Origin of the sequence: Luteitalea sp. (assembly GCA_009377605.1) — a bacterium.
Classification (GTDB): Bacteria; Acidobacteriota; Vicinamibacteria; order Vicinamibacterales; family Vicinamibacteraceae; genus WHTT01.
Genome location: WHTT01000032.1, coordinates 1 through 57,671 on the forward strand (window position 1 = coordinate 1; position 57,671 = coordinate 57,671).

43 protein-coding genes and 2 pseudogenes (1 of these 45 running past the window's edge) are annotated in these 57,671 nt (G+C 64.6%); 18 read left to right on the plus strand and 27 right to left on the minus strand.

What is annotated here, in order from left to right; genetic code table 11:
• Positions 1–247: 247 nt before the first annotated feature.
• From GEV06_12640 to GEV06_12655, 4 genes are all read left to right on the plus strand, one after another.
• Positions 248–2,896, plus strand: a complete 2,649-nt coding sequence (locus tag GEV06_12640; protein MPZ18744.1) for an FtsX-like permease family protein — start codon at positions 248–250, stop codon at positions 2,894–2,896.
• Positions 2,897–3,165: 269 nt separating this feature from the next.
• A complete protein-coding gene (locus tag GEV06_12645; protein MPZ18745.1) occupies positions 3,166–3,981 on the plus strand; it encodes a response regulator in 816 nt (271 codons plus the stop codon).
• A 176-nt stretch (positions 3,982–4,157) separates the two neighbouring features.
• Positions 4,158–5,468, plus strand: a complete 1,311-nt coding sequence (gene soxC, locus GEV06_12650) for a sulfite dehydrogenase (GenBank protein MPZ18746.1) — start codon at positions 4,158–4,160, stop codon at positions 5,466–5,468.
• Between the two features lie 34 nt (positions 5,469–5,502).
• Positions 5,503–6,069 (plus strand): c-type cytochrome, encoded by a 567-nt coding sequence (locus GEV06_12655; protein MPZ18747.1) that lies wholly within the window; start codon positions 5,503–5,505, stop codon positions 6,067–6,069.
• Positions 6,070–6,117: 48 nt separating this feature from the next.
• On the opposite strand, the gene GEV06_12660 is transcribed toward GEV06_12655, so the two are convergent.
• Together GEV06_12660 and GEV06_12665 are read right to left on the minus strand one after the other, a co-directional pair.
• On the minus strand, positions 6,118–7,533 hold the full coding sequence (locus GEV06_12660; protein MPZ18748.1) for a DUF3526 domain-containing protein: 1,416 nt from the start codon (positions 7,531–7,533) through the stop codon (positions 6,118–6,120).
• 6 nt (positions 7,534–7,539) lie between these two features.
• Positions 7,540–8,949 carry a DUF3526 domain-containing protein gene (locus GEV06_12665; protein ID MPZ18749.1) on the minus strand — a complete coding sequence of 470 codons (1,410 nt, stop codon included), beginning with the start codon at positions 8,947–8,949 and terminating at the stop codon, positions 7,540–7,542.
• A gap of 287 nt (positions 8,950–9,236) precedes the next feature.
• Between GEV06_12665 and GEV06_12670 the strand changes: the two genes are divergently transcribed.
• Positions 9,237–11,684: an FtsX-like permease family protein gene (locus GEV06_12670; protein MPZ18750.1), complete on the plus strand. Its 2,448-nt coding sequence runs from the start codon at positions 9,237–9,239 to the stop codon at positions 11,682–11,684.
• Here the strand turns inward: GEV06_12670 and GEV06_12675 are convergent.
• The gene (locus tag GEV06_12675) at positions 11,646–11,891 is read right to left on the minus strand and encodes a type II toxin-antitoxin system HicB family antitoxin (protein ID MPZ18751.1); all 246 of its coding nucleotides are present in this window, start codon (positions 11,889–11,891) and stop codon (positions 11,646–11,648) included. The two genes, GEV06_12670 and GEV06_12675, sit on opposite strands and share 39 nt — an antisense overlap.
• Positions 11,892–12,020: 129 nt before the next feature.
• Between GEV06_12675 and GEV06_12680 the strand changes: the two genes are divergently transcribed.
• Positions 12,021–12,167, plus strand: coding sequence for a hypothetical protein (locus tag GEV06_12680; protein MPZ18752.1), 147 nt, complete (start codon positions 12,021–12,023; stop codon positions 12,165–12,167).
• A 91-nt stretch (positions 12,168–12,258) separates the two neighbouring features.
• Here the strand turns inward: GEV06_12680 and GEV06_12685 are convergent, their stop codons facing one another.
• Positions 12,259–13,269 carry a DUF3500 domain-containing protein gene (locus GEV06_12685; protein ID MPZ18753.1) on the minus strand — a complete coding sequence of 337 codons (1,011 nt, stop codon included), beginning with the start codon at positions 13,267–13,269 and terminating at the stop codon, positions 12,259–12,261.
• A 311-nt stretch (positions 13,270–13,580) separates the two neighbouring features.
• Complete coding sequence (locus GEV06_12690; GenBank protein MPZ18754.1) at positions 13,581–15,956, minus strand: TonB-dependent receptor plug domain-containing protein; 2,376 nt, start codon at positions 15,954–15,956, stop codon at positions 13,581–13,583.
• A 273-nt stretch (positions 15,957–16,229) separates the two neighbouring features.
• Here GEV06_12690 and GEV06_12695 point away from each other — a divergent pair, with 273 nt between their 5' ends.
• On the plus strand, positions 16,230–16,643 hold the full coding sequence (locus GEV06_12695) for a hypothetical protein (protein MPZ18755.1): 414 nt from the start codon (positions 16,230–16,232) through the stop codon (positions 16,641–16,643).
• 145 nt (positions 16,644–16,788) lie between these two features.
• On the opposite strand, the gene GEV06_12700 is transcribed toward GEV06_12695, so the two are convergent.
• Both GEV06_12700 and GEV06_12705 read right to left on the minus strand, forming a co-directional pair.
• A complete protein-coding gene (locus GEV06_12700; protein ID MPZ18756.1) occupies positions 16,789–18,042 on the minus strand; it encodes an MFS transporter in 1,254 nt (417 codons plus the stop codon).
• Positions 18,043–18,394: 352 nt separating this feature from the next.
• Complete coding sequence (locus tag GEV06_12705; GenBank protein ID MPZ18757.1) at positions 18,395–19,639, minus strand: hypothetical protein; 1,245 nt, start codon at positions 19,637–19,639, stop codon at positions 18,395–18,397.
• A 345-nt stretch (positions 19,640–19,984) separates the two neighbouring features.
• Here GEV06_12705 and GEV06_12710 point away from each other — a divergent pair, with 345 nt between their 5' ends.
• Positions 19,985–20,779 carry a hypothetical protein gene (locus GEV06_12710; GenBank protein MPZ18758.1) on the plus strand — a complete coding sequence of 265 codons (795 nt, stop codon included), beginning with the start codon at positions 19,985–19,987 and terminating at the stop codon, positions 20,777–20,779.
• Positions 20,718–21,695, plus strand: a complete 978-nt coding sequence (locus tag GEV06_12715) for a DUF3526 domain-containing protein (protein ID MPZ18759.1) — start codon at positions 20,718–20,720, stop codon at positions 21,693–21,695. The genes GEV06_12710 and GEV06_12715 overlap by 62 nt, the downstream gene beginning before the upstream one ends.
• A 78-nt stretch (positions 21,696–21,773) precedes the next feature.
• On the opposite strand, the gene GEV06_12720 is transcribed toward GEV06_12715, so the two are convergent.
• Positions 21,774–22,133, minus strand: a complete 360-nt coding sequence (locus GEV06_12720; GenBank protein ID MPZ18760.1) for a DUF4406 domain-containing protein — start codon at positions 22,131–22,133, stop codon at positions 21,774–21,776.
• A 205-nt stretch (positions 22,134–22,338) separates the two neighbouring features.
• On the opposite strand from GEV06_12720, the gene GEV06_12725 reads away from it, so the two are divergent.
• Positions 22,339–23,094 carry a DeoR family transcriptional regulator gene (locus tag GEV06_12725; GenBank protein MPZ18761.1) on the plus strand — a complete coding sequence of 252 codons (756 nt, stop codon included), beginning with the start codon at positions 22,339–22,341 and terminating at the stop codon, positions 23,092–23,094.
• Between the two features lie 45 nt (positions 23,095–23,139).
• Here GEV06_12725 and GEV06_12730 read toward each other — a convergent pair whose 3' ends face one another.
• On the minus strand, positions 23,140–23,844 hold the full coding sequence (locus GEV06_12730) for an ATP-binding cassette domain-containing protein (GenBank protein ID MPZ18762.1): 705 nt from the start codon (positions 23,842–23,844) through the stop codon (positions 23,140–23,142).
• Positions 23,845–23,986: 142 nt separating this feature from the next.
• Here GEV06_12730 and GEV06_12735 point away from each other — a divergent pair, with 142 nt between their 5' ends.
• The 3 genes from GEV06_12735 to GEV06_12745 all read left to right on the plus strand — a co-directional run bounded on the left by GEV06_12735 (position 23,987) and on the right by GEV06_12745 (position 28,509).
• A complete protein-coding gene (locus tag GEV06_12735; protein ID MPZ18763.1) occupies positions 23,987–25,873 on the plus strand; it encodes an FtsX-like permease family protein in 1,887 nt (628 codons plus the stop codon).
• 5 nt (positions 25,874–25,878) lie between these two features.
• The gene (locus tag GEV06_12740; GenBank protein MPZ18764.1) at positions 25,879–26,508 is read left to right on the plus strand and encodes an FtsX-like permease family protein; all 630 of its coding nucleotides are present in this window, start codon (positions 25,879–25,881) and stop codon (positions 26,506–26,508) included.
• Between the two features lie 105 nt (positions 26,509–26,613).
• Positions 26,614–28,509 (plus strand): hypothetical protein, encoded by a 1,896-nt coding sequence (locus GEV06_12745; GenBank protein MPZ18765.1) that lies wholly within the window; start codon positions 26,614–26,616, stop codon positions 28,507–28,509.
• A 167-nt stretch (positions 28,510–28,676) separates the two neighbouring features.
• Here the strand turns inward: GEV06_12745 and GEV06_12750 are convergent, their stop codons facing one another.
• From GEV06_12750 to GEV06_12800, 11 genes and pseudogenes are all read right to left on the minus strand, one after another.
• Positions 28,677–29,000, minus strand: coding sequence for a hypothetical protein (locus GEV06_12750; GenBank protein ID MPZ18766.1), 324 nt, complete (start codon positions 28,998–29,000; stop codon positions 28,677–28,679).
• A complete protein-coding gene (locus GEV06_12755; protein MPZ18767.1) occupies positions 28,997–29,473 on the minus strand; it encodes a hypothetical protein in 477 nt (158 codons plus the stop codon). The genes GEV06_12750 and GEV06_12755 overlap by 4 nt, the downstream gene beginning before the upstream one ends.
• A 173-nt stretch (positions 29,474–29,646) precedes the next feature.
• Entirely contained in the window at positions 29,647–30,021 is a 375-nt protein-coding gene (locus GEV06_12760) for a hypothetical protein (GenBank protein MPZ18768.1), read from the minus strand.
• 265 nt (positions 30,022–30,286) lie between these two features.
• Positions 30,287–30,646: an ATP-binding cassette domain-containing protein gene (locus tag GEV06_12765; protein MPZ18769.1), complete on the minus strand. Its 360-nt coding sequence runs from the start codon at positions 30,644–30,646 to the stop codon at positions 30,287–30,289.
• Complete coding sequence (locus tag GEV06_12770) at positions 30,546–31,169, minus strand: hypothetical protein (protein ID MPZ18770.1); 624 nt, start codon at positions 31,167–31,169, stop codon at positions 30,546–30,548. The genes GEV06_12765 and GEV06_12770 overlap by 101 nt, the downstream gene beginning before the upstream one ends.
• A complete protein-coding gene (locus GEV06_12775; protein ID MPZ18771.1) occupies positions 31,166–31,729 on the minus strand; it encodes a response regulator in 564 nt (187 codons plus the stop codon). The genes GEV06_12770 and GEV06_12775 overlap by 4 nt, the downstream gene beginning before the upstream one ends.
• On the minus strand, positions 31,596–34,685 hold the full coding sequence (locus tag GEV06_12780) for a cobaltochelatase subunit CobN (protein ID MPZ18772.1): 3,090 nt from the start codon (positions 34,683–34,685) through the stop codon (positions 31,596–31,598). Before GEV06_12780 ends, GEV06_12775 begins: the two co-directional genes overlap by 134 nt.
• Complete coding sequence (locus GEV06_12785) at positions 34,633–35,001, minus strand: DUF2149 domain-containing protein (GenBank protein ID MPZ18773.1); 369 nt, start codon at positions 34,999–35,001, stop codon at positions 34,633–34,635. Before GEV06_12785 ends, GEV06_12780 begins: the two co-directional genes overlap by 53 nt.
• Positions 34,953–35,567 carry a hypothetical protein gene (locus tag GEV06_12790; protein ID MPZ18774.1) on the minus strand — a complete coding sequence of 205 codons (615 nt, stop codon included), beginning with the start codon at positions 35,565–35,567 and terminating at the stop codon, positions 34,953–34,955. Before GEV06_12790 ends, GEV06_12785 begins: the two co-directional genes overlap by 49 nt.
• A gap of 16 nt (positions 35,568–35,583) precedes the next feature.
• Entirely contained in the window at positions 35,584–37,008 is a 1,425-nt protein-coding gene (locus GEV06_12795; GenBank protein ID MPZ18775.1) for a TonB-dependent receptor, read from the minus strand.
• A gap of 347 nt (positions 37,009–37,355) precedes the next feature.
• Positions 37,356–38,015: pseudogene (locus GEV06_12800) on the minus strand (TonB-dependent receptor plug domain-containing protein).
• 266 nt (positions 38,016–38,281) lie between these two features.
• Here GEV06_12800 and GEV06_12805 point away from each other — a divergent pair.
• The 3 genes from GEV06_12805 to GEV06_12815 all read left to right on the plus strand — a co-directional run bounded on the left by GEV06_12805 (position 38,282) and on the right by GEV06_12815 (position 45,171).
• Complete coding sequence (locus GEV06_12805) at positions 38,282–40,948, plus strand: hypothetical protein (protein ID MPZ18776.1); 2,667 nt, start codon at positions 38,282–38,284, stop codon at positions 40,946–40,948.
• 296 nt (positions 40,949–41,244) lie between these two features.
• A complete protein-coding gene (locus tag GEV06_12810) occupies positions 41,245–42,651 on the plus strand; it encodes a sulfatase-like hydrolase/transferase (protein ID MPZ18777.1) in 1,407 nt (468 codons plus the stop codon).
• Positions 42,652–42,669: 18 nt separating this feature from the next.
• Positions 42,670–45,171 carry an FtsX-like permease family protein gene (locus GEV06_12815; GenBank protein ID MPZ18778.1) on the plus strand — a complete coding sequence of 834 codons (2,502 nt, stop codon included), beginning with the start codon at positions 42,670–42,672 and terminating at the stop codon, positions 45,169–45,171.
• 8 nt (positions 45,172–45,179) lie between these two features.
• Here the strand turns inward: GEV06_12815 and GEV06_12820 are convergent, their stop codons facing one another.
• Positions 45,180–45,698, minus strand: coding sequence for a hypothetical protein (locus GEV06_12820; GenBank protein ID MPZ18779.1), 519 nt, complete (start codon positions 45,696–45,698; stop codon positions 45,180–45,182).
• Here GEV06_12820 and GEV06_12825 point away from each other — a divergent pair.
• A pseudogene (locus GEV06_12825) lies at positions 45,583–45,810 on the plus strand (prepilin-type N-terminal cleavage/methylation domain-containing protein). The gene GEV06_12820 and the pseudogene GEV06_12825 sit on opposite strands and share 116 nt — an antisense overlap.
• A 1,018-nt stretch (positions 45,811–46,828) precedes the next feature.
• Here the strand turns inward: GEV06_12825 and GEV06_12830 are convergent.
• A complete protein-coding gene (locus GEV06_12830) occupies positions 46,829–47,758 on the minus strand; it encodes a methyltransferase domain-containing protein (protein MPZ18780.1) in 930 nt (309 codons plus the stop codon).
• Between the two features lie 18 nt (positions 47,759–47,776).
• Between GEV06_12830 and GEV06_12835 the strand changes: the two genes are divergently transcribed.
• Complete coding sequence (locus GEV06_12835) at positions 47,777–49,714, plus strand: heavy metal translocating P-type ATPase (GenBank protein MPZ18781.1); 1,938 nt, start codon at positions 47,777–47,779, stop codon at positions 49,712–49,714.
• 30 nt (positions 49,715–49,744) lie between these two features.
• On the opposite strand, the gene GEV06_12840 is transcribed toward GEV06_12835, so the two are convergent.
• From GEV06_12840 to GEV06_12860, 5 genes are all read right to left on the minus strand, one after another.
• Positions 49,745–50,797, minus strand: coding sequence for a DUF4325 domain-containing protein (locus GEV06_12840; protein MPZ18782.1), 1,053 nt, complete (start codon positions 50,795–50,797; stop codon positions 49,745–49,747).
• A gap of 104 nt (positions 50,798–50,901) precedes the next feature.
• On the minus strand, positions 50,902–52,932 hold the full coding sequence (locus tag GEV06_12845) for a DUF3604 domain-containing protein (protein MPZ18783.1): 2,031 nt from the start codon (positions 52,930–52,932) through the stop codon (positions 50,902–50,904).
• A 1-nt stretch (position 52,933) separates the two neighbouring features.
• Positions 52,934–55,276 (minus strand): hypothetical protein, encoded by a 2,343-nt coding sequence (locus GEV06_12850; GenBank protein MPZ18784.1) that lies wholly within the window; start codon positions 55,274–55,276, stop codon positions 52,934–52,936.
• Complete coding sequence (locus tag GEV06_12855; GenBank protein ID MPZ18785.1) at positions 55,273–56,832, minus strand: sulfatase-like hydrolase/transferase; 1,560 nt, start codon at positions 56,830–56,832, stop codon at positions 55,273–55,275. The genes GEV06_12850 and GEV06_12855 overlap by 4 nt, the downstream gene beginning before the upstream one ends.
• A gap of 29 nt (positions 56,833–56,861) precedes the next feature.
• Positions 56,862–57,671: the final stretch of a TonB-dependent receptor plug domain-containing protein gene (locus tag GEV06_12860; GenBank protein MPZ18786.1), read on the minus strand. It continues 2,625 nt past the right edge of the window; 810 of the gene's 3,435 nt are visible here — the last part of the coding sequence; its start codon lies beyond the right edge, outside the window; it ends in the stop codon at positions 56,862–56,864.

Below are 57,671 nucleotides of genomic sequence, written 5' to 3' on the forward strand. Positions count from 1 at the left end.
CAGACGGGCGCCTCGACACCCAGAAACGGCACACTTATTCCCTGACAGGCCCTAACGTGTGGGGGGCGTCGGCGAGCATGCGATGGTGCAGGTGCGTGAATCGCCGGCGGCACTATGCTTGACATCCAAGTGCAATCGCTTCACAGTTGATGCGCGGCGACGTGGATCTCCAATGAGTGTGGACCCATCGCCGTCCTGTAGCGAGCGCTGGAGCTGACGGTCTGCGGACGCTCGACAAGGAGCCTGGATGCGCCGATTCTTTGCGAGAACTGCAAATCTGTTCCGTGCTCGGGCGGCGGAACGCGAGCTCACCCGCGAGATCGAGTCCCATCTCCAATTGCTGCAAGACGAGTTCGAGCGCCGAGGATTGCCTCCGGAAGATGCGAAACTGGCTGCCCGTCGAGCCTACGGGGGCGTCGAACAGGCCAAAGAACAGCATCGCGCGGCGCGCTCGTTCACGTGGATCGAGCAGTGGCTCAAGGATGTGCGTTACGGCGGGCGCAACCTGGTTCGCTCCTCGGGCTTTACCGTCGTGGCCGTCATAACGCTGGCGTTGGGGATCGGTGCCAACACCGCTATCTTCAGTGTCGTGAACGCCGTGTTGCTTCGCCCGCTCGCATACAAGGAGTCGGACCGTCTGGTCACGCTGCTGCACCACGGCGCGGGTCCAGTCGCCGTCGCCAACTACATTGATTGGCGCAATCAGAGCGATTCGTTCGAAGGGATGGGCGCGGCGGAATACTGGGCTGCCAACCTCACTGGCCGGCATCCACCGGAGCACATTCGGGGCCATCGCGTGACCGAGGACCTGTTCCCGATGCTCGGAATCCAGCCGTCGTTGGGCCGGCTGTTTGTCGCGGGCCGAGGCCGGAGCCGCTCGGAGCACGAGGTCATCCTGAGCGATGGGCTCTGGCGGCGGCGTTTCGGCAGCGACCGCAGCGTGCTGGGGAAATCGATCGCCCTCAACGGCGAGGCATACACCGTTGTTGGTGTCATGCCGCCCGACTTCAAGTTCGCGCCCTTCTGGGCAACGCACGGCGAGCTGTGGGTGCCGGCCGCCTTTGGCGATCGTGTCCTCGACCGCGGAGGCAACAGCCTTCGCGTGTTCGCGCGACTGAGGCCGCGCGTCACACTCGAACGTGCCCAGGCGGAGATTGCCACGATCACGGCGCGGCTGGAGCGGCAGCACCCGGGCACGAACCGCGACGTGGTAGTCACCCGCTTGAAAGAGAACGTGGTTGGCAAGGTTGAAACGCCGCTGCGGATCTTACTGGGCGCGGTTGGATTCGTGCTCCTGATCGCCTGCGCCAATGTTTCCCACATGCTGCTGGCGCGCACATCCGATCGTCACCGGGAGATCGCCGTGCGGAGCGCTCTCGGCGCCGGTCGGGCGCGCCTGATCGCCCAGTTCCTGACCGAGAACCTCCTCCTGGCGGCCCTCGGCGCCTTTCTCGGGCTTCTGCTTGCCTTTTGGGGCACGAGAGCCCTGGTCGCGCTCAGCCCCTCCAGCCTTCCACAGGTGGACATGGTGGGCATCGATACCGAGGTCGTGCTGTTTCTGTTGGTTGTCACCGGGCTCACGACGGTCATATTCGGGCTAGCGCCGGCGATGCAGGCCACCGTTGGCAATCTGAGCGGCGCGCTGAAAGAGGGAGGTCGCGGAGGCAGCGACGGCATTCGCCGCAACCGGCTGCGAAGCTTCCTCGTGGCGTCCGAGTTCGCGCTGGCATTCATACTGCTGATTGGCGCCGGCCTGATGGTTCGCAGCTTCGTCGCGCTGCAGTCGATTGACCCGGGCTTCGATTCGCGCAACGTGCTCTCGATGGTGGTGTCGGTCGCCGGAACGAGCAAGGCGGCTCCCGACCAGCGCGAGCCGTTCTACCGCGAGCTCCTCGAGAACGTCGGAACGCTGCCCGGTGTGAGATCCGTCGGCGGGATCAACCATCTCCCGCTGGCCGGCGACCTGTGGAGCTGGCCATTCACCATCGAGGGCCGACCGAAGCCACGCCCTGGCGAATCGCCGCTAGCCGTGTATCGCATCGTGACGCCCGGATACTTCGCGACGATGCGCATTCCTCTGCTCCGCGGCCGTGCCATCACTGATGAAGACGATGCCCGTGCGCCCGGAGTGGCAATCATCAACGAGCGAGCAGCCAGTCAGTACTGGCCGGGTGAAGACCCGATCGGGAAGCGGATTACGTACGAGTCTGGGACGGAGAACCCGCCCACCTGGCTGACGATCGTTGGAGTGGCCAGGAATGCGAAGCAGTTGGACTGGGCCAACGAGCCCTCCCCGGAGGTATACCTCGCCGCGCTCCAGAACCGCCGGTACCTCGAGACCCCCGAAGGGCACACGGCGTACATCACACTGGTGATGCGTACGGTAGGGGACCCTGCGGACATGGCCCCCGCGGTGCGGCGCACTGTCTGGTCTCTTGACCGAAACCTGCCGATTTCGCAGGTCCTCACCCTGGATGCGGCCGTGGCCGAGGCGAACGCGCAGCCGCGCTTTGAAATGTTCCTCTTCGTGGTCTTCGGCGCGGTTGCCCTCCTGCTCGCGGCTGTCGGGATCTATGGCGTCATGAGCTACTCGGTCTCGCGGCACACGCACGAGATCGGGATACGGATGTCGCTCGGCGCGAGCTGGGCCGACATATTGTGGATGGTGGTGCGGCAGGGTATGGCACAGGCACTGGCGGGCACCGCCGCGGGTATGGTGGGTGCGCTACTGCTGTCGACGCTCATCGCGAGGATGCTCTACGGTGTCCAACCAACCGACCCGTTGACCTTTGGTGGTGTTGCAATCGTTCTCGGTCTCGTCGCCCTACTCGCGGCCTGCGTGCCGGCGCGCAAGGCCATGCGGGTCGAGCCCATCGTCGCCCTGCGCAACGAATAGTCCCTCCGACGAGATCGCTGAGGGTCGCTTCTGATGGCGACGCGACAATGGCTGCTCGTCAAATCTGGGAAGTGATTGGCCCGACGCATTTGCGGGAGCATTTCTGGCCCGCTCGGCGAGGCATGAAGTGCCACTCATCGGTAGATTCAGTCTGTTCGTTGTCTCCATGGAGCCGTCCGTAGGAGAGCTCTCTTCATCGAGCACATCTCCACCGACAATGGATTGCTCATGAGCTCTCGACCTGGCTAGACCGCCGTGTACTGGTGATAATGTCCACGGAGCTGGAACGTTTTCCCATGGAGACCATCCGGAGCCCGCTATCTGTTGTCATCGCGGATGACGAGCGGCCTGCACGACTCTCGCTCGCCAACTTGCTGACCGAGTGCGGCGACGTCCGAATCGTCGGCGAGGCCCCGAACGGCGCCGAAGCCGTGCAGCTCATCGAACGGACGCGACCGGATCTGGCGCTGCTCGATCTGCAGATGCCGGAGGTCGACGGCTTGGCGGTCGTACGCCTGATTCGGCGGGATCGACTCCCGCTCGTCGCGTTCGTGACCGCCTACGATGAGTATGCGATTCGGGCGTTCGAGATGAACGCGGTCGACTATCTCTTGAAGCCGGTCGACCGGAGCCGCTTGCAGCAAACGCTGGAGCGGGCACGGGAACGCCTCGAGGCTCGTGCCACGCGCGTGGAGGCCCAACACGTACGCGACGCCGTCTCGCAGTACACCGCGCGCGCGCCGTCCGCGCCGTTGGTCCGCATCCCGGTGCGCCGGCGCGAGGACATCATCCTCGTGCCGGTCACCCAGGTCGCGTCCGTTGTCGCCGAGGGCGAGCTCCTGCACATCTTCACCAAGACCAAGGAACGGCACACGATCAGCTACCGCCTGAAGGACCTCGAGGCGAAGCTGGATGCGAGCCGGTTCATCCGTGTCGAACGGGGCGCGCTGGTCAACATCGACGCGATTGCGCGCGTGAGCCCGCTCCCAGGCGGCTCCTATCTTCTCTCCCTGACGAACGGGCAGGAGCTGCGCGCCAGCCGTCTCCAGTCGCGCATTCTGCGTGAACAGTTGCTGCGGCTCTGACTCTCCGTGGTTATCCCCGGCGCTCACTAGGGCAATATAAGCCGGGTTGACAGGTGTCAGCGCTCCGCCTATAGTTGGCACTAGCAACGATGATCGTCAGCACACTGCGCAGGCGGCTGAACGACGCATGACGGCTGCCACAAAATGCGCGCCATCCGGCGCATGCCGCTGACACCATGAGGCTCGCGCCGCGCTCGATCAATCGCGCAGGCTTACTAGTTGGTAGTAACAACATCACGCTCGCACGTTCCAGAAGGCTAGACCATCGGCAGAGTGACTACGCCATAAGGACACGACACCTTCGAACCTCACACGATCGACGAACGTTCCTGGTGGCGGCAACGACAGGCTTGGGCGCGCTGGCGTCAGTCGACGCCGACCAACCCCGTGCGCCTGGCGGCGAGCGTCGATCCTATGGCCAACGCTCCCGCTCCGAAAGGCCCCAGCGCGAGCTTCATGAATCGAAGACACCCGGGAACGGATGGTCGTACACGCCGCTGCAAGATCTCTATGGAACCATCACACCATCGGCACTGCACTTCGAGCGGCATCATGCAGGCGTCCCGCACATCGAGTCCGGCGCGCACACTCTGCTCCTACACGGCGCCGTCGACCGTCCACTGGTCTTCACCGTCGCCGACCTCCAGCGTCTGCCGTCAGTCTCGACTGTCCATTTCATCGAGTGCGCCGGCAACTCGTGGAACGAGCACCGAGGCAACCCTGGGCCGAATCCGCAGCGCACGCACGGACTGATCAGCTGCAGCGAGTGGACCGGTGTTTCACTGAAGCTGCTGCTCCAGGAGGCCGGTCTCGAGCCGGAGGCAAAGTGGGTCATTGCCGAGGGCGCGGACGCCTGCCGTCTCGCGCGAAGCATTCCGCTCGACAAGGCCGTCGACGATGTGCTGGTCGCGTACGGGCAGAATGGCGAGGCGCTGCGGCCGGAGCAGGGGCATCCCGTACGGCTCGTGGTGCCCGGATGGGAAGGCAACACCTGGGTCAAGTGGTTGCATCGTCTGCAGGTGAGTGATCATCCCAGCATGCATCGGGAGGAGTCCGCGTATTACACGGATCTGATGCCCGGTGGGAAAGCCCGCATCTTCACGTTCGTGATGGAGGCGAAGTCCGTCATTACCCGACCAGCGGGCGAGCAGCGGCTGGAAGGCCCTGGGTTCCACGAAATCACTGGTATCGCGTGGTCAGGACGCGGACGCATCACACGCGTGGAGGTGTCCACCGATGGCGGCCGCACCTGGCAGGACGCCGCGCTTCAGGATCCGATCCTGCCGAAGGCCCTTACGCGCTTTCGTTTCCCGTGGACGTGGGATGGACAGGTCGCCATCCTGCAGTCTCGCTGCACCGACGAGACGGGCTATGTCCAGCCGACCCGTGACCGGATCCTCGCCGTTCGGGACATTCGCGGCACCGACCACTACAACGGCATCAAATCGTGGCAGGTACAAGCAGACGGGAGCGTGATCAGTGTTTGAGAAGCTGTGGCTGATCCCCGTTGGATTGCTTCTGATGCTTGCGCTCGCCGTGATCCTGCGCCAGCGTGCCGATGTCGGTGAGCCTCACGTTTCCAGTCGCACACGTCTCGCCGCGCCGTCTCCCGAGCGATACGGCGTCGGTCGCGTGGCAACGCCGTCCGAGATCACGCAGCGCGACATCACGGTGTTTCCGTCGGGAGCCGGCCTGCCCGTCGGCCGCGGCAACGCCGTTCGGGGTGAGCAGGTCTACGCGACCGAGTGCGCGGGGTGCCACGGTGTACGCGGAGAAGGCGGCCAGCTCGGTCCTGCACTCGTTGGCGGTATCGGATCTCTCGACACCGAGAGGCCGAAGCAGACCGTCGGCAGCTACTGGCCGTACGCAACGTCTGTCTTCGACTACACGCGGCGCGCCATGCCATACCAAGCTCCGGGGTCGCTGAGCGCCGACGACGTGTATGCTGTGACCGCATACACGCTGTATCTGAGCGGCATTGTCGGAAAGCATCACATGCTCGACGAGAAGACCCTGCCAGCCGTGAAGATGCCCAATCGGGACGGCTTCATCACCGATCCGCGGCCAGATGTGCATGCGCAACGGTGAACGACGGACGCGCCTCGCGCTCCTCACCGTCTAGCAGCGGACAGGACACTAGCCGACGACGTATCGCCGATACGTCATGAACGCTGCGGCGAGGACGCCAACCGCAACTGCCCAGAGCGCGGCGAGCGGCAGCCACGTTCGGCGGACGACCGCCTGCAGCGGCTCTTCCGCGTAGGTGAAAGTGGGCAATCTGTCGAAGTCCACGGGACGCATCCTCGCTCCCCTGAAGCCACGCGCCTCGAAGAACTGCTTCCACCGCTGGTGGAAGCCGTCCACCTGCGCGAAGAAGTGCTGATAGCGCGCCAAGCTCGTGCCGGCGGCATCGTAGAGCACGCTCTGTGCCACCGCTGCCGGTGACAGGAACTGAAGCAGGGAGACCGCGGCGTGCTGCTTGCCGAGCTGCGTGTTGTATCGACCAATCACCGGCTCGAGCTGCCGCGCCACGTCTTCGTCGCGAGCGGCCTGCAGAATGTCGAAGTTCTCCATCGTTTCATCGGTGGCCTCGATCGACGGATGGTCCTCGAGGAATCGGCTGAGGAGCTGGCTGCCTTCGACGCGGGCCTTGTCAGTGGCCACGCGCGTGGCGTTGACGAACTCCACGCGGGACGGCACAGGATAGGCTGATGCGACGGCAATGTTGATGAGCCCGGGCACCAGCACCACCACGAGGAGCCAGATGGCCGCGAGCGCGAAGGCATTGAAGGCCGGCGGCCGCCCCATCGCATTGATCGCCACCGCCAGGGCGAACCAGCATGCCCCGTACGCGAGAACCGCCATCGTCCAGATCGCCAGGCGGCCGAACGTCGCGGTGTCGAGACTGGCCTCGCCGAGCGAGATGCCGACCACCGGGATGAGGAGCGCTGGAAGCACGACGACCGCCGCGCGGGTGAGCAGGCGTCCCAGCACGAACGTGCGCAGCTGGAGCGGCTGCGCCAGCAGCATTCGCAATGTGCCGTTGTCGCGGTCCCCAGACGTGAGGTCGTACATGACCGCGAGAATCAAGAGGGGATAGAAGTAGAGGATGACGAACGCCAGATCGAAGTGGCCGATCATCAGCCTGAGCGGATTTTCGATCTGCTCGCCGTGGACGAACGATTCTCGGGTCCGCGAGGTGACCTTGTAGTAGTTGACGTACAGGTCGCTCTGGCCGATCGCCACACTGGCGAGTGGCGAGACCGGCAGCAGCGCATGCTGTCCCTGTCGCGCGCCGATGTATGACGGGCTGGCGGGAGTAAAGTGTGCCTCTTCACTTGGCGGTGTCGTCGACACGTACTCGCGCCACTCCGCGACGCGACGCGCGCTCGACTCACTGAGCGTCTCGAGGCTGTTGGCTTGCGCCCTCGCCCACCCGGCGCCGGTCACTGCCCCATACACGAGGACCGCGGAGAAGAGGCCTGCAACGAGCGCGACCGTTCGGTCGGCAACGAGGGATCGCCATTCGAAGCGAAGGATATGTCGCAACACGGTTCGCTATTCCACCCGATCCCAGCGCAGAGCCATCGGCACCATCACCGCCACCGCGACAACCCACGCGCCAAGGAGCGCCAAGCTCAGGCCCTGATGCTGCAGTGCCCAGGCCGTGCCTGGAAGCTGATACTCGAAGGGCGGGACCTTTTCCCAGAGCTCGCGGCCCCGCGTGTACTCCCATGTACCGGCCGGCTGATGGCTGAGCACATCCTGGTTGAGGACGTCAACGTACTTCGTTCGGTAGCGCTCGGCGGCGTCGAGGAAGTCCCGGTAATGCGGATAGTCCGTTCCGGCGAGCGCCATCGACAGTGACTGGACCGCCGCGAGCGGACCAAGCAGCGCGCCGGCCTGATACAGGCTCGCCTGGCGTTGGTGGACGTTGGCCAAACGCTGGAAGTGCCGGTTGTTGACCGCGGTGTCCGCTTCCTCCCCCTTGATGAGCGCGGCCCCCTCTGGATTCATGGGCAGCTTGGTCACATCATCGACACCGTGCTCTCGCATCAACTCGTGGGTTGCCTGCTCGACGAGCGCATCAAACGGCGGGAGCGCCGCCTTGTCTCGCTCGATCGCCTCCGCGAAGTCAACGGCCGTAGGGGTTGGCACGAGACGCCCTGTCGCGGACGCCACGAGCCTTGGCACGATGAAACTGCTCGCGAACCACACCGTCACGAGCACCACGAGCGCGGATCGGCTCGAGCGCGCTCGGGCGGAAACGATGAGCCCAACGCCAACCCACATCGCAAAGTACGCGAGATAGACCAGCGCCATGACAGCAGTGCGCGACAGGCTGAGCGCCATCCCGTCGCGACCTGCGTACAGCGCCATGGCAATCGCGCCTATCGCCGCAGCGGGAACGAGGATCGCGGCGAGCGGTGCGATGACGGCGAGGGCCTTGCCGCGCGCCAGCACCTGTGCCGGCACGCCCAGGCTTATGAGCTGCCGCAGCGTGCCCTGTTCCCGCTCGCCGGCAAACGCGGTAAACGTGAGGCCGATGATGACGAGCGGCACGAGAAGCTGGAGGGTCGTGCTCGCCGTCAGAGCGCCGAGCCGCGCGAGCGGCGTCGCATCTTCGATCGGCCGATAGCGTGCCAGATTCTGCTTGTGGGCCTCTAGGAACACCGACACCCCAACGTAAGGGTCGAGCCCGGGATCGACCGACGCGAGCTCCGCGACCGGTTTGAAGGCGAACAGCCCGTAGTGCGCGGCCCCATGTGGATTCATCTCGCCCTTGTTGAGCCAGAGCTCACGCTGGAGCCTGCGCGCTTGCTCGTGCTCGGCAGCGACATCGCTGAGATGCCGCCACCCTGCGGCGAGCGCGCCACCGAGAAGCACGACGAGCACTAGCGCCGACCAGGCGAAGCGCTGGTCGCGCACCATCTCGAGCATCTCCTTCACGGCGATCCGCCGAACCATCGGTCCTCCTTTACTTGGCCGCAGTTATGTGAGCACCGAGACGCCGGCGAGGCACACGAAACGCAACAGCCGGCTCCAAATACCGGGTGAGTGGTCATTGAACGGCCACAACCGTCGCCCGCAGCGCAGGTCTTTCAGGCGAGACACGACAGGTGTACCGCACGCTGCTAGTGAGCCCGGAGCTGCCGTTCGTCCTCCTCACACAACCGTTCGTGATGAATGGGGCGACCTCGGCGGACGAGCGCGGATGTACTACGCGATGACTCGCCTCTCGGTTGGAAACGCCGATGTCCTCATTGCCTGCAGACCTTCGTGACGCGATTCGATCGCTCGCCGGCCGGCCGAGCTTCACGGTCATGTTGTTGCTGACGCTCGCACTCGGGATCGGCGCGACGACCACCATCTTCAGCTTCGTCTACGCGATGCTGTTGCGACCGTACCCCTACCGCGAGCCGGATCGCCTCGTGCAGATGCAAACCGTGAACCTGAAGGAAGGGGATACGAAGCGGGGCTGTTCACTGCGCGACATCGAAGATTATCGCGACCGCAGCACGCGCTTGGCGGACCTTGGCGCCTACACGGTGTTCGATACGCGGCTGCTCACCGACGGGCCTCCCGTCGTGATCAGTATGGCGCAGACCAACCCACAGGCGCTGAGCCTGCTCGGCGTGGCGCCAGTCCTAGGACGACTGCTGCTGCCTCGAGAGGATCGGCCGGGCGGCGACGTGTACAAGGTGGTCATCGCGCACGACGTGTGGAGGTCCCAATTCGCAGGCGATCCGGACATCGTGGGCAAGCCGCTGAGAACCGATCGCCAGACATACACGATCGTCGGCGTGATGCCGCCCGGGTTCGCCTTCCCCGAGCGCACCGACGCCTGGACACCGATGGAATCGTGGTACGCGAACCTTCCACCAGAGAATCCACAGCTTGGCAAGCGACGCGACTCGCGCTGGTACGCGACGGTGGCGCGCCTGAAGCCGGGCGTCAGTCTTGCCGAAGCGAAAGCCGATCTCAACAGCGTCGCGGCGGCGCTCGGGCGTGAGTTCGCGGACACCAACGCGGGTGTGGGAGTGGAGCTGACGCCGCTTCGAGAGTTCGAGATGGGCGCCGTGCGTCCGTACCTCCTCGTCTGCCTCCTCGGCGTCGGGATGGTGTTGCTCATCTGCTGCGCGAACGTGGCAAATCTGCTGCTCGTCCGCGCTGCCACGCGGCGGAACGAGCTCGCGGTGAAGATCGCGCTGGGCGCCAGCGGTAAGCGGATTGCGCGTACGCTGCTCACCGAGAGTCTCCTGCTCGGTCTGGTCGGAGCGGGACTCGGCATCCTGCTCGCGTTGGCCGGCGTGCGCGGGCTGCTGGCGTTGATCCCGGTGCCGCTGCCGATGTGGATGCGCGTGGAGATCGACCAACCGGTCCTCGCGTTCACCGTGGCGATTGGCCTGGCGACCGCATTGCTCTTCGGGCTCGCCCCAGCACTGGCGGCGGCGCGTGTGAGCGTAACCAGCGGGCTCCGGGAAGGCGCGCGCGGCTCGGCGCGGTCTCGCCTACGCTCCGCGCTCGTCGTCGTGGAGGTGGCGCTCTCGGTGTTGCTCCTGATCGGGGCGGGTCTGATGATGAGGACGTTCCAGTATCTGCAGCAACGTGATCCCGGCTTCCGCGGAAGCGGTGTGCTCGCGGCGCGGACCGTGGCGTGGGCAGACGGAACCCGTACGGAAGCGGCCGCCGCGGTGAGCGCTCAGCATCAGCGCGTGCTCGACGAGCTCGAGTCATTACCCGGCGTTTCGTCTGTCGCGGTCACCAACTCGCTGCCCTACAGCCTGACGAGCCGGGGGAGGATCCGTGCAGACGTCTACATTCGCGGGCGGGCGGAGCAAGACGGCAGGGTACAGGTCTCGATCACCGGTGCCGACGTCAGCCCGGGGTACTTCGAGACGCTGCGTATTCCGCTCGTGCGTGGCCGACTGATCGAGCGTTCCGATACGACCACCTCCGAGCCCGTGGTGGTGATTAGCGAGCGCGCGGCACAACTCTTTTGGCCCAACCAGGACCCCATAGGCCGATACCTCTCGTGGATGGAGGCAAACCCCGAGAATCCCTGGACGCGGGTCGTCGGTGTCGTCGGCGATGTGAAACAGGAGGCGGCGGAAGGGCAGGAGGGGGTCGAGATCTACTACCCGATGACGCAGTGGCGGGTCACGAACGGCTACTATCTCGTGCGCACCAATGGCGATCCGGACGCCATGGCCCCGACCGTGCGACGGACGATCCTGACGGCGGAGCCAACGCTTGCCGTGCGGTGGACGAAGACCGTGGAGCGGACCATGCTGGAGTCGCTGTGGCAGCGGCGCCTCTGGGGCTTGCTCTTCTCGGGCTTCTCGGTGTTGGCGCTGGCACTCGCGGCCCTCGGCTTGTATGGGGTCATCAGCTACGCCGTGGCACAGCGTCGGCGGGAGATGGGCATCCGCATGGCACTCGGCGCGTCGCCTGGCGGCGTCCGGGGGCTGGTGCTTCGCGAAGGTCTTGGACTTTGCGGCCTGGGCGCGGTGTTGGGCTTGGGTGCCGCGTTCGTGGGAGGTCGCTTCGTGGCCGGCTTGCTGTTCGGTGTCACGCCATACGATGCCGCCACATACGGGCTCGTCCTGCTCACCATCGCGGCGGTGGGCACCCTGGCGTGCTGGCTTCCTGCGCGCCACGCGTCACGCGTGGACCCCAGTGTGATTCTCCGGGACGCCTAGTGCGATGCGTTCCTCAACGAAGTCCGCACCGGCGGCGGAGCGTGCTTCCTGACGGTTGAATGCCAACGCCTCGCCGAGCGCCTCGCGTAGGCTTGTCAGCAGGTCCTCTTTCGACCGTTCCTGACAGTTCACGCCAGGAACCTCCTCGATCCAGCCGAGCCACCAGTCGCCATCCTGCTTGATCACAGCGGTGTAGAGCTCGTCCATGGGTCACAGTTTAGCGTATCGAAGCTCTGTTTCTCAAAAGGCTCTTCTACAGCCGCAGACGAAGCGTGGCGATGACGCGCCGAGGCTCGCCGAAGTACACGTTCGTGACGCCGAACGCCCGCGTGGCCCATTCGACGTAACGGGAAGAAATTGGAAGGCTCCGACAGCACTTATCGTGTCCGCGTAGGAACCTACCGCATCGTGTACGACGTGGACGATAAGAAGAAGACCGTTCGTGTGATGGGCGTGGCGCATCGCAAGCACGCCTACCGGTGATTAGGTGGAACCCTCGTGCTGGACTTTCGCCTGCCCGTGCCTGCGGAGCCGCGTGCGGTGGACGCAACGGCGTTCGCTGACCTGCGCCCGATTATCGCGCGTGGCCGTGCGCCGGATCGTTCTTGTGCTGCTCGTAATGCTGGCGCAGCAGATCCTTCCCGTAGTCGTTCCCGTTCGGCGTTCTGACGATGGAATGGACGTGGATCCGGCCGGGGACCTTGGGACCGGGCAGAGCCACGGGCGTCTGGTGATCGAACTCGATCAGCATCACCGGACTGTGGATCCGGTAGTAGAACACGGCGTCCGCCGACGAGGCGCCGATCCACGCGAAATGCGTGTTATCGAGGTGCTTCAGCACTTCCTCCATGCGGACTTTCGCGTGGCCTTCGGCGATGTTGCCCACATACTCGCCAATCAGATCGACGAACAGCTTTCGCTGTACGTCGTTGAGCTCGGAGGCGCGCACGCCCGCGTAATCGAGCACCAGGTTGTCCTGAAACGCCTGCGCCTGCGCGTTGTTCTCCGTCTTCTCCGGCTCCAGCGTCGCCTTCTTCTGCTGCTCGGGGGTGAGCGCCTGCATGAACGCGAGTCCCTTGTTCTGCTCGTCCTGCAACACGACGGTGCCCGCGTACTTCCCGGCATCGGCGCGAACGGGCTCCGAGCCCATGAAGGTGGGCGTCATCACGACCTGATCCCGCAGGACGAAGTAGTTGATGATCAGATGATGGCCGTCGAGCTGCCAGCCCCACGGCGCAGTGGCGGACGGCTCGCCCATGACCGTCAGGTTGTAGAGCCCTTCGCCATACTCGTCGAAACGCTTCGTCATCTCGGCGATGGTCTCGTTCAGCCGCATGATGTTGCGCGACTTCTCGAGCCCTTTCGCGCTGAGACCGGCCTCGAGCAGACCGAATGCTCTCGCACGCTGCTCGTCCGACATTTCGTTGAAGCTCACGCCCTGCCGCGCGTAGCGGTGCGTGTTGCTCCACTTCCTTGTGGCGACCCCAGCGCCGAGACGGCGGCCATGATCGGCAGCGCGGACAACCACATTGCCAGCCGGATTCGTTGATGTCGGTCCATGACGACCTCGCTGTAGTGTCCGTATTTAGGCGGACGGTGGCCAGGCGGAAGCCCGACACCAGGAAACTCCGCAGAGCGTAGCGTACGTGTCAGAACGAGCCAAGCATGGAGGACAGCGGCGTGTCGCGCGATCGATTTCCGGCGTGTGGCCTCCCGCCGGCCGCAAACGGCAGGGGCGCCGAGCGGTTAGTGGTTCACGTCGCGGTCACTGGCGCACGTGCGATGCGTACGAGAGCAACCGCCAGTAGGAGAGCCCCGAAGCCGCCAGTCACCATGGCAAGGATTCCGGCGCGCCTTTCAGCTGTGCCGTGCGGCTCTTCGTCGAACCGCTAGAGGTCAGAACCGCGCGCGCATGCCGGCATAGAGCGCTCTCGGCTGTTCTGGATTGTAGAAGCGGTCGATGTCGCCGAACCCGTCGAAGACCTGTGTGGCATAGAGGCGGTCGGTGATATTAATCAGGCGACCGAACAGCTCGATGCGACGGGTGACCGGAGCGCTGACGCGAAGATGGAACACGTCGTAACCTTCCTGCCACTTGGTGTTGGCCCGGTCCACCCAATACCCACTCATGCCGAGCCACTCCAAAGCGAGCGTACCGCCCCTGAGCACGGCGGGCGCGTAGCTCAGCTCGGCGTTCCACGTATGCCGGGGCGCGACATCCATCTCGTTTCCGCTGAGGTCGAGATTGTCGGCGGCGAGCCAGTGCTGGAGCTCGTGTCTGGCGAGCGAGTACGCCAGACGCACTTGCAGCTCTCGCACCGGTGCCGCGCTGGCGCTCACTTCCATTCCCTGGTGCAAGGTCTGTCCATTGTTTGTCGCGACGGCCTGGCCGTCCGGGTCGCGAAAGCTGAGGATGTCGTTGGTCAAGCGCATCCGATACGCCGTTGCCTCGACCTGCAATCGCTGCATCACGCGTGCCCGAACGCCGAGCTCGGAAGAGACCACATCAATCGGCTCGAGGTCGAGTGTGTTCTCCGACGCGCCCTGCTTGAAGAGCTGATCCTCGAGAGGGACCCGGAAGCCATGCCGGTGTGCACCGAATAGCGTGACCTGTTCGGAGAGGCGGTAGGTGAGGCCGAGCTTCGGCGTGAGGCGCGAGTAGCGACGGTCGCTGTCCGGTGGGCGCCGAAATGACCCGGTCGTCACGACCGGCAGGCGGTTCGTGTAACTATACCGTGCGCGATCGAACCGGACACCTGCGTTCAGCCGGAGCCGCTCCGTCGGCAGGATGTCGAGCTGCGTGTAGAGCGCGGAGCCGGCGTACGTCCATCGATAATCGTATCGCGGCTCCTCGACATCGACGGCGAAGTCGCTCCAGATCTCCCTGCCCTGACCATCGCTCTCGACGACGGGCGTAATGCGAGGCTCACGTCGCCGCCCGGCCGTGTAATCGATGTCGATTCCGGTGGTCCACACAGTACGCAGCTTTGGGAGCGCGTGTCGAACCTGCGCCAGCACGCCGCCCGAGGAGAGCTCAGTCTCGCGGACCACGGGGTTCGTCGCCAGCGTGAAGGCTGGGATCAGAGGCGTGTCCATCCAGCGTGCGAACGGCGCAATGCTCCACGACGTGCTCCCCGCCGCCTGTCGATACGTGGTCGACGCCCGTGCGACGGTGGCGTCGTTCTTCGCGATTGGGTACGGGTTGAATGTGCTCCGGCTGAAGAACTCCTCCGGCGTCTGATCATCGTTTCCGATACCGTTCACGTTGCCAAAGGCCAGTGACGTCCGGAAGTGCGCGCGGTCTTGGAGCGCCGTCGTCCAACGGAGGCTGATATCCTGCCGCTCCATTGGGTTTTCCCTTCGGCCGTCTGAGCGGGCGAAGGCCGCATCCACCCGGAGTCCGTGCCCGCCGAACGTGCCACCGGCCCCGACCGTCGCTCGCCGGTATCCGTAGGGCCCCAGCTCGCCGGATGCGTCGCCCGAGGGGCTCACGGGCGGGTCCACCGTGATGACGTTGATCACGCCACTCACGGCGTCGCTCCCGTAGATGGCGGTTCCCGGTCCTTTCAGCACTTCCACACGCTCGGCGTGCACGAGATCGACCCAGTTGATCACGCTATGTCTGTAGAAGGATGGTGACGACAATGGGACGCCATCCTCCGAGACCAGGAGCGTGGCGCGGCAGCACAGCGGCTGCCGCACGGCATTGTGCGTCGCCATGTCTTCGAAGGGCACGATGTGCGCACCTGCCACGCGGTTCAGCACCTGTGCCGGGTCCGTGGCGCGGATCCGCTGCGTCTCTTCACGGGAGACGATGCCGATCGACATGGGCAAGTCCCGGATCTCCTCCGTTTCTCGAGTGGCCGTGACCGTCACCTCCTCGATCAAGCTAGGTTCCTCCTCCAGCTCGAAGGAGCGGTTCACGGTGCCGCCCGCAGGAGTCTCGAGCGTCTCCCGCACCGGCAGGTAGCCGGTGCGCCGGACCGTCACCGTGACCGCGCCCGGCGGGAGGCCCGTGATGCGATAGCGACCTCCTTGGTCCGTGAGCACCTGATGACGCCCACCCACGATAAGGAGCCTCACGCCCTCGAGCGGCTCACCGCTCGTGGCCGCGACGACCGTCCCTTCGAGCACGGCACCACTGGTCCGGGTCTGGGCATGGGCCGGAAGCATGTACACCGCCACGAGCAGGACGAGCACTATCAGCCCGATGATCCGCTGTGGTCTCACGCGACTGACCCGCGGAACGATGCTCGAGAGCCTGCACGTCATTTCTTCATGTTCCTTCCCTTGTGGAGCGCCCGACGCGCGCCGGCGACAGTAGCCGACGGAAGCTGCGCAGAGTGTGGTGTCCACCCGCGTGAGTACAAAACAGGAACTCCATGAGAGGGCGTCGCCAACCCATGAACGGGACACGTGCGCGCATAGACCGCCAGCACGACCGCCGACAACTTCGGTGCGTCGGTCGCCTTCACTGCCTCTCGCGATCGACCTTCGCTCAGCGACGATGCTGGCCCTTCCCAACGGCAAGAAAGTGGAACGACATTGATCGTGGGCGCGCCTGGGGGCGCCTCATACGCCGGAATCGTTCAGGGTGGGGTATACACATTCAGCCGGGTCGAAGACACCTGGACGGAGACCAACAAACTCATCGCCTGGGACGTTGTTTCTCCAGTGCGAGATGATTTCGGCCGCTCCGTCGCGCTGGATGGGAACACACTCGTTGTCGGCGCGCCGCGTGCCGATGGCGCCGAGGGTTCAGAGGGCGAAGGCGCGGCGTACGTCTTCATACGCACCGGAGACACATGGACGGAGGCGACGAAGCTGATCGCCTCGGACGGGGCAGGCGGCGACGCGTTCGGTACGTCGGTCGTTCTCGACCGCTGGAGGCTGGTCATTGGCGCGCCTGGCGCGAATGAAGGTCAGGGCGCGGCCTATCTCTTCTGGTGGCCTTGGTAGGGGGCATGCCCGGGTGCTTAATTAATTGATTAAGCCTGGCGTGCGTCGCGCGTGGATCCTATCGTCGCTTTGCGTGACGACGTGTGATGACCGACGACAGGTTTGTCGCCCTGTCCGCGACTCTCCCGCAGCAATCGGCGTTCGGTTACGCTGCCTCCGGTGCCGAGGCCAGGTCCTGCCGCGCAGCGGCCTCCGCCGCGTCCGAGAACCGGACGAACACCGTGAGACCCGCCGACGCCAGCACCAGGCCGCCAAGGATGAACAACGCGTGGGGCCATGACAGCGCCTCTGTGCGGAACAGGAACCCCGCCAGAACCGCGCCACAGTTTCCGCCGGCGCCCACGATCCCCGCGACGGAGCCGAGCGCGCCGGGGTTGACGAAGGGGACGACCGCGTAGGTCGCCCCTTCGGACATCTGGACGAAGAGGCTGAAGAGGATGAGCGTGGCGATGGCCGCGGCGAGACCGGTCATCTGCGAGAACAACATCAACGTCACACCTTCGCCGGCGAGCGCGACCGCCAACCACGTCACGCGTCCTCGCAGGCCCCACGTGAGGCCCGCACGATCACCGAGGACGCCACCCAGGGTGCGCGCGAAGAGGTTCATCAGACCGAACAAGCCGGCCACGACGCCAGCCGTCCGCAGGCCGAGGTCGAAGTAATCCATGAAGTACAGCGCGGCAATGTTGTTGATCGTCAGCTCGACGCCGAAGCACGCGCCGTAGATCACGAAGAGCGCCCACACGCGTGGATCGCTGGACGCCTCTCTGAACCCGCCCCCCCTCGCGCCGGACGGGGCGCCGGCGCCGGCGAGGTCCCGGTAGTTCCCTTCGGGACAATCCTGGGTGAGGACGTGGTAGGCGACGCCGGTCGCCATGCAGACCAGGCCGGCCACCACCATCGAGAGCCGCCAACTCCAGAAGTCGCCCAGTCCCATGGCAACGAGCGTCGTGAAGAGCAGCGGCATCACGATCTGCGTCACGCCGCCTCCCAAGTTGCCCCATCCGGCGGTCGTTGCGTTGGCCGTGCCGACGACGTTCGGCGCGAACATCACCGAGCTGTGGTATTGCGTGATGACGAACGAGGCGCCAATGACGCCGATCGCCAGGCGAAACAGCAGGAAGGTCTCGTACGTCTGCGCCAGGCCGATACCCATCACCGGGAGCGAGCCCAGGATGAGCAGCCACGTGTACGTCACACGCGGGCCGAGTCGGTCACACAACCAGCCGATGAACAGGCGCGCGACGATGGTCACGGCCACGGAAGCGATGACGGTGTTGCCCACCTGTGCTCGGGTCAGGCCCAGCTCGTCACGGACCACGGCCATCAACGGCGCGATACCAAACCATGCGAAGAAACAGAGGAAGAATGCGAACCACGTCATGTGGAACGCGCGCATGTGCGGGGGACGAAAGCTCAGAAGCTGGATGCGCGTCGCTTTGGCCACGACCGGCGGACGACTGGACGTTGACATCGTGCGGCACCTTCCTTGACTTGGTGAGTCGCACCAGGCAATCGGTGAACCGCACCATGAAAGACACCAGGAACGAGCAAGACGGGTGCCACCGAGGTCGGGGGAATCGGGACTGGCGAGGTCGCGCGTTTTGGCCCGCACGCATTGCGGATCACGCGACTGCCAAGGTGACGTGGCCGGCGGAGCCCGGCGACATCATTGTGAGGATCGAGGCGTTTGCCACAGCAATGTCGGATGCAGACACGACAACCTCAGCGATCGCACGACGAGCGCGAGGTCAGAAGCGATAGTCGGCCTGCAGCCAGAGCCGTCGTGTGTCGACGGCGAACTCCTTGGCGCGGTACTCGGCGTACTTGACCAGCACCGAGAAACGGTCGTTGAGCGGGCGCGCCACGACGAGGTCGATCTCGTCGCCGTACTGGCCGCGACCCTCCTCGGCCGAGAAGTCGTGGTAGGTCGCCGTCAACTGAAACCGGGCAAGATTGCCGGCGAGGGTCACATATGCATCGCGGACGCCCGCCGGGGGCGTGCTCAGGAAGACGTCCGCGAAGCCCTGGAACTTGTGATTGGTGGCCAGCGGCGTGCTGAAGCCGTATCGCCCGTTGCCGCCCAGGACCTCGTAGCCCACCGTGCCCGTCACCGGCCCCAGCATGGCCCAGGCCTCGGCCAACCAGTACTCGGCGTCCACCGTCGCCGGGGCATCGGCATGGCCCGACTGGTCGGCGTACTCCAGATTCAACCCGGCGCGTTCAAGGCGCAGCTCGGACCGCAGGCCCAGATTGCGATGGTCCGGCGTGCCTGGGGCCCGCGGGTCCGTGTCGTTGTCGAAGTCGATGAGATGCACATACCCGATCAGGGTGAGGTGGGGAATGCCCTCATGCCGGGCGTGCAGCACATGGGCGTTCAGCCCGTTGTCGTTGAAGAAGATGAAGCGCTGGCCACGGAGATAGGCGTAGGTGAGCGTCGTTGCGGGAAGCAATGTATTGACGACGGTCGCGGCATCGAAGGTCTGGTCGTCCTGGCGCCAGCCGACGTCGCCGATGAAGCGGTGGTTGTCCAGGGTGATGCGCTGGCGTCCCAGCGTGATGGCCGTGCCGGCCAGACCTTGGTAGCGCAGCCAAACCTGGTCGAGCGCGTTGCCGGTGGGATCAGCGATAGTGGTGCGGGTGGTCCTGCCGTTGGTGCTGTCCAGGAACGCCGGCCCACTGTTGTACGTGTGGTCACCACCGAGCGCGACGACGACCTCGTAGTGGGCCAGGGCGTCGAAACCGCGCCAGCGTCCCGTGGCGTAGCCAAGGCGTAGGCGCAGCGTCGTGGCGTAGGCATCCTCCAGGTCGTTGTCCTCCTCCGCCCGCTCGTAGCGCAACCGCGTGTCGAACAGGAGGTCACCTTGGGTCACCGCCGACGCCAGGTCCTGCGCATGACTCGGCGCCGCGAGGAACAAGAGGAGAGCCAGACATACAGGGACGATGTGATGCACTGATGGCATGGTGGGCGTGAGAGCCAGCAAGCCAGATGCCATGCAGGCGGCGGGGCGGCTTAGTGGACCACTTAGGAGGGTCCGCCAAGACGCGTGCACACAGCGCGACGAGTGGCTGAGGCCACGAGGGACCGAGATGACGACATCCTTGCTCACTGTGACTACTGCGGCAACAATCGTGTCGGAGATGAGCACTACGCAGAAGCCCCACGCGCCGTTTACCACCCAGACCTGGCCGCTCGCTGATAAGTGACGTCACAGGCAATCGCCGCCGGGATGGCCGGCTGACGAACACAACTGATTCCGCTCCTACAACCACTCATCGGCGTTGAACTTCCGCTCAGCGGATCTGGCTCCGCCTAGCCACCGCCATGGCACTACCGTCGATTGCCTCGTTGTGCAGGATGGTGTGACCCGTTGCCCACATATCGCTCTTGGCGTGTCCCTCACGTTTCGCTTGCCACTACCCTCGTTCTCGTCTTCCTCTTCCTCGTCGCGAGTGACAGACGAGCGTTCGCGCAGGCCTCAACCGCCACGGTCCGCGGCGTGGTCGTCGACCCGGGCGGCCGCCTCGTCGCGAACGCGATCGTGTTCCTCACGAACCGGGGTACCAGTCAACGGCGAACGGCGATTACCGATGCGGCTGGGCTGTTCACCTTCGCGCAGGTGCCACCCTCGACCTACACCATCGAGGCCACGACCGAAGCGTTCTCGTCGTCGCTATTGTCCGCGCTGACGCTGAACGTCGGCGATGAGCTTGCCGTCACACTCGAATTACGGTTGCCGGGTGTCGAGGCCGTGGTCGAGGTGCGCGCGGAAGGCAGCCGCATCCAGGAGTCTCCGGCGGTCGGCACGGTGATCGATCGGAGTCTCGTCGAGAACATGCCTCTCAGCGGACGGACGTTTCAGTCTCTCTTCGACCTGACACCTGGCGCGAGGCAGGGTCTCACGGTGTCATACGTGGGCGCCGCCCCCGCTTGGGGCGCTCGCCGTCGGCGATACCGACATCGAGCGATCGCAGGTCCTCGTGTCCGTCGACTCGAACCAGTACACAGGCCTGTCCGACCTGCACCAGCCGCTCTGGCTGCGCGCCGGTCGCTTCGACCCCGCCTTCATCGTCATGATGATCTTGCCGTTGCTGCTCATCGCGGCAACGTCGCCGCTCCTGGCCGCCGATCGTGAGGGTGTGCTGCCGCTGCTCGTCTCCCAGGGGACCCCGCTTGGTCGGCTTGCCGCTGTGCGGATGTGCGTCAGGGGCGGGCCGGTGCTGGGTTTCGCGCTCGCGAGCGTCATCGGCATCGGCATCCTCGGCACGTCCGCGGATGCCGCGGCGGAGGGGGAGCCTGGCCTCCGGCTGAGCCTCGTCGCGGCGGCGATCCTGGCCTACGGTCTGTTCTGGCTCGGCCTCGCCGCGTGGCTCGACGCGCGCGTGCGGCGGTCGGGCACGACAACGCTGGCCCTCGTCGGCACGTGGCTTGGCACCGCCGTGATCGTGCCCGCCCTCCTGCATGCGACCGCTGTGACGTGGTACCCCGTACCCTCCCGGGCCGATCTCGAGGAAGCCGTGCGAGAGGTGCAGCAGGAGGTGTGGTCAGGCTCGGACGAGCGCATTCTGGCGGCCTTCTTCGACGAGTATCGCGACATCGATCCCGACACCGTTGGATCCCTCGAGCGCTTCATGATCTATCAGATGCGCGCGCTCCTCGAATCGGAGGCGCGCGTCCAGCGCATCGAAGAGCGTTATGCGCGCGATCGAGCGGCGCAGGCCGGGTTCCTGCGCGTCGCCCGCTTTCTCTCGCCTGCGTTGATGATGCAACACGCGTTCGAAGAAGCAGCGGGGGCCGGCTCCGAGCGTCGCCGCCGCTTCAATGCGCAGCTGGCCGAGTATGTGGCTGCATGGCGCGCCTACTTCATCCCGAAGATTTACTACCGCGTGCCGATTCGCGAGCTTACCAAGACGCCGCGCTTCCAGTTCGTCGAGGAGGATGCCGCCGACATCGCACGTGCGGCCATGCTCGATATCGTGATGATGCTCCTCGCTGGTGCAGGCGGTCTCGCTATGGCGTGGCGCGCCTACCGACAGACGAGCGTCACGTGAGTCCTACTCGCCCCTAAATCAAGCGTACTGTCCCAACGCCCACTCGAGCGCCTCGGGTCGATCTGACGCGCGGCTGTATCACGCTTTCCGAAAAACCGGCACATCTCGCAGGTCGTAATAGACCGGGAGACCCCGCTCCTGCGCCAGCCGAACATCCTCGTCGGCCCCCTTGGATGCCCCGGGAACGCGGAGCACCGCGTCGCAGCGCTCCAAGAGACGGCTCGCCACCGGATACAGGAACTCCTCCGACAGCTCGTCGTCAGGCTGCCGCGAGCCGGCGACACGAGCAATTGGCAGGGCGACCCATTCGCCAATCATCGGGATGTGCCCAGCACGATAGAGTGGCAGCGCGTACGATTCCAGGGCGCGGAGGTTCGCGTCGATGCGGGATGGGTCGCCATCGGTGCCCGAGCGGTAGGGGCCGGCGATCAAGATGATCAGGGTGCTGTCGCTGTTGTGGAGCTCGGCGGTGCGGTCATCGTGCGCCATGGCTTCTCCTCTTGTTTCGGGTTCGTTCGCCGGGTTCGTTGGCCGGGTTCATCGCGGACCGGCGACCAGCGATCTACGATACGTGCGGTATCATGACAATTCAAGCCGTTTCGTGACATATCGTGTAATATCGTGACAATTCGTGGACCGCACCATGCTCACGCGCCAGCGCAAGCAACTCATCCTTGAAAGGCTCCGCCGCGATGGCCAGATCGTTGCCAAGGCCATCAGCCAGGAGCTGCACCTCTCCGAGGACACCATTCGCAAAGACCTCCGCGAGCTCGCCCAGGAAGGCCGTCTCCAGCGCGTCCACGGCGGCGCATTGCCGGCCTCACCAGCCGTCGCCGATTATGCCGGCCGCGAACGTCTCGCCACCGCCGGCAAGGCCGCCATCGGCCGCGCGGCCGCTCGCGTAATCCAGCCCGGTCAGGTTGTCATCCTCGACGGCGGTACCACGGCGCTGCAGGTCGCGCGTCATCTGCCGCCGGACCTGCGCGCGACGGTGGTGACGCACAGTCCGACGATTGCCGTGGCGCTGGTCGAGCATGCGGCGGTGGAAGTCGTGCTGATCGGCGGGAAGCTCTTCAAGCACTCGATTGTCGCGGTGGGCGCCGCCGCCATCGAGGCGATCGCGCGGATCAGAGCCGACGTCTACTTCATGGGGGTGACCGGCATCCATCCCGAGGCGGGCCTCAGCACGGGGGATTTGGAAGAGGCGCACGTGAAGCGCGCCCTGCTGCGCAGCGCCGCGGAAACGATGGTTCTCGCGTCCACCGAGAAGCTCAATGCCGCCTCATCGTATGTGATCGTGCCCATTGGCGAGGCGAGCGGCCTGATCGTCGAGCCGGACACGCCGGCGACCGTCACGGAGCCGTATGAACAACTTGGGCTGACCATTACGCGCGCCTGACCTGCGTGCGAGGACGTGCGCGAAGGCTTCGATGCACGTAACCAGTTAGTCGTGCATGTGCTCGAGATAGATCCGCTCCAGATCCGTGTGTCCGATCTCACTCGTTGGCATCTCCGCCACGAGCCGCCCATGCTTCATGATGCCGACGCGCGTGCCGGACTCCTTGGCGCGGAAGAGGTCGTGTGTGGCCATGAGGACGGCGACACCCTGCCCGCTTAGCTTCCCGAGCAGGCTCGAGAACTCGTTGGCCGCCTTTGGGTCCAGACCCGATGTCGGCTCGTCGAGCAGCAGCGCCTTCGCCCGCTTGGCCAGCGCGATCGCAATGCCCACCTTCTGCCGCATCCCCTTGGAGTAGGTGCCGACACGCCGCGCGGCAGCGTCGCGCGCCAATCCAACCTCGTCGAAGAACCGGAGCAAATCGTCGCGCGAGTAGTGATCATGGCCCGCGAGGGCGCTGAAGTATTCGAGGTTCTCCAGTCCCGTGAGGTTGCGATAGAGCATGACCGTCTCGGGAATGTACGCCACGTACTTCTTGGTCTCGAGCGGATGCGTGGTGACGTCGAGGCTGTTGATGCACGCGCGGCCCGAGGTTGGTGGGATGAAGTTCAGAAACAGATTGATCGTCGTCGTCTTGCCTGCGCCGTTTGCGCCCAGCAGGCAAAACACCTCGCTCGGGCTCACGGTGAGTGTCAGGCGATCCAGCGCGGTGACGCCGTTGTACTGCTTCGTGAGGTCGACCGCTTCCAGCATAGGTCTATCAGGCTAGCGAAACTCGTGCGGCGTCGCCTCTTGAAACCCAACGAACGGCATCCTCGTCCTGCTGAATGGCGCGTTCGGTCGGCTCACTGGCAGGGGAGCAGAGCAGACACCACTAATCGAGTCGAGACCATGAATGGCTCGAAGCCCAATGGGCGGCGGCTTCACGCCGCTCGATGGCGTGTGCCGTCCGCTCGTTGATTGGCGGTGGCACGTCGGCCACGTGGGAGGGAAGCTGGATGTCGTCATGCTGCGAGACGTCCGGCTTGCGTTTCGACTCATCATTCGTCATCCGGCGCTTTCGGTGGCGATCGCCCTGACGCTGGCGATCGCCATTGGCGCTGCGACCGCGATCTTCAGCCTCGTGCAGGCCTTGATTCTCCGGCCGCTGCCCTTCGCGAACGTGGATCGTCTCGTCACGATCGAGGCGGTCCTCGACGCCGAGGAGGGGCGCGTGGCGCTCCGCGAGTATCGCGACCTGGAGCGCGACAGCCGGATGTTCGACGGATGGGCGGCGTATTACCGATCGCAATACAACCTGACGGGCGCCGGAGCGCCGCAGGCGCTGACCTGCACGATTGGCACGTCGACGCTCTTCGATGTGCTCGGCGTACGGCCCATCCACGGCGGCATCTGGCCCTCAAGGGAAGACTTCACGCGCCAGTATCGGGTCGTGTTGAGCCATCGCTTGTGGCGGGAGCGCTTCGGTGCCCGCCCGGACGTCGTGGGCTCCACCATGGTGATGGATGGTGGCCGATACCAGGTGAGCGGGGTGCTGCCGGCGGGCTTCGACTATCCACTCCAGACGGACGTATTCCGCGCCATCACCGACTATGACGCGCCGCATGTGCGCCGCTACTCGGTGCTCGCGCGGATGAGAGCGGGGGTCGCGCTCGACCAGGCACAGGCCGAGCTCGATAGCTTCGCGGCACGGTTTGCGCGGATGTATCCCGACACCAACGTGGGTGTCACGCTGCGCGCCACACCCCTCAGAGAGGCGTACGTCGGGCGCGCGCGACCGTATCTGTGGCTGCTCGTCGCCGCGGTTGGGCTGCTCACGGCCATCGCGTGCGTCAACGTGACCAATCTGCTGCTCTCACGCGCGATCGCGTCGAGCGGAGACACCGCCGTCCGGCTGGCCATGGGCGCCGAACGGCATCATCTCGTCCGACACGCTCTTGCCGAGGTCTTGCTCCTGGCGATTGCTGGTGCCGTGCTCGGTGGGGTTGGCGGATGGTGGGCGCTTCGCGGTCTCACCGCGATGATTGGAACCGACCTGCCGCCGTGGCTCGGTGTAGAGCTGGACGTCACTGTCTGGTTGTTCGCTGCCACCACAACGCTGCTCACTGCCATCGCTGTCGTGGCGCTCCCGGTCTCCTATGCCGTGCGCACCGACGTCGATCGCGTCTTGAGGCAGGAATCGCACCGCTCTGCCGGCAACCGAGCTCAACAGACAACCCGCCGCCTCCTGCTCGGCGGCCAGGCGGCGTTTGCCACGATTCTCCTGGTGATGGCTGCGCTGTTCGGTGGTGCGCTTCGTGAGCTGCTGCGCGTCGATACGGGCTTCAACAGCCGGGGCGTGCTGACGTTTCGCGTGGATCCGCCGTGGGGCCGGTATCCCGATATCGCGACGACGTCGGAGTTCTACCGCCGGGCGACCGAACGTCTCGTGATGATTCCCGGCGTCGAGGCAGCCGGCACGAATAACCTTCTCCCGTTCTCGGGACTCGAGCTGTCCTCACCACGTGTCCTCGTCGAGGGGCGTGCCAGCGGTCGCGCAGACGAGGAGCCGTTCATCAATTTTCAACTGATCGACGCCGCCTACTTTCGTGCCATGGGCATTCCAGTGCTGCAGGGCCGGACGTTCGCGTGGACGGATGACGCCAGCTCACCTCCCGTGGCCGTCGTCAGCACGCGGACGGCACAGCGCTTCTGGCCCGGCGAGGATGCGCTCGGTCGTCGCATCCGAGTCGTGTGGAATCAACAGGGCACTGGAGGTGGGGAGGCTCTGACGTATGGCTGACTGTCGTGGGCGTCGTTGGGAACGTGCGATTCAGCAGCCTCGATGACGGACGCGGGCTCGAGGTGTATGCGCCGAATACCCAGCTCTTCGCCGGCGACTCCTACATCGTCGTGCGAACACGGACCGATGCAGAGGCGGTGCGACATCAACTGCGGACCGCCATCGACGCGGTCGATCGCGAGCAGTCCTTCTTCGACGTCCACACCATGGACGCACGCATACAGCGGGCCATCTGGCAGCACCGCATCGCCACCGCCGTGCTCGCGCTCTTTGCGGTGATTGCGCTGTGCCTCGCCGTGATCGGCACGCACGCCGTGACGGCTCAGGCCGTGGCGTCAGCACGGCGTGAGATCGGCATCCGCCTCGCCCTTGGATCGCCGGCGTCGCAGGTCGTGCGGCTCGTCATGCAGCGCTGGCTCGTCGCGGTCGTCGCAGGCGTCGCGGTCGGGATGCTCGGCGGCGGGCTGGTGGCCGGTGTGCTCGCACGCGCGCTCGGAATGCCGGCCGTTCCTGACCTGCTCCTGCCTGCGATCTCGCCGATCCTACTGGCGGGTGCGGCGGCGGTGGCCTGCTACGTGCCCGTGAGGCGCGCCCTTCGACGACACGATCTCATCGATGCGTTGCGGCCGGAATGAGGTCCGTGCCTCACGCCGGGCACCGTCAGCGGCCGCCACTACTCGGACGAGGCGACTGCTTGTCGGAGCGGATCAGGCTCCCGTGGTCACGTACAATGGGTGTGCATGCCGACGCCAGGCACACCGGTGGTCGTACACATGGTCGGCTATCTGACCGGCGCCGCGCTGTACGCCATGCTCCTCGCGATGGTGTGGCGCGCGCGGGGCGGCACGGACCGCCTGGTGCTCGCGACGGCCTTGCTCGGCCTTGTCTGGAACATCGGCGAGCTCCTGATACATGCGACCGGTGCGATTGGCTACGATGCGGCGGCGCCGTGGCTGGCGGCAACGGCCTATACGGCGCTCGGCCTGCTCGCGGCGGTCGTGGTGCACTCCGTGTCGCGATTGCAACACGAGCCGCAGGGCTCGAGGCTGTGGTTGGTCCAGGCCGCGGTATGGCTCGCGTACGGGTCTGCGGCGGTGGCGGGGTTGCTGCACCTCGATGCCGCAGCCACCGCTGGACCGCTGCCTTCTCCGACGGGTCTCGACGTGATGACCGGCGGGCTCGTCGTGCTCAGCGTGCCGCTCGTGATTACCACGCGAGGGCAGGACCACGCGCGGCGTGCGCTCTGGATGAGCGCCCTTGCCGTCTTCGCCGTGTCCGCCCTCCACCTCGCTCGGTTCCACGGCGCGAACGAGTCTTGGGCGGTCGAGCTCATTGGCCACCACGCGTCCATCCCGCTTGCGTTCGCGATGCTGTATCGCGACTATCGATTCGCACTGGCCGATCTCTTCCTGAAGCAGGCCTTGACGCTGCTGGCGCTCGTGGCCCTGGTGCTGACGGGCTATTCAGCGCTGGAGGCTGGGTTGGCGCCGAGCACATCCGGCGTTGTGGCGCTCCTGATCGGCATGTGGATCGCGACGGTGCTCCTCTTTCCGTGGCTGCGTCGCGCAACGAGCTGGTTCGTCGACCGCGTCGAGCTCTCGCGATCGAACTACGCCGAGCTGCTGGACGAGATGACCACGGCGGTCCAGGCGTGCGACGACACGGATGGCGTCCTCGCCAGTGCCTGCGCAAGACTCGCGCCAGCCCTTAGTGCCGCGTCCGTCACGTTCAAGGCTCATACACTCGAAACGTCGAGCTCGCCGTCGCCCAACGAAGTCGTCATCCCCACGGCCGAGCCACCGCAGTACATCCTGTGCATCGGAGCGCTCGCGGGCGGGCGGAGACTGCTCTCCGATGATCTCGACATGTTGGAGCGGGTCGCCGCTCTTGTCGCGCGCCGCATCGACGCGATCAGGCTGACCAAGGAGCGCTACCAGCGCATGCTGCAAGAGCGCGAGATTCGGTCGCTGGCGACGGAGGCCGAGCTGCGGGCGCTCCGGGCTCAAATCAACCCGCACTTTTTGTTCAATGCCTTGACGACGATCGGCTATCTGATTCAGAGCGCTCCACCGCGTGCGTTTGAAACGTTGATGCGGCTGACGACACTCCTGCGGGCAGTGCTTCGATCAGAAGGGGAGTTCACGTCGCTCGGCCGAGAGCGTGAGCTGATCGAGTGCTATTTGCAAATCGAACATGAGCGATTCGAGGAGCGGCTCACGACGACCATCGACATCCCACGGGAGCTGGAAGAGGTGCGGATCCCTTCGCTCATCGTTCAGCCTCTCGTCGAGAACGCGATCAAACATGGCATCGCACCGGTGTCCAACGGGGGCAGCGTGGCCGTGACCGCCAGATTCGCCGACCGTGGCGCGATGCCGGCACTCTGCGTAACGGTCCGTAACACCGGAGCGCCGTTCGTTGGGCGCTCGCCAGGCGACGACAGTGGTCTCGGACTACGCAGTGTAGAACGGCGACTGGCTTGCTATTACGGTGAAGCCGCGTCGTTCGCTCTGAGGCGGAGCTCAGATGGCGCCACGACGGCGGAGCTCTGGTTGCCCGTCAGTGGATCAGAGGGGGGCCGTCCATCGAGTGCCCCCAGCATGACCAAAATGGACTACAGTCCATTTTACTCGTGAGCAAAGTGGACTAGTGTCCATTTTGTAAGTGTCCCACGCTATCTCCGCCCTGCCGTCGAGAAGCCACTTGCACGCGGAACAATGGTGTTCATTGGCGGTCCTCGCCAGGTCGGGAAGACAACCTGGCCCTGGGTCTGCTCGCTGGGGACCAATGAGCGCCATCCGCGCTACCTCAAACTGGGATGACCCGGTGACGGGTCCTTCCGTCGCTCTCCACTGCGCGACGATCCTCCGTCAGGTTCGCCCCGAAGCGGTCCACCGGCAGCCCATACCCACCGGTGATAGGTTCGTCGGACGTAGGCGAGGCGCTCGATGGGCGTCGGGTAGCGGCGACGGAACCAACGCACGAGTGACAGAATCGATGCGCGTTCCGATTGGCTGACCGGTACTTCGAGCGCGGCGCGGACCTCCGCCAACGTCAAGCGCCGTTCGGCGAGGTCGCGGACACGCACAAGCGCGGTTGATGGTGGACGGTAGGTCGTGGGAGTCATGGCGGGTCCTCTCCACGCAGCACTTCGAGCATCCGGATGTCTTCGAGATCCTTAGGACGCGCCGCGAAGCGCTTCGTCGCAATCAGATCGTCGATCGTCGGGATCGGCAGGCCGCACCCATCGGCGATCTGGATGGTCTGGCGACGCGCCCACACGTCTTCGAGTGTGACCACGAGTCCGTCGATCGTCGTTACGGCTCGCGCAACGAGGAGATCGACGTGCTCGTCGTTCTCTACCGCATAGCGTCCCCGCCGGCGCGCATCGTCTGGGGCATGTGTAGGAACGAGCTCGAAAGGTGCCACCGCCCCGTTGAAGCGCTCAATATCCTCCGGATGGAGCCAGAAATCGTAGTCAGCCGTCAGGACCGGCAGGCCAAGCACCACGAGGGCACGCCTGCCGATCAGAAGCGCCCTCGCCCCGCAGGCGGCGATGGCGCGAAAAAAGCTCGTCTCGTCGAACTCCCTGGCGCGCACGCAACCATCGTACCCCAGGATCATCGACGCGGAGCACGGACTCCCGCTGAAACGTCATCACGCTCCAGCTCCGCGGCGAGCGCCAACAGCCCGCTGTCCCGATCTGGCCGTCGAGGCGGACCACGAATAGATCGAGCAAATGCCCCGACCTTTGGGTCCAGCGCAAGCGCTTCTCACAGGGGCGCAAGCGGCAGCACAAACACCAAGGAGAACGACCAGGGGCTGGCGTCGTCGATGAATCGGACACCATCGATGCGATCACCAGCCTTCGGTAATCCCGTGGCGACGTAATCGAGCGAGCCTTCGAGCTCGACATCGCGAAGCCATCGTCCCTCAGCCAGCCAATTGAACAGCGCGACGCTCGTATCCAGCTCGAGATTCAGCTTGTGTGTGTACGCCCGCCGATCAGTGGGCCGCTCAGCCTTGCTGAACTTGTCGACGACATCGACGTGCGAGCTGACCCAGCCGCGGGTCCACGCCGATGGCAGCCAGGTGAAGTTGGCCTCGAATTCGAGCTCGGGCGAGCTGTCGCGTTCGAACGGCAGCACGATCGCCTCAATCGTGAACCCAGCCAGGGGAGTCGTGTCGGGAGATCAACAGCGAGGATCAGCTCGAATGCGGTCTCGCGGCGTTCGCGCATTGGCACGCCGTCTTCACCTTCGATGCGGGGCGAGCCGAACAGATTGCTCGTCGTGATGGTGGGCTCGACATTGAAGGCTGGCGCGCACAGAAACCGGCAGCGCGGCTGCTCCGGTTGCGCAATGGCGTGACCTGTCGCGGCCAGGAGGCAGACAAGCGTCAAGAGCGACAGCTTCACGAGCGGCCCTCCCCGGTCACCCTTGCCGCGATGACGCGTCCACGCCGCATCTCGATGACACGGTCCGCGAGCGCGGTCGCGTCCTCGCGATCGTGCGTCACGTAGATCATGGTCAGGTCGAGACGACGCTGCAGGTCGCGTAGCTCACAGCGGAGCGCCGCCCGCAGCTCGGGGTCGAGACTGGAAAGAGGCTCGTCGAGCAGGAGCAAGCGGGGGCTCCCTACCAGTGCACGAGCAAGCGCGACTCGTTGCTGTTCACCGCCAGAGAGCTCGTGGGGATAGCGATCGGAGAGCTGATCGATTTGTACCAACCGTAAGGTGTCTCGAGCCCGCCCGCTGCCCACCGATGGCGGCACCGATGACGGCGATTGGCAGTCCGAGCGCGAGTCCGATCAACAACTCGTTGAGCTCGTGGTGGAGGCGCTCTTCGGACCGCGTCACCCGCACGAGGAGCCGCGAGCCATCGACGGTATACGTAGACGTCAGCGTGCGGATCGGCCTTCCAACTGCGGTGGCGGCCGACGCGTACTCGGAGGCATCTGGAACCGCCGCAGGCGCGGGAATCGGCTCCATGCCGGATGACCGAAAACGGAGATCACCGCCGGGGTCCCACACCTCCAGCCACCTCATTAGCTGGGAACCATCGGCATGATGGCCCGATCCGGCGGGCGATGCAGCCGTCTCCGGTGTCTCGTTGTCCAGCCACTCCTCGGCGAGCTCGAAGTCGTCGTGCAATGTGCGATCGAGCTCTTCGTGCAGGCTGTTGCGGACGAACATGTAGACACCAGCGGCATAGAACAGGACGGCCAGCGCGACTGCCGCACCGTACCAAAGGGCGAGACGCAGGCGAACGCTCCGTGGGCGCCAACCTTCACTCACGGCTCTCCCGCCTTTACCAAGAAGCCGACACCTCGGATCGTGTGAATGAGCTTCGCACGTCCTTCGGTATCGACCTTCTTTCTCACCCGTGCGATGTGCACGTCGATGACGTTGTCGAGCGGCGTGCCTCGGGACGGTTCCTTCCAGGCCTCGCGCGTGAGCATCTCGCGCGATACGACCTCACCTTCGTGCCGCAGGAGATACTCGAGGAGATCGAACTCTCGGACAGTCAGCTCGAGGGCGTCGCCGCTCCGGGCCGCTTTACGGGTGAGCAGGTCCATCTCCAAATCAGCGACCCTGAGTCGGAGCGTTTCGACCGGCCGGCCGCGTCGGATCAACGTCCGGACGCGCGCGACGAGCTCCGCGAACGCAAACGGCTTGACGAGATAATCATCCGCGCCGCTATCGAGACCGATGACGCGGTCCTCAATCGCATCTTTCGCCGTGAGCACGATCCAAGTCGAGCCGGAGCTGGTCGTCCACGTAGACAGCCTTGACCTCCGCCCAGTCGCGACTACTGGCCATGTCCGTTGCCGTGCTGTCCCACAGATCGAGGTGATCCGTCATGAACATCAGCTGGCGAGCGCCGTCGTAGCCGTGTGCTTTCATTTCGGCGAGCCAACGCGGATTGAGATAGCGCGTGCGCAGCTCCGTCTGCAGCGCGCGAGCCGCGGGGTCGATGGACGTGGCGTCCGGGTCGCGCAGGTCGCTCACGTAGAGGTCGACGTCGTGCCCGGTCACGGCACGCGCGGCCAGGTTGAGGCCGCCCAGAAAGCCGGCGGACATCGGATGATCGAGCAGGCCATTGACATGGCTGCTACGCGGGAGCGTCGCGGCATCGACGCGCGCGAGGCCCTGCTCGAACGCCGGGCGCGCCGCCTCTCCCTGGAGACCGCCTCCGTACGCATGGCTCATACGGCTCGTATACAGGTCGGCCATGCGGCCATCGTCTCCACGCGCATCACCAGACTTGGCGAGGAACTGGATGCTCGGCGAATAGGCGCCAGGCGCTGGCGCGAACACCCGCGCTGAGGCGAGCGCCGCCGCGCGAGCAGGCGCTTCGCCAGAGGCTCGGAGTCGGTCTTCGGTCACGCGGGCGGCTGCCGCGACGGGATTGTCCGGCTCTGGGCTTCCCGCCGCCAGGCGTGTTGCTTCCGCCATGAGGTCGATCTTGTCCCGATAGTGATCTCGATACGTGCCACTGGTGGTCACGAGCACGTCGACTCGCGGTCGGCCCAGCTCGTCACGAGGAATGAGCTCCACACCAGTGATCTCGCCGCGCGCGTTGCGCACGGCGCGCGTGCCGAGCAAGTGGAGCACCTGTGCCTCGGTGACGCCGTGAGTGCGTGCGATCTCGCTCGACCAGATCACGAATGCCAGTCTCGTAGGGTAGGCGTCCCCGTGCTTCGCGCGATGGGCGGCGATGAGGGCCTCGGCTTGACGCACACCGGCGGCCTCGGCCTCGGGCGTGGGCATTGCCGCCTGATCGAAGCCGTAGAGCGAACGGCCAGGAGGCAGGGCATCCGGCCGGCGGAACGGCTCGTCCATCGGCCCAGGCTCGATGCGTCGTCCTTCCAGCGCCTCGAGGATGCCAGCCACCTCGCGTGGCGCTGCGCGCAGCCGCTCCGCATACTCCGTCGCACGCGACAACTCGGCTTCCGCATCCGCGCTCGTGCGGCCCACCTCACGCCGGAGCGCGTCGGCCGGACCGAGGCCGTCCAGGAGAACCGCCGCCGCGAGGCGGCGCGCCACCGCCGCGGGCTCCGACGTGAGTGCGGTCAACGCCTCGCGGAGCTCTCGCCCAAGCATTCCGGCGACCATGTCGGCCAGCGACTTGCCGGTGGGGGCATCACCCAGCACCTTGGTCCCCAGCGGCATCTGCGCTCGCTCTAGATCGTGCATGTGCGCCTCTACCGCGCGGACGAGGTCGTCGATAGGAGCCTGCGCCGCGTCCAGTTGCAAGGCGCGATCGACACCGGTCTCGGTCACCTGTTTCCTGATGAGCGACTCGGTGTCGGCCCGTTGTGTCGCGGCGCTCGGCTGCGCGGAATAGCGCGCGAGCAGCGCCCGCAGCGTGCCGAGGCGCTCTGGATGAATGTGTGGCAGCGCGCCGAGCAGCTGCGCGACATGATCGTCTGCGGCTGGCCCTTCGGCCTTGCCCGGCTGGAGCACGATGTTCGAGAAGAGACTGACCCACGCATCAACCCGCCATTCACGCTGCAACCACAGGAAGAACGCGACATACTGATGATGAGGCGGCAGCGCACCCGTGGACATCAACGCCTTCTCGTCTTGCAGGTAGCCCCAGTCGGGGTGCGGCGCAACCAACACGTTGCCGAGCTCCAACCGGGGAATGACGATGAAACGTTGGCCGGCGGCATCCGTGTGCACCATGACGTTGCCGGGCGGCGGGCCCCACATCTCGACGATCTCGCGGCGGCGCGATTCCGGCAGCGCGTCAAACCAGCCGCGATAGACCTCTGCGGGAGCCAGCGCCACCTCGCGCCTGGCGACACGCGACGCCAGCTCACCTGGCGCCCAGCTGCCCACGTTCGAGGCTTCCAGCGCCATGCGGCGCGCAAGCGTGTCTCGATCAGGCAACGGCTCGCTACCGACGTCGTACCCGCGTTTCCTCATCTCCGCCAGCAGGCGCACCAGGCTCGCCTGCACGTCGAGGAAGTCATCGGGGTCGCCGCCGACGTTGGCTTTTCCTGCACCTTCGCTCCAATAGGTGAAGACCACGCGCTTCTGCCGATTGGGCGCGCGGTGGAGCCGTGCCCAGGCCAACGCGCGATCCACGCGCCATTCCACCTGTGCGGGAAATGGCTCGATGAATGTTCGACCTTCTCGTCGAGCGCCCTTGCCGGAAATGACCATCGGCTCGATCAGGCCATCGCGCTCCGCATTCACCACAAAGGGCGTCAGCTCTGGGTGGAGCGCATTGGTGAGCTCGGCGAACTTGGCGGCGTCGGCGCCATGATGACTCATCGCGCCGAGAATCGGCACGCCGAGGCGCCGCGCCTCGGCCAGGCCCGCCTCTCGATCCCGTTGATCGAGCCGTTCACCCCGGAAGAGGAGAACGTCAATCGCCGGCTGGCCGTCATCGAGAAAGGCGGTGCCCACCTTCGGGCTGCCGCGACTCGTCAGCACGATCACATTCTGGCCGCGCCGCTCGACCGCACGAACCAAGGCGTCGATGTGTGCGTGGTTCTTCTGCTGATACGGAACGATGTGGAAGTACACTCCGACCGTCAGCTTCGCAGGATCGTAGGCATGACTGCCCGATGTGCCTGGTCGCGAGCGGTACCACGCCAGATAGTCGTCGAGCGAATCGAAGAGGCCCGTCGCATCGGGATGATAGAACCCCTGCGCCGGCGTGTTACCGGATGCTCCAGTGAGCCCTCCGATCAGCAACACGAACAACAAGAAACGTATCAACATGGTTTGAAGATCGAACCGGCGTTCACCGAGGCGCAGACGAGGTCTCGTTCTCCGGGACATAGACCACCTCGCCATTGGCCAGACGATATGCGGTTCCCAGGCGAACGCCTCGTCCGCTGAGCGATCGGTCCGTCACCCTCTGCGCCGTGACCCGTGCGCCTTGCTTTGTGATGATCTCCATGTCGCCGTTCTCGGTCTGCTTGACCAGCGTGACCTTCGAGGTAGGGTCGAGCAACGACCCGGCGGAGAAGAGAGCAAAGAGCGCGATGAGCAACGCCACGATGAACGCGACGCTCACGTCGAAGAGGTTCGCAATACCGGCGAGGGGATCTTCATCGTGGCTCAGAGCGTTGTCGTGACCAGCAAGTCGGTGGCGGCGGACGAATCGCATGGGGTGAGCTCCTTGGCGGCGCGCGGAGACGGCACGCGCGAGAGATGCTCTGCGTGGAAGGTGAGAGCGTCGATGTCGGCACGGACCCAGTTCTCGCGGCCGGCCGAGATGAGGTAGGAGACGACGCTGACGCTCAGGCCGATGACGGTCGCGGCAAACGCGGTCACCATGTTGCTGGCGAGCGCCGGGAGATTGCCCTCCGCCAGGCCTTGCAGTGCGTTCGCCATTGGAATCAGTGTGCCCATCAGGCCGAGCGATGGCCCGACGCGCACGGCCAGGCGCACGCGATTCACGGTGAGCCAGCGACGACGCTCGACCGCGTGGAGCACCGCTTCCAAGCGAAGGTCGACCGGCTCGATGCCGCCGGCGGCGGCGTTGTCGAGCGCGGTCCGATCGCGATCGAGCGCGCCCCGCCTGCCACGCGTCCGGTCCCAGGACTCCCGGGCGAACGTGCCCAGCGCGACCAGCGTGGCAGCGGTGACGGCGAGTAGGCCGATGAAGACGGGCCACATCAGCACGCTGGCGACGTGGTGCAAAATCTCTCGAACGTGATCGACAGCCGACATAGAAATCGATTCCGCGCTAATACCCGATCCGCAACCCGGCCTGCAGCAGGCGGCCAGGATTGCGGTAATACAGGAAATACCGCTGGTCGAAGAGGTTCTCACATGTGAGGCGCAGCGACACGTGCCGGCTGACCTCGAAGCTCGCCGCGACGTCAGCTTCGAAGAATGCCTCGTAGCTGCCGGGCACGCCAGACACGACGTCGGTGTTCGTGTCGGTGGCGAAGACGTCGGATTGGTATCTCGCCGTGGCCGAGACGCTCCATGCAGAGACGAGGGCAGTGAGGTTCGCGCTCGCAGTATGCTGGGGGACATACGGCAGCCGCTTACCCACGCTCGCGGGCGCGAGATCGTTTCGAGTGATGATCGAGTCGGTGAACGTGTACGTGGGCCGCGCCGTTAGCCAGCTCGCTGGCCGGAGCGTCGCGCCCAGCTCTACGCCGCGTGCGCGACCGCGGCCGGCGTTCAGCAGGCGCCGCGTCTGGCCAGAGGGATCGAAGTCCAGGTCGGTCGAGCGATAGATCAAGTCGCGCACGCGATTCTCGTAGTACGACGCGTCGAGCGACATCCGGCGCACGAGCGTCTGCCGAATCCCTACGTCCCAGCTCGTCAGATGCTCCGGATCGACGTCTGGGTTGCCGAGCAGCACCAGCCCGGAGGTTTCTCGCACGTCGCGGTACAGCTCATAGACCGACGGTTGCCGGAACGCGGTCCCGGCACTGCCACGCAGGATGGTGCCGTCCTGCACGCGATAGACGGCCGAGACCTTGGCGGTGACGGCGGACGAGGTGCGATCGGGAAATGCGGTGGCGACGGTGCCGGCCTCGTTCTCGCCGTTGTAGGTGCGCCAGTAGTCGTAACGGGCGCCGAGCGTGAGCTGGACCGCATCGGAGATTCGGACGAGATCCTGAGCGTAGAGCGCCTGAGTGAAGGCCCTGCCGGTCGTGAAGCTCCCGCGCTCCTCGAGTAACTCGTCGTTGAGATAGTTCGACGTCGCGAACCCCGCCACTGTCGCGCTGTCGTAGCGTGTGTCCGTGCCCAACGTGAGCGCCTGCCGCGCCTTCCCACTCGATGACCACTGAAAGTTCGCGTACGCGCCGCGATTCTGCTGTCGTGTCTGTGTGCCGGGTCCGCTTGCGCTCGTCGCGGCCGCCCCTGGAAGCGCGTACCAATCGAGCGGGGTATCGAAGACCCCGGCCTGCATCCGCAACAGCCCGCGCGAGGAGGTGCTGTGGAGAAGCTGCCCCTGAAACAGGTTGGCCGTCCGGCCGCCACGCGCGCCCAGGAAGTTGCTCGGCGACAGCGTGAGCTGCTTCCACGCGCCGTCATCCTCGAAGACGACGTTTCCCGTGTCCAGCACGTGGCCGTCTGCTGTCTGCACCCAACTGTCGTAGGGCCCCCACGCGTAACGATTCGATTGGCGGACGTACTGGAACGAGCTGATGTTCGCGCGCCGACCGTGTACTCGGCACGGCCCCGAACGGTGTACTGGTCGTACTCGTTGTCACCGCGCTCGCCGACGCCGTAGGTCACGCCGCCGGTGGACGTCGCGTACTGCACCATCCCGCTGGCCGATACGCCGTCGGTGGGGGTGCTGTCGGTGGCGCTCCTCAACACCGTCTGGGCGCGGTAGCCATCTGTATGAAGCGCGCTGTAGGCGATCGTCACGCCCAGACGCTGGAAGAATCGGTCGCTGAATCGTCCCGAGGCCTGGCCGGAGCCCTGTGATCCATACTGCGCGGACGCTTCGATGGAGCGCCGATCCACGGGCCGCGTCAAGATGTTGACCAATCCGCCCATTGCATTCCCGCCGTACAGTGCAGAGAACGCGCCCCGGACCACCTCGACCCGCTCCACCTCGTCAACCGGGATCGTGGACCAGTCGACCGCGCCCGTATACGAGTTGTTCATGGGTTGACCGTCGAAGAGGATCAGCACCCGCGACTGTCCGGTGCCGCGACCACTGAAGCCGCGCATGCCGATGCCGACCTCGCGGTCTTGAATGCCTTGCGTCCGATATGCCGCCACACCCTCGAGTCCGGACAACGCTTGATCGAGCGCGCGGACGCCGCGACGTTCGAGGTCCTGACGCGCGACCACGCTCGAGGAGGCGGGCGAGCGCTCGCTGTCAATCGCGCTCCTGGCGGCGGTCACCTCGACGTTGTCTTGCAGGCGCAGAGGGTTTTCGGGCGGCGGCGCAGTCTCCGGGCTTTCTTGTGGTTCCTCTGGAACCTGAGCGAGAAGACTGCCAGGAGTCGCAGCAACCACGACCAAAAGGATGATCTGGAGGAGATTCCAACGCATGCGTCGATGACCGTCGCCAATCAGAAGGAGCAGGGTAGCTACTCGCGAGTCGAGCGACGGCTCTCTTTTCAATGAATGGTCGGGAGCGGGCAACGAGCAGGCGTTATTGTCCTGGCCGGTCTCATCCTGCTCCAGCGCCAGACCCATAAATCGACCGTTGCCTGAAGGTCCGCCGGTTCAAGTGTTCACACGGAAGGGATCTCAGCTTATAAATAAGCACGTCATGCGGGGAATTCTCATCGCTGCGGCCATGTCTGCGTGCTTGCTCGCCTGTCAACGGCTCGATTGAGACGATTGACGCCCTGGTCGACCGAGCGGAGTCGCGTTGACGGCAGGCTCCTCCCCCCACTCCCAGCGGATCTTCTTCAGTCATTCTTCAGGCAGCAGATGGTAAACTACAATTCTGGTAATTCGTGCGGGCCTGCCCAATGGTGGGGACCCTTGGGCAAGGCAGGCTCTACTCCGCCGATACCACGTCTCACTTCATGCCGATCGCCAACCGCTGGTCGAGGGTGCTTTTGTGCCTCGCGACCTTGGTCCTTGTGTCTGGTGTGCCCGCCCGCGCTCGTGCCGCTGGCTCGCCTGCGACGCACTCTGCCCGCACCGGGAGTGTCCTGGTACAGGTGCGGGACGTCCTGGACGGTGTGCTGCCGGGCGCCATCGTCACGGTAATCGGCCCCCGTGCCACGACTGGGATCTCGACCGTCACGAACGATGAAGGCAAGGCGCTCATCGCGGATCTGACGCCTGGGCGCTATCGTCTGCGTATCGAGCTGCCAGACTTCGAGCCGATCGAGGTGAAAGGCGTGGCCGTTCGCCTTGGGCGTCGACCGCGCGTGTCGGTCACGCTTCCGCTCAGCGGCGTTGTCGAAGAAATCGTGGTAGAGCAAGATGAGGGCCCGCCGCGGCTGACTGACAGGTTCTCGCAGACGATCTCGGAGGAGGAGATCGCGCAGCTTCCAGACGACCCGGACGAGATGGAAGCGCTCTTGCGCGAGCTGGCGGGCTTCGACGCCGAGCTGCGCGTCAACGGCTTCCGACGTAATGAGCTGCCGCCGAAGTCGCAGATTCACGTCATCCGCCTTCGATCCGACCCGTTTGGGCCGGACGTGCACCGCGCCGGCCGACCGCGGATCGAGGTCAGCACGACGCCGGGGGCCAGCACCTGGGAACATGATGTGGACGTGGGGTTCCGCGACCAGTCGCTCGATGCCCGTGATCCCTTCGCACGAGAGCGCGGCGTGGGCCAGACACGACGGCTGCTGTGGAGCGCGAACGGTCCGCTGGTGGAGAACCAAACGTCCATGGCGCTCAGTGCCGGGCGAACGAGTGCGTTCGACGCGCAGGACATCGTCGCGATCTCGCCAAGCGGCAAGCCGAGCGACAAGATCACGCAGGACATGCGGCGGACAGACGTCGAGATGCGTGTCGAGCACGCGCTGACGGCGTCGCACACGCTGCGTGCGGAGTATCAATGGCGCAACGCGCGGCAGAGCAACCTGGGCGTCGGCCAGCTCAACCTGCCGGAGCGCGCGTACACGAGCGAGATCCTCCAAAACGCGCTGCGGTTGTCCGACACAGGAACATTCGGCGAGCAACTGTTCAACCAATTCCGATTGGCGTACTCGTGGAACCACGTGAACCTCCGGTCGCTGAGCGACGAGGTCACCATCAATGTGAGCAACACGTTCGTCTCGGGTGGCGCGCAGCGGGGAGGCGGATCGCACCAGGGCCTGCTGGAGATTGCCGACGACCTGGAGATCGCGCTGAACCGTCGACACAGCCTGCGTTTGGGGTTCGAAGGGGCGATGGGTGGATCTCGGATCGATCAGCGGGAGAACACCTTCGGGACGTTCACGTTCGCGAACCTGGCGATGTACGAGGCGGGCCAACCGCGCCAGTTCAGACAGCGTATCGGAGACCCGCCGATCGAGTACTCGCGGTACGAGCTCGGTTGGTACATCTACGATGAGATGACGTTCCCCAAGAACCTGAGGCTCGGTGTGGGGCTGCGCCATGAGCTCCAATCGCAGGTGGACGACTGGACGAACTTCGGTCCGCGAGCGAGCGTGGCTTGGACACCGGGCGGGAAGCAGGGTAAGACCACGCTCCACAGTGGGTTCGGTGTCTCTTACGATTGGTACGGGGCGAACATCTACGAGCAGACGCTCCGAGTCGATGGCACGCGCCAACGCGATCTCATCGTGTCGGATCCCGCCTGGCCGGATCCCTTTGCCAGCGGCGCCGAGCCCGCGGTCTCCGTGACCGGTCGGATTCAGGCGGCCGAAGCCCTGGTGATGCCGGCCACACGGCGGATCTCGGTCGGCGTCGAGCATGCGCTCACGACGGCCCTGCAGGTGCAGGTCAACGCGTTCGGCGAGGCCACCTCCAGTCGATTCCGTAGCCTGAACGTCAACCTGCCGGTCGATGGCCAGCGACCCTATCCCGAGCTTGGACAGATTACCGAGGTGCAGTCGATTGGGCGGGAAACCGATCGCGGCGTCGAGCTCAGCCTTCGGCTACACCCGCGGGAACGCCGGATGTCTGGGCTCGTCCGGTATCGATACGCCCAGACGATGAACGATGCCGACGGGCCTCTCAGCCTGCCGGCCGACCACGACGACCCCGCAGCCGACTGGGGGCCGGCGGCCGACGACGTCCGGCACCGGATCTTCGGTGACGTGACGTTGCGGCTCCCGTATCGGCTCGGCGCTGCGGTCACGGAAACGGTCAATTCCTCGGCGCCCTACACGATCACGACGGGCTTCGACGAGAACCGCGACACCGTGGTGAACGACCGGCCATCAGGCGTGGGCCGAAACAGCGAGCGGGGATCGTGGCAACGGAACACTGACCTTCGACTGCACTGGCGCAGCGATGACATCCCTGCGTCGCGACGCGGCGGCACCGGCACGCATGGGGCGCGCCGCGGCGTCGAGCTGTATATCGACGTCCAGAATCTCTTCAACACGACCAACTTCACTGGCTACAGCGGCGTGATGACATCGCCGTCCTTCGGTCACCCCACAGCTGCTGCGAGCGGCCGTCGCCTGGAGCTCGGCACGCGCGTATTCTTCTGATGCTGATGCCCTATCCGGCTATGCGATTCTGCAGCTCCTGCGCACGTGCCTGCAGCCGCGTCGCGTGAAAATCCGTTCGGTTCTGCAGGGCAGCCCGAACCTAGCACAGCCCTCCGCGGACGCGCCGGTGCCGGGACTGCGCAGAACCACGCGATGTGTGCGGTACGCTCTCGTGATTACTTGGACAATCCTACAGCACAGCACTTGGGCCAGAATGAGGAGACGCGCCTTGACCGCGGCGAGCACAGGCGTATCATCTCGCTGCCGCCGACTGACCGAACCGCTAGGTGAATACGATGAGACTACTCAACCGTATAACTCTCAACATCCTATTACTAATAGGAGCGTTTCACATCGCGGCGGCTGAAGGCCGGTTCGTCCAAGAGCATCAGACATCACCTAACATCATTCTTCTGGTAACCGACGATCAACGGTGGGATACGCTCGGAGCTTATGGAAATGCTGTTATTCGGACTCCGAATATCGATCGACTCGCCGTGGAGGGCGTTCTCTTCGAGAACATGTTCGTGACTACCTCCATCTGCGCACCGAGCCGGGCAACGATCATGACCGGTCAATACCCGAGCCGCCATCGTGTGCATGATTTCAAGACAAGCCTGACCCGCGAACAACTGCAGCAAACGTATATGGGTCAGCTGAAAGACGCCGGATACGAAATTGGATTCATCGGCAAGTGGGGGGTTGGCACCCCGCCGGAAGATTTCCTGGATTATGACAAGACGTTTCCGGGACAGGGTCAATATTTTCATCAGATCAATGAGATCAATGGAGAAGAGCGTCATCTGACCGGTCTGATAGGCGATCAGGCGCTTGAATTCTTGGATCAAAGCTCCTCTGAAATGCCGTTCATGCTGTCCATTAGCTTCAAAGCGGCTCATGTTCAGGACTCCTATGACGTCAGCGGCGATCTTTATCAATACGATCCGGCCCTGAGCGATCTCTATCGAGATGTCGAGATCCCGATGCCGGAGAAGTCCGATCCGAAATACTTTGAGCAACTGCCGGAGTTCTTGAAGAACTCGGAGAACAGGGCGCGTTGGGCGGTTCGTTTCTGGGGGCCGGAACGAGCGCAGGAAAGTCTGAAAGGCTATTACCGCTTGATCAGCGGTGTGGACCAGCAGGTCGGCCGCATTCGAGAAAAGCTAGAAGCCAAGGGTCTGGCTGAGGATACCATCATCATCTTCACTTCGGAGAACGGGATGTTCATGGGGGAATATGGATTCACGGGCAAATGGTACCCTCACGAAGAATCCCTTCGGATCCCGTTGATCGTGCATGATCCGCGGCTCGAAAGATCTCAGCGAGGTCGAAGGCTCGACGAAATGGTCCTGACGCTGGATATGGCGCCAACGATTCTGGACTTGGCAGGTGTCGACAACCGGGCAGCCATGCAAGGGCGCAGTCTGGTCCCGTTGCTCGATGATGAGAAGGCAGAGTGGCGCACGGAATTCTTCTACGAGCATCTGTTCGAGCATCCCAAGATTCCTGCCACTGAAGCGATCAGAACCGAGCGCTGGAAATATATCCGGTATGTCGATCAGGATCCGATATATGAGCAGCTATTTGATTTGCAGACCGATCCGAATGAAGTAGAAGACCTGATGCTCACGGACGGGCACGACGAGACAAAAGAAGAAATGCGCCGCAAATGGAAAGAGTGGCACGCGAAGGTGCGGGAATAACGGATCGGAGGAGACGTCATGGATGCGCTCGTGCGCGATGTGAGGCAAGCCCTCCGGCTGTTGGCCGGCAATCGCGGTTTCGCAGCGGCCGCGCTAGTCACGATTGCTCTTGGCGTGGGCGGCACAGCGGCCGTGTTCTCGGTGGTTTATGGCGTGCTGCTACGCCCCCTACCGTATCCGGCGCCGGAGCGGCTCGTGCGGCTGTGGGAAGTGCATCCGGGAGCCCGCGCCCCGATTCCAGGCGAGCGTCTCAGTCATCTGACGTATCACGCATGGTCGCGGTCGTCAGAGAGCCTGCAGGACATCGCGGCCTTCCACGGCGCTGATTACACTGTAACGGGACTCGGAGACACACAGCGATTTCGCGGCACGCGGGTGACGCCCTCGTTGTTCCGTGTGCTTCGCGTGTCGCCCGCTCTGGGCCGCTTCTTCAGCGAGGACGACGCGAGAGAGGGGGCAGCGCCGGTCGTGGTGCTCGGACACGCCATGTGGCGTGAACGCTTCGGTCGCGATCCCGCGGTTCTTGGGAGGACGCTCACGATCGACGATGAGGATCATCGGATCATCGGGATCGCACCGCCTGGTTTCGCGTTCCCGCAACGGGAAGTTGGCCTGCGCGACGACCGGCGCGAGATCACGTTCTACACGCCGCTCGCCGTCCCAAAGGTGGAACCAGAGGCAAACACGATTCACGTCGTCGGCGCCATCGGGCGGCTGAAAGCCGGCGTGACCATGGCGCAAGCCGAGGCCGAGGGCACGGCGTACGCCCGAAGCGTCGAGCGCCCTTGGGTTGCCGACATGCAGTTCAGCAAGGGAGGGCCGGTCGAGGCACGGGTCCGCTCGATCGTGGACCAAATGACGATGAGCGTGCGGCCCGCGCTGCTCGTGCTGGCGGCGGCAATTGGGCTGGTACTGTTGATCGCCTGTGCCAACGTGGCAAACCTGTTCCTGTCGCGAAACTCTGACCGCGCACGCGAGCTGGCTGTTCGCGCCGCGCTTGGGGCGGAACGCGCGCGACTAATACGGCAGCTCCTGACCGAGAGCCTCGTGATCTCGCTCATCGGCGGTGTCGTGGGCATGTTCCTCGGATGGGCGCTTACCGCCACCGTGCCGCTGCTGGCGCCAGCGGACTTCCCGCGCCTCGAGGAGGTCCATGTGGACCTGTGGTTCCTCACCGTCGCCGCCCTGGCAGCCGTCTTCGTTGGCGTGGTCTCCGGCGCCACGCCTGCGTTCCGGAGCTCGCGTGTCGATCTGTCCGCGTCGATGCAAGCCGGCGGTGCACGCAGCGTCGGCACCCCGGGCGCACGTATGCGCCGGGCGCTTCTCGTGATCGAGGCCGCGCTGGCGGTTGTGCTGCTCGTCGGAGCGGCGCTCCTCGCACGCAGCTTCGTCGAGCTCGTCCAGACGGATGCGGGCTACGACTCGGCGAACGTGCTCACGGCCGATCTCCACTTGAGTGAAGCCGCCAACACTCGAGAGGACGCAGAAGAGGAACAGGATGCGCGGATGTCCCAGCTCACGATTTCCACCTTGGAGCGCTTACGCGCGATACCGAGCGTGCGCGCGGCTGGTGCCGGCACCATGGCGCCGTTTGGCGGCGCGATCTCTAGCTCCGGCTTCGACCTGCCGGGAATGACGACGGCTGATGGCAAGGGCGTGAGAGCGCAAGCCCACCATGCCGTGATCACACCCGGTTACGCGGAGGCCCTGGGCATGCGGCTAACCGAGGGTCGGTTCATCCGGGACCAGGACATGACATCGCCCATCTGCGCGATGCTGGTGAACGAGACGTTCGCGAAGACCTACTTCACCGATGGCAAGCCGGTGACCGGCCGGAGGTTCGTAGGCATGTTCCCAAAGTGGTTCGGAAGGGATGACGCCGTCGTCGAGGTCGTCGGTGTCGTGGAAGACGTGTCGCCTGCGGCGGTGGATGCACCGCCGTACCCGCACATCTATACCGCGTACGGCGACGGTATGAATATCGGGGGCACGATCATCGTGAAAGCAGAGCGCGATCCAGCGTCGATCGCGCCGCTCCTGCGGGGAGTCGTGCGGCAACTGGAGCCCAACGCGACGCTCAATCGGCTGGGGCCCTTGGCCGCCAAGATGTCCGCGTCGGTCGGTGAGCCACGCTTTGCCATGTTCGTCCTCGTTGCGTTCGCGGTACTGGCATTAGCGCTGGCCAGCGTCGGCCTGTACGGCGTTCTCTCCTACAACGTCGCGCAGCGCCGCCGCGAGATCGGGGTGCGCGCCGCCCTCGGCGCGACGCGTGGTGATCTCATCAGGATGGTGCTCCGTGAGGGGCTCACCGTCACAGTGCTTGGCCTGCTGGTGGGCATCGCCGTCGCGGCCTTCGCCACTCGAGCGATGGCCAGCATCTTGTTCGGCGTAGCGCCACTGGATCAGGTGGCGTTCAGTCTCGGTGCGCTCCTGCTCTTGGGCGTGGCGTGCGCCGCCTGCCTGATTCCTGCACGCCGCGCGGCGGGCATCGATCCCGCCGAGGCGCTTCGCGCGGAATGAAGGAGTTGTCAGGGTAGGGCGCGTTCGGCGAACGCGCCGCCGCGCGGCAGGGGCGCTGCGGCTCGCGTGTCCTCCCAATCCTCGCCGAAGTCCTCGAGATAGCCCTTGACGCGAAAATACCACCACCGCATGCCGACCTCGCGTGCTTCGTCGTAGGCCTCGTCACCATCCCAGCCCTGCCGGGCGATGCGGTAGAGGCCGACGAAAGTGCCGGTGCGGTCGGCGCCGCGACGACAATGGACGAAGACAGGGTGATGGGCGGGATCGTCGACGATCTCGAAGAATGTCGCGACCGCTCTGCACGACGAGCCGACCGACCGAGCTGGAGCTGAGCTGTTCGGCTTCTGTCTTTTCGTCGTTGTGGATAGCAGAGCTGACACCGCTGAGCTTTCTCTCGTGATTGGAGGAATCATGACGACCGACAGTGCATCGCAGCCATTCGCCGTAGCCGAGCGGGCTTCTCTGCGCGTTCGCCGCTGCCAGCACGGCTTCACCTTGATAGAGCTGCTGGTGGTGATAGCGATCATTGCGATCCTCATCGGGTTGCTCCTGCCGGCGGTGCAGAAGGTCCGAGAGGCCGCCAACCGCGCTCAGTGCCACGACAATCTGACCCAGCTCGGTGTCGCCCTGCACACGTATGCCGAACGCAATGGCGGCTTTCCCGAAAGCTTGGAGGCAATCCTCGCCGCTGGGGGGATCCCTGAGCCGGCGAAGGATGGCTTCAAACTCGTGGCCTCGGTAATCGCTCCCGAGCGAATCACACTGCTCGCGGAGCCCTTGCCCGGGGTGACCGGATCGGAGACCGGTGTGCTCGACGTGGCGCTGGGAGAGAGGGGACCGACGATGCGCGTCTTCTTCTACGCTACGCCAAACGCCAGCGAGGGGAGGATGCGCATGTTCAACGCGGCGCTGCGCCACGGATCGGAGGCGTTTAGTTGCCTGATGGGCCTCCTACCTTTCATCGAGCAAGACAACGCGCGCCACTCCATCCTCAGCTTCCTGGCGGCGCCAAGCCCTGACGTCGGGGCGGCCCTGCGCAACCTGGCTGCCGACGATGGGACGTTCACCTTGGCCAGCTTCCAGCGCGGGGCCCCTTCCTTGATCGCGGACGGTTCGGTTCGTCCCGCCTTCGATGCCTTCGCCCGGGATGTCGCCGCTGCGATGCACGTGGGCGCTTACAACGAAGACTGGTTGCGACTTCCGGGCGTGCCCCTGCCGGAGCCGGAGGCTATTGCGCCGGCGATGTTCAACTTGACGGACCTCGCCAGCCTGAGCCGGGAGTATGTCTCCGACCGCAAGCTGCGATTGGAGCTCCTCCGGCTCCTTCAGCAGGCCGAGCGCGCCGAACGATACGGGAGCGCGCGACAGAGACAGCAGGCGCTTGACACGTTCACCGCACTGCTGCAAAAGGTCAGGGGCCGCACCTTGCCTGCCGTTCACGCGGATGTGCTGCTGCAGACCGCCGGGAGTCTCTGAAGATCACCACGGACGCCGCTGGCCGAGCGATCAGCATGGGGAGAAGTTTCCCGTGCTGATCGCTATCGCCCCACAGCTTCGCGGTGCGGGCACAGCGGCTACGTGCGCGCAGGTGCGGATCCGGGGACGTTGTCGACCGATTGGGCGTTGCTCGCCTCTTGCAGCCCCTTCATTCGGAAGATCATCCGCGTCGTCCCACGGCGTAGAGAACATCAGCGCGGCTGAGAGCTTCTGGATTGTCCGCTTCCTCGCGGGCCAGCGCGGCCAGATACATGCTCTCGAGTGAACGCTGTTCCTCGTCGCTCAGGCGCCGAACGTCGGCGTGCGCTGGCGATCCAAAGTTCGACTCCCACGCCAGCGACAGGTCTTGTGCCGTGAGCTCGACGGCCTCACCCACTATATCGACGACCTCGAAGCCAACGGCTTCGAGGACACTTCGACAGGCCGACGCCGAGCCGATCGGCTCGCTCGGATCGTGCAGTGAGATCCCAAAAGACGCGGCACAATCGCGGAAGATGCGCCCTGCGACGGGCGATCCGGCCCGCATTGTTGAGAATGCCACGCGCCCGCCCTTCTTCAGCAATCGGTGCCACTCTCGAAGTGCGTCGATAACCGGCATGTAGAGGAGGCCTGCTGCGCAGGTGATGACGTCGACGGTCTCGGGCTGGTGCTGCGGTAAGCATGTGGCGTCGGCCTCGATCAACTCGATGTTCGCGAGGCCGGAGTCTCGCACTGCCGCCCTTGCTTCTCGAAGCATGCCAGGGGAGATGTCGACACCCCGCACATGACCTTCTCTACCCACGGCGTGGGCTGCCGCCAATGCCACAAATCCCGTCCCCGTGCCGGCGTCTAGCACGTGGTCGCCGGGGCGAAGCCGACACAATGCGACCAGACGCTCTGCGCAGCGTCGATGCCACTCATTTTGGGCATACGTACCAGCGCGTGCGTTGAACGAATCCGCGACCTTCCGTATCTCCGGTTGCATTGGTCTCGCCGTTCCTGAAACGCAAGATAGCGCAAGCTCGCCGGTGAAGAAGTTCCTGCGGCGGTTTATATCGTCACACGCTCGTTCATGGGCCCGGTCTCGTTCCATGGCATGCGTTCCCAGCATGCCGGGCACACCGTGGAGATGTTTCGTGATCGGTTCTGGCTGACGCTGGCGCTGACCATCCCCACGCTGATCTGGAGCCACGAGTTGCAAGCGTGGCTCGGGTACACGGCTCCGGTCTTTCCTGGCTCGGCGTACATTCCACCATTGTTCGGCACCGCCGTGTATGTGTACGGCGGGCGCGTCTTCCTCCAGGGCGCCTTCGAAGAGCTGCGGCGCCGGCTGCCAGGCATGATGATCCTGATCGGGCTGGCGATCACCGTGGCCTTTGTCTTCAGCGTCGCCGTCACGCTGGGCTATCGAGGAATGGCGCTGTGGTGGGAGTTGTCGACGCTCGTCACCATCATGCTCCTGGGGCACTGGATTGAGATGCGGTCGATCTTCCAGGCGCAAGGGGCGCTCAAGGAGCTGGCACGGCTACTGCCGAACACCGCGGTACGCGTCAAAGGCGACACCACGGACGAAGTCGCGATTGCGGAGCTCCGAGACGATGACGTCGTATTGATCCGGCCTGGCGCCAGCGTGCCGGCGGACGGCATCGTACAGTCGGGCACGAGCGACGTGGACGAAGCGATGATCACCGGTGAGTCCAGGCCCCTGCGCAAGGAGCCTGGGGCCAAGGTCATTGCCGGTACCGTGAACGCCACCGGCTCACTGCGCGTCGTCGTCACAGGCACCGGCGATCGCACCGCGCTTGCCGGCATCATGCGGCTCGTCGAGCAGGCACAGGCATCGCGCTCGCGCGCGCAGGCGCTCGCCGATCGTGCGGCGTACTTCCTGACGCTGGTCGCGATTGGCGCGGGCACCCTCACGCTGATCCCGTGGACCGTCCTGGGCGCAGAGAAGGCCTGGGTCATCGAACGGGTGGTGACGGTGCTGGTCATTGCCTGTCCGCACGCGCTGGGGTTGGCGGTCCCGCTCGTGATCGCGATTTCCACGACGCTCGGTGCGCGTAGCGGGCTACTCGTCCGCGACCGGCGCGGCCTGGAAGAGGCTCGCACGCTGACGACCGTGATCTTCGATAAGACCGGCACGTTGACGCGCGGCGCGTTCCGTGTGGTGGACGTGGCGACGCAGGATGGCCTCGCGCCAGAGGAAGCCTTGCGATTAGCAGCGGCGCTGGAGCGCGATTCCGAGCACACGATCGCCCAAGGCATCGTCAAGAGCGCCGAGGAGCAGGGGATTGCGGTCCCGACTGCCGAAGACTTCCAGGCGATTCCCGGGCACGGCGTGAAGGCGCGCGTCGACGGCCGGGAGCTGCACGTCGGCGGCCCGGCGTTGCTCCGGCGTCTCGACGCAGCACCGGAGGCGCGGCTGCGCGAGGCAGCAGATCGCGCGGCCGCGCGCGGGCAATCAGCCATCTATCTGCTCGAGGGCGCCCGGCCGCTGGCGGTCTTTGCCGTTGCGGACGCAATCCGTGAGGAATCATTCGAAGCCGTGCAGAAGCTCCACGCGAACGGAATCGCTGTCGTAATGCTGACAGGCGATTCCAAGGCTGTGGCACAGGCCGTCGCCGACGAGCTCGGGATCGACAGAGTCTACGCAGAAGTGCTGCCTGATCAGAAGGCGGCGACGGTCGAGGAGCTGCAACGCCAAGGGAAGCGTGTCGCCATGGTCGGTGACGGGGTGAACGACGCACCTGCCCTGCTCACGGCAGATGTGGGCATCGCGATTGGTGCGGGTACGGACGTAGCAGTCGAAGCTGGCGACGTGGTACTCGTCCGGAACGATCCGCGTGATGTCGCGCGCATCATCGGGTTGAGCAAGGCGAGCTATCGCAAGATGGTGCAGAACCTCTGGTGGGCTGCCGGGTACAACGTGGTCGCGATCCCGCGGGCGGCTGGCGTGCTTGCGGGCCAAGGGTTCGTGCTACATCCGGCCGCTGGCGCCGTCCTGATGTCGGCGAGCACGGTGATCGTCGCGCTCAATGCGCAGTTGCTGCGGCGGGCGGTGCTGTGACCGGACCGCGCCATGAGGGCCGCATGGTGGCTATCGTGGTTCGTCGTCACTCAATGGTGTATGCCGTACTGCGCGTTCCACCATCCGCCGAACCTGGTTGTTCATCTGCAATGGCACCAGCGCTACGCCGGGGTGCAGCGTTCTGTAGACGCGGAAGATCTCATCAGCGAAAGCTGGTCCGATGGCATCAATACCCGTGAAGTCGAATAGAACTTCCTTGAATTTAGATAGCCGACCAAGCACGCGCTTCGCCTGCGATCGAGATACGAGTGGTCCCGATGCCTGCTCGGCCAGTTTAATGACGACACGTGTCCGGCTAAACGCGTAATCGTCCTGTGGCACCGCGTAATAGTCGAAGACCTCCTGAAGTGTCTGTTTCGAGGTCGGTGCTATTTGCATGGATACGGACGTTCCCTTCATCGGATCGTGCCGATCCTCGATAAGCCAGTCCTCCTGGTCCCTCCGATGGGTCAAGAACAGCTCACCTGAGAGAATCGAGAACTTGTCAAAGACTCGTGACGTGAAGAATACGCCCTCGCCTGTGTGATGGAGCTCATCCGTCGTCAGCTTGCCCTTCGACAGCTCAAAAACCGCTTCACGCTGATGCTCGAGATTCAGTTCTTCTTGGATCTTCCGAAAGATCCCAATTCCGATGTCGCGGACCTGAATCTCGACGGAATCGGGGCTCTTCTTCAAAGTGAGGAGCATCCGCGGCGATTCAGAATGGTCAACAACATTGTTGACGATTTCTGTGAATCCGTAATGGCAGATATCGAGGACATTCTTGCGGAGACCCGACAGAAACGGTTCGGCAAACTCCTGCCAGATCTGATGTTCCTCGGTTTGCTTGGAGACAGGAAAGGCGGCGTGCTTCTCAAACGCCAACAACTCATATCGTATGTTTCTAGTTCGACCTTCCCGCTTGAGAACACCCTTTCCAACAAGCTGCTTTAGGTGGTAATGCGCAGCCTGTCGGCTGATACCGAACCGCTCCGACACCACCCGCCCAATATCGACTGGATGAGCCTGGACTTCTTGAATGATGAACGCGCGAATCGCATCTCGTTCGCCTCGTCTCGACACCTCCCTATTGTCAAATGGACGGCCAGTATTGTCAAATAATATTACATTGTTTGTCAAATAACTGATGCGCTACCTGATCTGTAGGCTTCGGCCGCTCACAGCGCTCAACTACCGCTCTTCTCGACCCAGATCGGACTCGACCACGCCATCTCATTGCTTGGATATGCCCAGGCTCCTCTGGAGAACTCATCCACCTGAAAGACTCTAACGTAGTAGAAGCTGTCTTCGGTGAAGTCGTCGTCGATGTGCTCGAACGAGCCCGTTTCGGAATCCGGTTCGTGCTGCCAAATAGTTCGATAGCCGCGACTGTCGTGCTTCACGATCTCCACGGTCTGGATCTTGTTGGTGCCCGCCACCCTGACAACGATTTGGGGGGGCTGATCGGTGGCGTATTCCTCGCCCATATGGTGGCCGTCCGCGGTGACGCTGAGCAAGATGCGCACGCCGGAGGTGGCATAGGTGCGCCGGGCATCGAGGGCTTCCCAGATCGCCTCGCGTGTGTTGGACGATGTGAGCACGCCAACCAAGCCACCCGCCTGCTGAGTGGACGTCGTGTAGTTGTTGGCGCCGGGATGACCGATGTGATTATCGGAGGAGCCAATCACCCCGATGCGGTGTCCTCGATGCCAGGCGTATTGGTACGACCAGGGATTGTCGACGCCTTCCTCGAAGCGCTGTGGCTCGTCTCCCGGCTGTAGGAGGAAGCGGTTGTTCCACAACGAATAGATCTCGCCCACGCGGCGATACTTGTTGCTGACCTGGCTCCAGATCCTGTGGTCTGGTTGTGCCCACATCACGTGGGGAATCATGATGACCGGTTTGCCTTGCTCGTCGAAGGCGGCCCAGATGTCGCGTTGCGTCGGATAGTCGCGCTGGTTGAACGCTTTACCACCCCGCTCGGGATAGACGATCACGTGATGACCCTCCGAGGGCGCGGCGGTCCACTCGTAGGCGAAGAACGTCGTGAAGCGGCCGGGAACGTTGAATGAATCGGTGATCTGCTGGCTGCGCTCCCAGACCTGATCGGTGAACGCCGGGGCGTCGTGCTCGGCGGAGGACCCGAAATCGAGGCGAATGACATCGCGGAGGTAGGCGTAGGCGGCTTCCGCCGACGTGAAGTGACCACGATGATCTCCACCGGCCCCGGTGGTGGTGAATCCTTCGTGGTTGGTGCCGCTCCCGGTGTGGAAGTGGCTCTCGCCGAAGTAACGCCGCAGCCGCGGCAGCGCGTCGGAGACCTCCGAGTAGTTGCTGCGGCCATGCAGCTCGCCGGCGGTGACGTCGATGCGCTGAAATCCCAACGTCCCGTACTTGACGTTCTCGAAGACGTGCACGCCCGCGTCGGCTTCGGTAAAGGTATAAGGGCGGGGAAGCTCGATCCGAGGATCGGTGCTCGTGAGCGTGACGATGCCCCGGTAGCCGGTGGCGCGATTGCCAAACTGGTCCAGCAGGACGACGGCGAGATCGAACTCGGTATCGCGTTGCAGTTCCGCGGGCGCGACGGCGAAGAGCGTGCGAGCGGTCTGAGGAGCGATATCGACGGTCGGAAGCTCGGAGATCGATTGCCAGGGCTCCTGAGCGTTGCCTCTCCATTCCACTCGGACGGCAAGATCCCACGTGAGACTTTGAACGATGCCGACGTAGTCGATCTCGATGCTCTCCCCACCATCGAGCGAGGCGTCCATGACAATGCACTCGATGATGCCACCTGTCGCGCCACCAAGGGTGATGACGATCTTCGCGCCGTTCGACGCACGAGCCCGCACATACCCGCGTCCTTCTGGCGTGTTGGTTTGAGGCTGGTCCCAGTAAGACGGCGCGGTTTCGAGATACGCGACCGGCAGCTCGATCCGCACTCCACCACCCGCCACAATAGGCTGCTCCCCAACACTGAGCTCGAAGTGGACCTGCTGATGACTGCCCGCAAGCGCGCGCCGTGGATGAACGGTCATCCGTGGCTCCACGCCGGTGTCTCGCGCCTGGCCGCTGACCGAGGTGGTAGGCAAGATGCGCCACCCCCACAGCAACGGTGATAGGCCGAGCCACGCCATGAACGATCGCCGCGATGGTATCCAAGCTGTGTTCCGCTCGCTGGGTGAGCTCACCGTCCCTACGATGCGAGAGAGGAAGCGCATGCTATTCAATTGTGGTCTTGGTGAAATCGAGGATGTACGCGCCCAGCGGTGGCAGCTCGATGTTCACCGAGGCGCGGCCATTCTGAAACTGCCCGATCTCCTCGCGGCCCTCCTCCCCGATCCGATTGATGCGCCCGCTCTCTGGCAGGCGCTGCTCGGTCGCCGTCAGCGTGAAGCGCATGGGTACCGGTTTGTCGGTGATGTTGGCGACGGCCACTCCAACGTCTCCGTCCTTTGCGAGCCAGGCGCCGCACTGTACTGCGGGGAAGGAATTGTGCCAGGCGTTCGCTGCGCTGTCCTGGCCCGCATAGATTGAAAGCCGGAGAAGATCCGTCTTCACCTCAGGGACGTCGGTTCGGGGTGGGCGGAGGAAGCTGCCGTACAAAAGATACTTGAGCCCTTGATTCCGAAGACGCGCCAGTCGGAGCAGGTACGCGATCTGTTCGCCGCGCTCCTCGAGCTGCGACGGGAGGAAGTTGGCGATCATGGGCTGCAGCCCCCAGACGAACGCGCGCGCCTGCTCGAGGAGAAACTGACCGTTGTACCGTGCATCGAGCAACTGCAGGGCGTCGTTCGGAGCGGTTTCGGCCGGCCACAGATCGTCGTAGGGCGGCGCCGTGAGCGAAGAGTAGTTTCCGAAGCTGACGCCGTAGTCGTGGTACACGGCTTGGAAGAACGGAATGACCTCCCAGTCGCCGCCCGGCTCCAGGTACCGCTCGCGGCTCACCTGCAGCGTGAGGAACAGATCCAAGTGAGGCAGCCACGCTTCTCCGCAACCCTCGCCAGCCAGAATCAGGTCACGCGCACCCTTTGCACGCGTGCGGATGTCGCTCGTCAGCTTGGCGAACCCCGGAAGCCAGTAGTTACCGCCACCCGGAGGATGCCCGTGGTCCTGGCTGTAGCAGAGCACGCTGGAACACGCCTGATCCATGTACACGCCGTCGACGTCGTATTCCTGAACGGCCGCCTCCGCGAGCCCTGCATACTTGTCTCGCCAAAAGCTGGTCGCCATGCACATGGTCTGGCACTGAGCCTTGGTGAAGGTGTTGTAGACCTCGGACAGGAGCTCGCCATCGCGGTCGCGCACGGCAAACCGTTCCGCGTTCTCCGCCTTCCAACTGGGCGCCGGTGAGCACCAGAGGCGCTGGTTCATGTACACGATTGCACGCAGGCCCACCTCGTGTGCCTTTGCGAGGGCACGCCGGAAAGGTCCCGCCCCCTCGCGCGGCGGCAGGTACTCTGGAAACCCGTGATCGTAGGCGCAACCGTGCCACCAGTGCCAGAAGACGCGGACGGGAAGCCCCAGCTTCGAGCGGAGGAGCGCCGCAGGACCGAGGACGCCAGCGGACCTGCCTCGGTTCCACTCCCACAGCCCAGTCTCGAGCGCAGATGTCGGGACGAGCCCTCGAGCCAGTCGGCTCTCACGACACCACGCCTGCTCGATGCCCCAGGCGCGATAGCGTTCTGCCGCCGTGACCCAGTCGCCGGCGAAGGTGCCGATGAGCGCACCATAGGGCAGGGCGTAGCGACCGGAGCCGACCTCCGCTTGGCCCGGCGCGTTGCTCATCTCGTAGTTCATCATGCCGGCGTCATCGGCCCAGAACGCAAACGTCTTCCAGAACGCGGCGGTATCGTCACACGCGGTGTAGAGCCCGGGCCCGTCGTGCCCATAGAGCGCCAGGCACTGTAGCGAGAGCGCGCCGGGGTAGGCCCACTCCCACCTCTGCCGGCCCCCGCCCTCTCGGATACCGAGTCGTCGCGGATTCTTCGCCAACTGTCCCATCCACTGCGGCACCGCGAGTCGTTCGTTGCCGAGGTCCGGGATGCCGACCACGCGAGGGAAGCGGACCCTGTCAAGCGCCAGATCGCCGACGTTCTCCAGGCTGATGTTCCACCGGCTCATCGGCGTATCTGGTTCCAAGCTGACCGATACCTCCACACGGAGATCGGGTGCCGCCTTCAAGTCGAAGTCTTCCCAGATCAACGTGACACTGTGTTCCTCCGACTGCTCCGAGCGGAACGCGCTAGCCCGCGCGGGCGCGATAGTCTCCTGCTCGTCAGCGGCGGCGATGTTCAGCGCCCAGACATCACCGCCCTGGGTCGCCCCAGCGACGAAGTCCTGCTTCGTGGCCTCGTCAAACAGGCGCAGCAGTCGCCCGTTTCTGCCATCGAATGCCAGCTCCAGGTGGCCGTTGGATAGGCGTATCGTGGGCGGGTCCGGCTGCTGCACGGACCACAGCCGACTGAGCGCCCCCAGCGCAACGCCCGCGCCGGGAACGCTGGCGAAGAAGGTTCTGCGCGGAACGCCGGGGCCCTCGTCCTTGAACATCTTGTGTCTCTTCATCGGCTAACTTCTGGATACGGGTCCTTCTCTGGAACCTTCAGCTCTTCTCGCAGGCTCTTCAGCGCTGCCAGCAGCTCGTCTTGCACGTCCTCGTACGCGGGGTCGGCGTAGCGGCTGTGCATCTCCATGGGATCGGCCGCGAGGTCGAACAGCTCCCATTCGTTGTCCTCGTAGTAGTGGATCAACTTGTGGCGCTCGGTCCGAACGCCGTAGTGCCGCACAACGCCACCAGCGCCCGTGGGCTCGTTCTCGTAGTAGTGGTAGTAGAACGTCCGCCGCCAGTCGGACGGCGCGTCACCGGTCTCGAGAATCGGGACCAGGCTGCGGCCCTGCATATCGTCCGGAACAGCAGCCCCGGCGATTTCCAGCAGCGTCTCCGGGATGTCGATGTTGGAGACCATGGCGTGGCTCTCCGAGCCGGCCTGGACGAAGCCGGGCCAGCGCACGAGCAATGGCGTCTTGAGCGATTCCTCGTACATCCAGCGCTTGTCGAACCAGCCGTGCTCGCCGATATAGAAGCCCTGATCGGAGGTGTAGACGACAATGGTGTTGTCGGCGAGCCCCGTCGCGTCCAGCCAGCGCAGCACGCGCCCGACGTTGTCGTCAAGCGAATCGACCGTGCGCAGATAGTCCTTGATGTAGCGCTGATACTTCCAGCGAACGAGATCCCGGCCGATGAGGCTCGCCTCCTGGAACGCTGTGTTCTTGGGCTCGTAGATGGCATCCCACACCCGCTTCTGCTCGGGTGTCAGTCTCCCGTAGCTGTCCATGTACGCCTGGTAGAGGCGGTCTCCCTTGTCGGGCATGATCTTCAGATCGAATCCGAAGGTCATGTGGCGATCTATCTCCATCTGTGAATTGCGCGCGGGACTGGCGCGGCCGCTGTAGTCGTCGAACAGGTTGTCTGGCTCTGGAATCGTCATGCCGTCATAGCGCGTCAGGTGCTTGGGACCGGGCATCCAGTTCCGATGCGGGGCTTTGTGTTGGTACATCAACAGGAATGGCTTGTTCGCGTCCCGCTTCTTCTGGAGCCAGTCGAGCGCGAGGTCGGTCGTGATGTCGGTGACGTAGCCTTCATGCTGCGTGCGGCCGTTTGAGGTCAGAAAATCGGGGTTGTAGTAATCGCCCTGCCCCGGCAGCACCTCCCAGTAATCAAAGCCTGTGGGATCGCTTTGGAGGTGCCACTTGCCGACGAGGGCCGTTTGGTAGCCGGCCTTCTGCAGCAGCTTTGGCATCGTCTGCTGCGAGCCATCGAACGGCGTGCGATTGTCGAGCACGCCGTTGAGATGGCTGTACTTGCCCGTCAGGATGACGGCGCGACTGGGCGCGCAGATCGAGTTGGTCACCAGTGCATTGCGAAACAGCATCCCTTCGCGCGCGAGGCGGTCGAGGTGAGGCGTGTGGTTGATCCGCGAGCCGTAGGCCGACATGGCTTGATACGCGTGATCGTCTGCGAGGATGAACAGAATGTTCGGCCGAGATACCTGTCGGTCCGGCGTCCTCGGCGCGCCAACCGCGAGGGAGACGAGCACGAGGCAGACGCAGAGAGACTTCATGAGGAGTGACACAGGAGCCCACCGTGCGCTTACCAGATCAGCCGGGCGCCGAACTGGATCTGCCGTGTGAAGGTATTGAGCGCCGTGATGCGGCCGAAGTTCGGGTTGCCGAAGGAGCTGTTTGGCTCCAAGAATTCCGGGTGGTTGAAGGCATTGAAGGCTTCCACGCGGATCTGCAACTGCACACCAGCGGTAATTGACGTCGTCTTGAACAACGAGAGATCGACGTTGTTCTTGCCAGGCGCGCGGACGTCGGTCGTCCGAGCCAGCCCGACGAGCTCCAGCGTTTCACGCTGACGGAACGCGCCTGTATCGAAGTAGCGCTCGATCGTCCGGTCGCTGGCCGGCAGGCTCGGATCACCCACGAGCTCCGCGCCGGAGAAGTTCAGCGGGATCCCGGACCCCGCCGAGTAGATCACGTTGAGCTGATAGCCTTCCAAGATCTTGCCGGCGAGCCCGCTCGCGTCGCCGAGGAACCGGCGGCCTGGACCGAACGGCAGCTCCCACGTGGTGCTCACCGTCAAGAGGTGTGGGACGTCGAAGGCGCTGGCCTCCTCGATCGGCTCGAGATCGGTATCGTTGAGGAACCGTGTCCGCTCGGTGTGGCGCGATGCCGTGTAGGCGGCGAGCAGGCTGAAGGCCTCCGAGAATCGCCTCGAGACCTTCAATTGAAAGGCGTCGTAGCGGCTGGTGCCGATGCTGTCATCGAACATCTCCACCGACGTGAATTGAGGATAGGGACGAAGGAGCTGTCCGCGTGTGGTGGTGGCACCGCTCAACGGTCCCGACGTGATGAGCCCATCGAAAGGGTTTGGCACCGAATCGTTCAGGATGTTGCG

Bases quoted from the DNA above. Each gene is read 5' to 3' on its own strand.
- GEV06_12640 (MPZ18744.1), top strand. From the start codon at position 248: ATGCGCCGATTCTTTGCGAGAACTGCAAATCTGTTCCGTGCTCGGGCG.
- GEV06_12645 (MPZ18745.1), top strand. From the start codon at position 3,166: ATGTCCACGGAGCTGGAACGTTTTCCCATGGAGACCATCCGGAGCCCG.
- soxC (MPZ18746.1), top strand. From the start codon at position 4,158: ATGAGGCTCGCGCCGCGCTCGATCAATCGCGCAGGCTTACTAGTTGGT.
- GEV06_12655 (MPZ18747.1), top strand. From the start codon at position 5,503: ATGCTTGCGCTCGCCGTGATCCTGCGCCAGCGTGCCGATGTCGGTGAG.
- GEV06_12665 (MPZ18749.1), bottom strand. From the start codon at position 8,949: ATGGTTCGGCGGATCGCCGTGAAGGAGATGCTCGAGATGGTGCGCGAC.
- GEV06_12670 (MPZ18750.1), top strand. From the start codon at position 9,237: ATGTCCTCATTGCCTGCAGACCTTCGTGACGCGATTCGATCGCTCGCC.
- GEV06_12675 (MPZ18751.1), bottom strand. From the start codon at position 11,891: ATGGACGAGCTCTACACCGCTGTGATCAAGCAGGATGGCGACTGGTGG.
- GEV06_12690 (MPZ18754.1), bottom strand. From the start codon at position 15,956: ATGACGTGCAGGCTCTCGAGCATCGTTCCGCGGGTCAGTCGCGTGAGA.
- GEV06_12700 (MPZ18756.1), bottom strand. From the start codon at position 18,042: ATGCGCGCGTTCCACATGACGTGGTTCGCATTCTTCCTCTGTTTCTTC.
- GEV06_12705 (MPZ18757.1), bottom strand. From the start codon at position 19,639: ATGGCATCTGGCTTGCTGGCTCTCACGCCCACCATGCCATCAGTGCAT.
- GEV06_12715 (MPZ18759.1), top strand. From the start codon at position 20,718: ATGATGATCTTGCCGTTGCTGCTCATCGCGGCAACGTCGCCGCTCCTG.
- GEV06_12725 (MPZ18761.1), top strand. From the start codon at position 22,339: ATGCTCACGCGCCAGCGCAAGCAACTCATCCTTGAAAGGCTCCGCCGC.
- GEV06_12730 (MPZ18762.1), bottom strand. From the start codon at position 23,844: ATGCTGGAAGCGGTCGACCTCACGAAGCAGTACAACGGCGTCACCGCG.
- GEV06_12735 (MPZ18763.1), top strand. From the start codon at position 23,987: ATGGCTCGAAGCCCAATGGGCGGCGGCTTCACGCCGCTCGATGGCGTG.
- GEV06_12745 (MPZ18765.1), top strand. From the start codon at position 26,614: ATGCCGACGCCAGGCACACCGGTGGTCGTACACATGGTCGGCTATCTG.
- GEV06_12750 (MPZ18766.1), bottom strand. From the start codon at position 29,000: ATGACTCCCACGACCTACCGTCCACCATCAACCGCGCTTGTGCGTGTC.
- GEV06_12780 (MPZ18772.1), bottom strand. From the start codon at position 34,685: ATGGCGAGGTGGTCTATGTCCCGGAGAACGAGACCTCGTCTGCGCCTC.
- GEV06_12785 (MPZ18773.1), bottom strand. From the start codon at position 35,001: ATGCGATTCGTCCGCCGCCACCGACTTGCTGGTCACGACAACGCTCTG.
- GEV06_12790 (MPZ18774.1), bottom strand. From the start codon at position 35,567: ATGTCGGCTGTCGATCACGTTCGAGAGATTTTGCACCACGTCGCCAGC.
- GEV06_12810 (MPZ18777.1), top strand. From the start codon at position 41,245: ATGAGACTACTCAACCGTATAACTCTCAACATCCTATTACTAATAGGA.
- GEV06_12815 (MPZ18778.1), top strand. From the start codon at position 42,670: ATGGATGCGCTCGTGCGCGATGTGAGGCAAGCCCTCCGGCTGTTGGCC.
- GEV06_12820 (MPZ18779.1), bottom strand. From the start codon at position 45,698: ATGATCGCTATCACCACCAGCAGCTCTATCAAGGTGAAGCCGTGCTGG.
- GEV06_12830 (MPZ18780.1), bottom strand. From the start codon at position 47,758: ATGCTGGGAACGCATGCCATGGAACGAGACCGGGCCCATGAACGAGCG.
- GEV06_12835 (MPZ18781.1), top strand. From the start codon at position 47,777: ATGTTTCGTGATCGGTTCTGGCTGACGCTGGCGCTGACCATCCCCACG.
- GEV06_12845 (MPZ18783.1), bottom strand. From the start codon at position 52,932: ATGCGCTTCCTCTCTCGCATCGTAGGGACGGTGAGCTCACCCAGCGAG.
- GEV06_12850 (MPZ18784.1), bottom strand. From the start codon at position 55,276: ATGAAGAGACACAAGATGTTCAAGGACGAGGGCCCCGGCGTTCCGCGC.
- GEV06_12855 (MPZ18785.1), bottom strand. From the start codon at position 56,832: ATGAAGTCTCTCTGCGTCTGCCTCGTGCTCGTCTCCCTCGCGGTTGGC.